51 protein-coding genes (1 of these 51 running past the window's edge) are annotated in these 52121 nt (G+C 67.1%); 37 read left to right on the top strand and 14 right to left on the bottom strand.

Annotated elements, in window-relative coordinates; all coding sequences use genetic code 11:
• The 3 genes in view from smc to BEP68_RS06785 are tightly spaced (at most 44 nt apart) and all read left to right on the top strand, a layout consistent with a single transcriptional unit that may run on beyond the window.
• Positions 1 to 3033, top strand: partial view of a chromosome segregation protein SMC gene (gene smc, locus BEP68_RS06775; protein ID WP_187249570.1) — the 3' portion only. Its footprint begins 507 nt before the window's first position; only the last 3033 of its 3540 coding nucleotides appear in the window; its start codon lies beyond the left edge, outside the window; the stop codon is at positions 3031 to 3033.
• A 24-nt stretch (positions 3034 to 3057) separates the two neighbouring features.
• Positions 3058 to 3930, top strand: a complete 873-nt coding sequence (ftsY, locus tag BEP68_RS06780) for a signal recognition particle-docking protein FtsY (protein ID WP_053095919.1) — start codon at positions 3058 to 3060, stop codon at positions 3928 to 3930.
• A gap of 44 nt (positions 3931 to 3974) precedes the next feature.
• Positions 3975 to 4475 carry a DUF2004 domain-containing protein gene (locus BEP68_RS06785; protein ID WP_053095921.1) on the top strand — a complete coding sequence of 167 codons (501 nt, stop codon included), beginning with the start codon at positions 3975 to 3977 and terminating at the stop codon, positions 4473 to 4475.
• 16 nt (positions 4476 to 4491) lie between these two features.
• Here BEP68_RS06785 and lipA read toward each other — a convergent pair whose 3' ends face one another.
• Positions 4492 to 5481 carry a lipoyl synthase gene (gene lipA / locus BEP68_RS06790; protein WP_053095923.1) on the bottom strand — a complete coding sequence of 330 codons (990 nt, stop codon included), beginning with the start codon at positions 5479 to 5481 and terminating at the stop codon, positions 4492 to 4494.
• A complete protein-coding gene (lipB, locus tag BEP68_RS06795; protein ID WP_187249571.1) occupies positions 5478 to 6131 on the bottom strand; it encodes a lipoyl(octanoyl) transferase LipB in 654 nt (217 codons plus the stop codon). Before lipB ends, lipA begins: the two co-directional genes overlap by 4 nt.
• Before the next feature lie 93 nt (positions 6132 to 6224).
• On the opposite strand from lipB, the gene BEP68_RS06800 reads away from it, so the two are divergent.
• Positions 6225 to 6845: a TetR/AcrR family transcriptional regulator gene (locus tag BEP68_RS06800; protein WP_053095926.1), complete on the top strand. Its 621-nt coding sequence runs from the start codon at positions 6225 to 6227 to the stop codon at positions 6843 to 6845.
• Positions 6846 to 6858: 13 nt separating this feature from the next.
• Positions 6859 to 8412, top strand: coding sequence for a signal recognition particle protein (gene ffh, locus BEP68_RS06805; protein ID WP_187249572.1), 1554 nt, complete (start codon positions 6859 to 6861; stop codon positions 8410 to 8412).
• Between the two features lie 9 nt (positions 8413 to 8421).
• Here ffh and BEP68_RS06810 read toward each other — a convergent pair whose 3' ends face one another.
• Positions 8422 to 9330: an EamA family transporter gene (locus BEP68_RS06810; RefSeq protein WP_187249573.1), complete on the bottom strand. Its 909-nt coding sequence runs from the start codon at positions 9328 to 9330 to the stop codon at positions 8422 to 8424.
• Between the two features lie 78 nt (positions 9331 to 9408).
• Here BEP68_RS06810 and BEP68_RS06815 point away from each other — a divergent pair, with 78 nt between their 5' ends.
• Positions 9409 to 10344, top strand: coding sequence for a LysR family transcriptional regulator (locus BEP68_RS06815; protein WP_187249574.1), 936 nt, complete (start codon positions 9409 to 9411; stop codon positions 10342 to 10344).
• Positions 10345 to 10346: 2 nt separating this feature from the next.
• On the opposite strand, the gene glpK is transcribed toward BEP68_RS06815, so the two are convergent.
• The 3 genes from glpK to BEP68_RS06830 form a co-directional block, all read right to left on the bottom strand.
• On the bottom strand, positions 10347 to 11861 hold the full coding sequence (gene glpK, locus BEP68_RS06820; RefSeq protein WP_053095934.1) for a glycerol kinase GlpK: 1515 nt from the start codon (positions 11859 to 11861) through the stop codon (positions 10347 to 10349).
• A 29-nt stretch (positions 11862 to 11890) separates the two neighbouring features.
• Positions 11891 to 12643: an MIP/aquaporin family protein gene (locus BEP68_RS06825; RefSeq protein ID WP_053095936.1), complete on the bottom strand. Its 753-nt coding sequence runs from the start codon at positions 12641 to 12643 to the stop codon at positions 11891 to 11893.
• Positions 12644 to 12735: 92 nt separating this feature from the next.
• On the bottom strand, positions 12736 to 14445 hold the full coding sequence (locus BEP68_RS06830; RefSeq protein ID WP_053095938.1) for a glycerol-3-phosphate dehydrogenase/oxidase: 1710 nt from the start codon (positions 14443 to 14445) through the stop codon (positions 12736 to 12738).
• A gap of 100 nt (positions 14446 to 14545) precedes the next feature.
• On the opposite strand from BEP68_RS06830, the gene BEP68_RS06835 reads away from it, so the two are divergent.
• Positions 14546 to 15517 carry a sugar-binding transcriptional regulator gene (locus tag BEP68_RS06835; RefSeq protein ID WP_053099094.1) on the top strand — a complete coding sequence of 324 codons (972 nt, stop codon included), beginning with the start codon at positions 14546 to 14548 and terminating at the stop codon, positions 15515 to 15517.
• 2 nt (positions 15518 to 15519) lie between these two features.
• On the opposite strand, the gene BEP68_RS06840 is transcribed toward BEP68_RS06835, so the two are convergent.
• Positions 15520 to 16671, bottom strand: coding sequence for a glutamate--cysteine ligase (locus BEP68_RS06840; RefSeq protein ID WP_187249575.1), 1152 nt, complete (start codon positions 16669 to 16671; stop codon positions 15520 to 15522).
• A 209-nt stretch (positions 16672 to 16880) separates the two neighbouring features.
• On the opposite strand from BEP68_RS06840, the gene rpsP reads away from it, so the two are divergent.
• Genes rpsP through trmD form a run of 4 tightly spaced genes read left to right on the top strand, consistent with a single transcriptional unit; the run spans position 16881 to position 18886 of the window.
• Entirely contained in the window at positions 16881 to 17315 is a 435-nt protein-coding gene (rpsP, locus tag BEP68_RS06845; protein WP_053095939.1) for a 30S ribosomal protein S16, read from the top strand.
• Between the two features lie 6 nt (positions 17316 to 17321).
• Complete coding sequence (locus BEP68_RS06850; protein WP_053095941.1) at positions 17322 to 17552, top strand: RNA-binding protein; 231 nt, start codon at positions 17322 to 17324, stop codon at positions 17550 to 17552.
• Positions 17545 to 18156, top strand: coding sequence for a ribosome maturation factor RimM (gene rimM / locus BEP68_RS06855; protein ID WP_053095943.1), 612 nt, complete (start codon positions 17545 to 17547; stop codon positions 18154 to 18156). The genes BEP68_RS06850 and rimM overlap by 8 nt, the downstream gene beginning before the upstream one ends.
• A 19-nt stretch (positions 18157 to 18175) precedes the next feature.
• Complete coding sequence (gene trmD / locus BEP68_RS06860) at positions 18176 to 18886, top strand: tRNA (guanosine(37)-N1)-methyltransferase TrmD (RefSeq protein ID WP_053095944.1); 711 nt, start codon at positions 18176 to 18178, stop codon at positions 18884 to 18886.
• On the opposite strand, the gene BEP68_RS06865 is transcribed toward trmD, so the two are convergent.
• Positions 18883 to 19455 (bottom strand): histidine phosphatase family protein, encoded by a 573-nt coding sequence (locus BEP68_RS06865; protein WP_056279048.1) that lies wholly within the window; start codon positions 19453 to 19455, stop codon positions 18883 to 18885. The genes trmD and BEP68_RS06865 overlap by 4 nt on opposite strands.
• Positions 19456 to 19542: 87 nt before the next feature.
• On the opposite strand from BEP68_RS06865, the gene BEP68_RS06870 reads away from it, so the two are divergent.
• On the top strand, positions 19543 to 20280 hold the full coding sequence (locus BEP68_RS06870; protein WP_072591207.1) for a class I SAM-dependent methyltransferase: 738 nt from the start codon (positions 19543 to 19545) through the stop codon (positions 20278 to 20280).
• Positions 20277 to 20753, top strand: coding sequence for a pyrimidine dimer DNA glycosylase/endonuclease V (locus tag BEP68_RS06875; RefSeq protein WP_053095948.1), 477 nt, complete (start codon positions 20277 to 20279; stop codon positions 20751 to 20753). The genes BEP68_RS06870 and BEP68_RS06875 overlap by 4 nt, the downstream gene beginning before the upstream one ends.
• Here the strand turns inward: BEP68_RS06875 and map are convergent.
• Positions 20733 to 21515, bottom strand: coding sequence for a type I methionyl aminopeptidase (gene map, locus BEP68_RS06880; RefSeq protein WP_053095949.1), 783 nt, complete (start codon positions 21513 to 21515; stop codon positions 20733 to 20735). The genes BEP68_RS06875 and map overlap by 21 nt on opposite strands.
• A 121-nt stretch (positions 21516 to 21636) precedes the next feature.
• Between map and BEP68_RS06885 the strand changes: the two genes are divergently transcribed.
• From BEP68_RS06885 to BEP68_RS06925, 9 genes are all read left to right on the top strand, one after another.
• Positions 21637 to 22125 carry an MFS transporter permease gene (locus BEP68_RS06885; protein WP_072591208.1) on the top strand — a complete coding sequence of 163 codons (489 nt, stop codon included), beginning with the start codon at positions 21637 to 21639 and terminating at the stop codon, positions 22123 to 22125.
• Between the two features lie 179 nt (positions 22126 to 22304).
• Positions 22305 to 22652 (top strand): 50S ribosomal protein L19, encoded by a 348-nt coding sequence (gene rplS, locus BEP68_RS06890; protein ID WP_053099097.1) that lies wholly within the window; start codon positions 22305 to 22307, stop codon positions 22650 to 22652.
• A 118-nt stretch (positions 22653 to 22770) separates the two neighbouring features.
• Positions 22771 to 23505 carry a signal peptidase I gene (gene lepB / locus BEP68_RS06895; protein ID WP_053095952.1) on the top strand — a complete coding sequence of 245 codons (735 nt, stop codon included), beginning with the start codon at positions 22771 to 22773 and terminating at the stop codon, positions 23503 to 23505.
• Complete coding sequence (locus tag BEP68_RS06900; RefSeq protein ID WP_053095954.1) at positions 23502 to 24161, top strand: ribonuclease HII; 660 nt, start codon at positions 23502 to 23504, stop codon at positions 24159 to 24161. Before lepB ends, BEP68_RS06900 begins: the two co-directional genes overlap by 4 nt.
• A 47-nt stretch (positions 24162 to 24208) precedes the next feature.
• On the top strand, positions 24209 to 24535 hold the full coding sequence (locus BEP68_RS06905) for a DUF2469 family protein (RefSeq protein ID WP_042541663.1): 327 nt from the start codon (positions 24209 to 24211) through the stop codon (positions 24533 to 24535).
• A 101-nt stretch (positions 24536 to 24636) separates the two neighbouring features.
• A complete protein-coding gene (locus tag BEP68_RS06910) occupies positions 24637 to 24999 on the top strand; it encodes a YraN family protein (RefSeq protein WP_056278671.1) in 363 nt (120 codons plus the stop codon).
• Positions 24996 to 26525, top strand: a complete 1530-nt coding sequence (locus BEP68_RS06915) for a YifB family Mg chelatase-like AAA ATPase (RefSeq protein ID WP_187249576.1) — start codon at positions 24996 to 24998, stop codon at positions 26523 to 26525. Before BEP68_RS06910 ends, BEP68_RS06915 begins: the two co-directional genes overlap by 4 nt.
• Entirely contained in the window at positions 26522 to 27703 is a 1182-nt protein-coding gene (gene dprA / locus BEP68_RS06920; protein WP_187249577.1) for a DNA-processing protein DprA, read from the top strand. The genes BEP68_RS06915 and dprA overlap by 4 nt, the downstream gene beginning before the upstream one ends.
• A gap of 35 nt (positions 27704 to 27738) precedes the next feature.
• Positions 27739 to 28641 (top strand): tyrosine-type recombinase/integrase, encoded by a 903-nt coding sequence (locus BEP68_RS06925; RefSeq protein ID WP_187249578.1) that lies wholly within the window; start codon positions 27739 to 27741, stop codon positions 28639 to 28641.
• Between the two features lie 16 nt (positions 28642 to 28657).
• Here the strand turns inward: BEP68_RS06925 and BEP68_RS06930 are convergent, their stop codons facing one another.
• A complete protein-coding gene (locus BEP68_RS06930; RefSeq protein WP_187249579.1) occupies positions 28658 to 29185 on the bottom strand; it encodes a murein hydrolase activator EnvC family protein in 528 nt (175 codons plus the stop codon).
• A gap of 305 nt (positions 29186 to 29490) precedes the next feature.
• Here BEP68_RS06930 and rpsB point away from each other — a divergent pair, with 305 nt between their 5' ends.
• From rpsB to BEP68_RS06970, 9 genes are all read left to right on the top strand, one after another.
• Positions 29491 to 30435: a 30S ribosomal protein S2 gene (rpsB, locus tag BEP68_RS06935; protein WP_053095994.1), complete on the top strand. Its 945-nt coding sequence runs from the start codon at positions 29491 to 29493 to the stop codon at positions 30433 to 30435.
• Between the two features lie 44 nt (positions 30436 to 30479).
• Positions 30480 to 31307: a translation elongation factor Ts gene (tsf, locus tag BEP68_RS06940; RefSeq protein ID WP_053095995.1), complete on the top strand. Its 828-nt coding sequence runs from the start codon at positions 30480 to 30482 to the stop codon at positions 31305 to 31307.
• Positions 31308 to 31397: 90 nt separating this feature from the next.
• A complete protein-coding gene (pyrH, locus tag BEP68_RS06945) occupies positions 31398 to 32114 on the top strand; it encodes a UMP kinase (RefSeq protein WP_056278675.1) in 717 nt (238 codons plus the stop codon).
• A 66-nt stretch (positions 32115 to 32180) separates the two neighbouring features.
• Complete coding sequence (frr, locus tag BEP68_RS06950; protein WP_053095997.1) at positions 32181 to 32735, top strand: ribosome recycling factor; 555 nt, start codon at positions 32181 to 32183, stop codon at positions 32733 to 32735.
• Between the two features lie 5 nt (positions 32736 to 32740).
• A complete protein-coding gene (locus BEP68_RS06955) occupies positions 32741 to 33880 on the top strand; it encodes a phosphatidate cytidylyltransferase (RefSeq protein ID WP_056278676.1) in 1140 nt (379 codons plus the stop codon).
• 14 nt (positions 33881 to 33894) lie between these two features.
• Complete coding sequence (locus BEP68_RS06960) at positions 33895 to 34464, top strand: DivIVA domain-containing protein (RefSeq protein ID WP_187249580.1); 570 nt, start codon at positions 33895 to 33897, stop codon at positions 34462 to 34464.
• Between the two features lie 48 nt (positions 34465 to 34512).
• On the top strand, positions 34513 to 35196 hold the full coding sequence (locus tag BEP68_RS06965) for a transglycosylase SLT domain-containing protein (protein WP_315985284.1): 684 nt from the start codon (positions 34513 to 34515) through the stop codon (positions 35194 to 35196).
• A 9-nt stretch (positions 35197 to 35205) separates the two neighbouring features.
• A complete protein-coding gene (locus BEP68_RS18170) occupies positions 35206 to 35493 on the top strand; it encodes a hypothetical protein (RefSeq protein ID WP_082297804.1) in 288 nt (95 codons plus the stop codon).
• Between the two features lie 2 nt (positions 35494 to 35495).
• Positions 35496 to 36209, top strand: a complete 714-nt coding sequence (locus BEP68_RS06970) for an alpha/beta hydrolase (protein ID WP_187249612.1) — start codon at positions 35496 to 35498, stop codon at positions 36207 to 36209.
• Here BEP68_RS06970 and BEP68_RS06975 read toward each other — a convergent pair.
• On the bottom strand, positions 36206 to 37267 hold the full coding sequence (locus BEP68_RS06975) for an AI-2E family transporter (RefSeq protein ID WP_053096001.1): 1062 nt from the start codon (positions 37265 to 37267) through the stop codon (positions 36206 to 36208). The two genes, BEP68_RS06970 and BEP68_RS06975, sit on opposite strands and share 4 nt — an antisense overlap.
• A gap of 179 nt (positions 37268 to 37446) precedes the next feature.
• On the opposite strand from BEP68_RS06975, the gene BEP68_RS06980 reads away from it, so the two are divergent.
• Together BEP68_RS06980 and BEP68_RS06985 are read left to right on the top strand one after the other, a co-directional pair.
• Positions 37447 to 39465: a glycosyl transferase gene (locus BEP68_RS06980; protein WP_187249581.1), complete on the top strand. Its 2019-nt coding sequence runs from the start codon at positions 37447 to 37449 to the stop codon at positions 39463 to 39465.
• A complete protein-coding gene (locus BEP68_RS06985) occupies positions 39462 to 40391 on the top strand; it encodes a tetratricopeptide repeat protein (RefSeq protein ID WP_187249582.1) in 930 nt (309 codons plus the stop codon). Before BEP68_RS06980 ends, BEP68_RS06985 begins: the two co-directional genes overlap by 4 nt.
• A 68-nt stretch (positions 40392 to 40459) precedes the next feature.
• On the opposite strand, the gene glgB is transcribed toward BEP68_RS06985, so the two are convergent.
• The 3 genes from glgB to glgX form a co-directional block, all read right to left on the bottom strand.
• Complete coding sequence (gene glgB, locus BEP68_RS06990) at positions 40460 to 42664, bottom strand: 1,4-alpha-glucan branching protein GlgB (protein ID WP_187249583.1); 2205 nt, start codon at positions 42662 to 42664, stop codon at positions 40460 to 40462.
• Entirely contained in the window at positions 42661 to 44724 is a 2064-nt protein-coding gene (locus BEP68_RS06995) for an alpha-1,4-glucan--maltose-1-phosphate maltosyltransferase (protein WP_187249584.1), read from the bottom strand. Before BEP68_RS06995 ends, glgB begins: the two co-directional genes overlap by 4 nt.
• A 76-nt stretch (positions 44725 to 44800) precedes the next feature.
• Positions 44801 to 46873 (bottom strand): glycogen debranching protein GlgX, encoded by a 2073-nt coding sequence (gene glgX, locus BEP68_RS07000; RefSeq protein WP_187249585.1) that lies wholly within the window; start codon positions 46871 to 46873, stop codon positions 44801 to 44803.
• Positions 46874 to 46968: 95 nt separating this feature from the next.
• Here glgX and BEP68_RS07005 point away from each other — a divergent pair, with 95 nt between their 5' ends.
• The 4 genes from BEP68_RS07005 to BEP68_RS07020 are packed head-to-tail and all read left to right on the top strand — an operon-like array spanning position 46969 to position 52082.
• Positions 46969 to 48144, top strand: coding sequence for a cysteine desulfurase family protein (locus BEP68_RS07005; RefSeq protein ID WP_187249586.1), 1176 nt, complete (start codon positions 46969 to 46971; stop codon positions 48142 to 48144).
• A gap of 9 nt (positions 48145 to 48153) precedes the next feature.
• Positions 48154 to 49251: a tRNA 2-thiouridine(34) synthase MnmA gene (gene mnmA / locus BEP68_RS07010; RefSeq protein ID WP_187249587.1), complete on the top strand. Its 1098-nt coding sequence runs from the start codon at positions 48154 to 48156 to the stop codon at positions 49249 to 49251.
• Between the two features lie 42 nt (positions 49252 to 49293).
• The gene (gene ligA / locus BEP68_RS07015) at positions 49294 to 51609 is read left to right on the top strand and encodes an NAD-dependent DNA ligase LigA (protein WP_187249588.1); all 2316 of its coding nucleotides are present in this window, start codon (positions 49294 to 49296) and stop codon (positions 51607 to 51609) included.
• Positions 51606 to 52082, top strand: a complete 477-nt coding sequence (locus tag BEP68_RS07020) for a hypothetical protein (RefSeq protein WP_056278684.1) — start codon at positions 51606 to 51608, stop codon at positions 52080 to 52082. The genes ligA and BEP68_RS07020 overlap by 4 nt, the downstream gene beginning before the upstream one ends.
• Positions 52083 to 52121: the final 39 nt, after the last annotated feature.

Genomic DNA, 52121 nt, shown 5'->3' on the forward strand with positions numbered 1-52121 from the left:
CATCGGCGGCGCAAGGAGAAGACCCTTCGCAAGCTCGATGCGATGGAGACCAACCTCACGCGATTGAGCGACCTCGCGGGTGAGATCCGCCGTCAACTGAAGCCGCTGGGACGCCAGGCCGAGATCGCGCGAGAGGCGCAGACGATCGCCGCGGTCGTCCGCGATGCCAAGGCCCGGATCTTCGCCGACGACGTCGTGGCGCTGCGCACCGCCCTGTCCGATCACACGCGCACGGAGAACGAGAGACATACCGAACGACTGGTGCTGTCCGATCAGGCGGAGGCGGTGCGGGCGAACATCGCACGGCTCGAGCAGGATCAGAACTCGGCCGCGGTGGATCAGGCGAGAAGCGTCGCCTTCGGTCTCGAGCAGGTGCAGGAGCGGATGCGCGGGCTTTACACTCTGGCCAATCAGCGGCTCGCGCTGCTCGGCTCGGACGACGATGACGCGGCCGTGACCGCCGTCACGGTCACGCAGAGCACGATCGACGAGGCGAAGGATGAGATCACCGTGATCTCCGCTGGCCTCGGTGACGCCCAGGAAGCGGCGACCGTGGCGAGCCGCGAGGTGATGCTCGCGCGCGCCGAACTCGACACTCTCGACGTCGACATCGCCGAACAGAGCGCGCTGGTGTCGGCGTACGACATGCGCATCAGTTCGCTGCGTGGCACAGCCGATGCGGCCGCGTCCGCTCTCGCTGCCGTGCGGGGCGCGGTTCTTCGACAGGAGAACGCTCTCGAGGCGGCGAACGCGCGCCGTCGTGAGGCAGCGGAAGCCCTCGAGGCGATCGCCGATGCAGAGGCGCCTGAGGGCACGGCAGCCGAGCATTCCGCAACGTACGAGAGCGCGCAGCGGGCTGCGACGGCGGCCGAAGCCGAGCGGGAGACACTCCGTGAGCGGCTGCACGCGGCGGAACGCGAGGTCGACGCGCTCACCGCGAAGTCGGCGGCGCTCGGGAGCGCGCTCGCGATCTCCGGAGGAGCCGCGGAGATCGTGAAGACCGGCGGTCCGGGGATACGCGGACTCGTGGGCGACTCGGTGCAGGTCAGGAGCGGATTCGAAGCTGCCGTCGCGGCGGTGCTGGGTCCCCTCGCCGAAGGCGTCCTCGTCGACTGCGCGGACGATGCGTTCGACCTCGCCGGCGACGCGTCGGAGCAGCGACGGGGAGTGGTCGATTTCGTGATCGCCGACTCCGCGCGTCCGTCGATCGAGCTGCCCGCCATCGATGGGGTGACCCGCGCGGTCGACACGGTCACGGCGCCGGACGGCGTCCTCGGCATCCTGTCGCACGTGGTCATCGCAGACAGCCTCGACGCAGCGCGTGCCGCGCGACTGTCACTCGATCTCGCCGGCGACACCACCACCACGATCGTGACCACCGCCGGCGACGTCGTCACCGCTCAGACTCTGCGCACGGGTTCCGGCGGCGAACGCTCGCGCCTCGAGCTCGCCGCCGAACGAGACGCGGCGAACGACCGCCTGGCCGAAGTGCAGGTCATCGTCGACTCGCTGCGGGAGGCGCGTGAGGACGCGAACGAGTCCGTCGAGACATCCCGTCGTCTGGCGAAGGACGCGCTCCGGGCGCTCCGCGAGCACGATGCCGCGCTGGCGACGCACGCCGAGCAGGTCAACCGCATCACGGTCACCCACGAGTCGGCGGTCGCCGAGTGCGAGCGACTCGAGAACGGGCTCGCGCAGGCGCAGAGCGCGGTGCAGGAGGCCGAGGCCGCGTCGGAGGCAGCCAAGGCCGAGTGGGACGCCGCTGTCGCGGCGCCGCGGCCCGTGCTCGACGCCTCAGCGCGTGACGGACTGCTCGAAGCACTCGAGATCGCACGCGAGGGCGAGGTCAGGGCTCGCCTGGAGATCGAGACGCTGCGTGAGCGCGTGCGCGCTGCCCAGTCCCGGGTCGTCGGTCTCGAGCGGCAGCGCGAGCAGGAGCGGGACGCGGCTGCCGAGGCAGCGCGCCGGGCCGTCATCCGCCGTGCGCAGCGCGAGGCGGCATCCGGCGTCGCGCTAGAGCTCCCGCGCATCCTCGATTCGATCGATCGGTCCGTCACCGAGGCACGCGTCGCGCTGGCCGAGGCGGAGTCGGCGCGATCGGCGCAGAACCAGGAGTTGACGGCTCTGCGCGCGCAGGAGACCTCGCTCCGGGAGAGGTTGGCCGGCCTCACCGAGAGCGTCCACGGTCTCGAGCTGCAGATCCATGAGAAGAAGCTGCACCTCAACAGCCTCCTGGAGCGGGTGGCGTCGGAGCTCGCGCTCGACGAAGATATTCTCGTTGCGGAATATGGTCCCGACCAGCTCGTTCCGCGGGACCCCGCTGCGGAGCCCGCCGATGACGAGCAGCTCGACACGGCGATCCCGTTCGATCGACGGATTCAGCAGCGTCGACTGGCTGATGCGGAGCGCAAGCTCGCTCAACTCGGACGCGTGAACCCGCTCGCGCTGGAGGAGTTCGCGGCACTCGAGCAGCGCCATGCATTCCTCACCGAACAGCTCGCCGACCTGACCCAGACCCGTCAGGATCTGCTCACGATCATCGCCGATCTCGACGAGCGGATGCAGACGATCTTCGCGAGCGCGTTCGAAGACACGAGGATCGCGTTCGGAGAGGTCTTCCCTCTGCTGTTCCCCGGCGGATCCGGAAGCATCTCGCTCACAGATCCCGAGAACATGCTCACCACGGGCATCGAGGTGTCGGTGCGTCCGGTCGGCAAGAAGATCGAGCGGCTCTCCCTGCTCTCGGGAGGTGAACGCTCCCTCGCCGCGGTCGCGCTGCTCGTCGCCATCTTCAAGGCGCGCCCGAGCCCCTTCTACATCCTCGACGAGGTCGAGGCGGCGCTCGACGACGCCAATCTCGGCCGCCTGCTCACCGTGTTCGAGCAGCTTCGCGAGAGCTCGCAGCTGCTCGTCATCACCCACCAGAAGCGAACCATGGAGATCGCGGACGCTCTCTACGGTGTGTCGATGCGTCAGGACGGCGTCTCTGCGGTCGTCGGGCAGCGCGTGGGCGACCGTGCGGCCGCCGTCTGACGCCGCTACCCGTAGGCTGGAGTCATGGCGGAGAAGTCGTGGTCCCTCACTCGCGCGCTGCGCGGGATGTTCGTCAAGCCCACTATCGACGAGACGACGTGGGAGGACCTCGAGACCGCTCTCATCACGGCTGACTTCGGTCCCGACATCAGCGAGAGGGTCGTCGAGGAGCTTCGAGAGAAGGTCGAGCGCTACCGCACGACCGATCCGCAGGATCTCCAGCGGATGCTGCGCGAGACGCTCGAGGAGCACTTCGCGAAGTTCGACACCACCCTGAAGCTCACCGAGCGACCGGCGGTCGTGCTCGTCGTGGGCGTCAACGGCGTCGGCAAGACCACGACGATCGGCAAGTTCACCAAGTTCCTCCGCGGGTTCCAGCGCAGCGTGGTGGTCGGCGCAGCCGACACGTTCCGTGCGGCGGCCGTCGATCAGCTCGCCACCTGGGCGCAGCGCGGGGGAGCGGCGATCGTCCGTCCCCAGCAGGAGGGCCAGGATCCGGCATCCGTCGCCTACCAGACGATCGAGTTCGCCCAGCGTGAGGGCATCGAGATCGCGATCATCGACACGGCCGGTCGTCTGCACACCAAGGGCGGGCTGATGGATGAGCTGGGAAAGATCCGTCGCGTGATCGAGAAGCAGGCGCCGATCAGCGAGGTCCTTCTCGTGCTCGACGCCACGACCGGGCAGAACGGAGTGATGCAGGCCGAGGCCTTCCTCCAGCATGCCGGCGTCACCGGTCTCGTCCTGACCAAGCTCGACGGATCGGCGAAGGGCGGTTTCGTCCTCGCCGTGCAGGAGCGCACCGGCATCCCCGTCAAGCTCCTCGGGCAGGGCGAGGGCATCGATGATCTGACCGGATTCACCCCCCATGTCTTCGTCAAGTCGCTCGTCGGCTGACGACGGGACTACCGCCGCGAGCACGAGGCTGGTTTCATAGCGTTATGGCGATCGAACACGACTACTTCGGACTCCTGTCCTCAGGGCCCGACGGCTCGATCTTCTGGTCCGAGACGGTGGAGCTCGGTGACCAGAGCGTCACCGTCGACCTCACGGCTCCCGACCAGGACGATGTCTCTGCCGACGCGCTCGACATCGCCGCTTCGCTCATCGCGGGGATCGAGAACGTCGACGCGGTCTCGCGGCGGGGCATGCTCGCGGAGGTCGACGATCGCACGAGCGAGGTCACCGAGTACATCCTTCAGCAGCAGGAGGCGTATGGTGACGAGCTCGAAGACGTCCTCGTCGACGTGAGCGGTGACGCCGCCGTCGACATCATCCGATCGCTCCGGCTCATGAGCATGACCATTCTCGCCGACGAGCACGGTGGATCCGAGCCCTTCGCCGTGTTGGAGTACGCGCTCGACGCCACCACCACCGACGACGTCCTGCTCGTGAACCTCGGCTCCGACGGCAGCGTGCAATCCGTGATGAGCGCGGACTGACCGTTCCCGCCTCAGTTCAGACGGCTTGGGCGAAGCCGAGGTCTGCACTCTCGGCGATGTGCGCCAGGTGCGGCGGGATCTCGCGTCCTTTCGACACCATCGACTGCGCCCACAGCCGGCCGGCGCGGTAGGACGAGCGCACGAGGGGGCCTGCGAGCACGCCGAGGAAGCCGATCCGCTCGGCCTCCTCCTTGAACTCCACGAACTCGGTCGGCTTGACCCACCGTGCGACAGGCAGGTGACGAGGAGACGGCCGCAGATACTGCGTGATAGTGATGATGTCGCAGCCGGCGTCGTGCAGGTCGTTCAGCGCCTGAACGACCTCCTCCGGTTCCTCGCCCATTCCGAGGATGAGGTTGGACTTGGTGATCAGTCCTGCGTTGCGTGCCTGGGTGATCACATCGAGCGAGCGCTCGTACCGGAATGCAGGGCGGATGCGCTTGAAGATGCGCGGCACGGTCTCGACATTGTGGGCGAAGACCTCGGGGCGTGCGTCGAAGATCTGGCCGAGGAAGGCCGGATCGGCGTTGTGCTCGTTGGCGAGCAGCTCTACTCCGGTGTTCGGGTTGAGCTCGTGGATCTTCCGGACGGTCTCGGCATTCAGCCAGGCTCCGGTGTCCGGGAGGTCGTCGCGGGCGACGCTGGTGACCGTCGCATAGCGGAGGTTCATCCGCACGACGCTCTCGGCGACCCGGCGCGGCTCATCCGTGTCGTAGGCGTCGGGCTTGCCGGTGTCGATCTGGCAGAAGTCGCACCGACGGGTGCACTGCGACCCGCCGATGAGGAAGGTCGCCTCTCGATCCTCCCAGCATTCGAAGATGTTCGGACACCCCGCCTCCTGGCACACGGTGTGGAGGTCCTCGCTCTTCACCAGCGAGTGGAGCGCGGTGTACTCGGGCCCCATCTTCGCCTTCGTCTTGATCCATTCCGGCTTGCGCTCGATGGGCGTCTCGGCGTTGCGGATCTCGAGGCGGAGGAGCTTGCGTCCCTCGGGTGCGGCGGTCATCTGGAGGCTCCTACACGGTCGGCGGTCGAGTAATCGGCGAGGAAGGCGGCGGACACGGAGGCGCTGATGTCGGCGGGGGAGACGTCAGCACCGACGACCTCGCTCACCGTCGTCACGCCCGCGTCGGTGATCCCGCACGGGATGATGCCGCCGAAGCCCGCGAGAGTGTTGTCGCAGTTGATCGCGAAGCCGTGCATCGTGACGCCCTGCTGCACACGCACCCCGATCGCCGCGACCTTGTCCTCCGAGAGCGGGCGGCGGACCCATACGCCGCTGCGTCCCTCGACCTGGTACCCGTCGATGCCGAGCGGACGGAGCACGTCGATCAGGATGCGCTCGAGGCGGCGGACGTGAGCGACGACGTCCATCGGCTCGGGCAGTCGGACGATCGGGTACCCCACGAGCTGGCCGGGGCCATGCCAGGTGATCTTCCCGCCGCGGTCGACGTCGATCACCGGAGTGCCGTCGTGGGGGCGCTCCTGCGGCTCGGTCCGCTTGCCGGCGGTGTACACGGCCTCATGCTCGAGGAGGATGAGCGTGTCCGGACGGGTGCCGGACACGACGTCGGCATGGATGCTGCGCTGCAGATCCCAGCCCACGGTGTAGGGGACGTACGTCGGGGCGAGACCCGCCGTCAGTATCTCGAGCATGCAGACCACTCTCGTCAATAGATGGATTGCGTCTAAGAATACTCCTCCGCACTGACGGCGGCGCGCCGCAGCGACGCGCGGTAGCGTGTTGACATGAGCAGCACGAGCCGAGCAGGGCGGCCGAAGGCGTCTTCGCGGGAGACTCTCGCCGAGGCTGCCTGCGAGCTGTTCCTGGAGCAGGGGTACGACGCCACCTCGGTCGCCGACATCACCCAGCGAGCCGGAGTGAGCCGCTCGAGCTTCTTCAACTACTTCTCGTCGAAGAGCGACGTGCTCTGGTCCGGTCTCGACGACCGCATCGGTCGTGCGGTCGAAGATCTGGTCGCGGTGCACGAAGATCGCGACGGCGCGCACGTCAGACGCATCCTCTCGGCCCTCGTCGACGACTTCGCACCCGACAGCCTCGCACTCGCGATCAACAACTCGTCCGCGATGGGGCTCGACGACGAACTCGAGCAGGACGCCGCACGGCGACAGGCGCGCCTGGCTGCGACCCTCGCCGATCTCGCCCGGCGCTCCGGCGTCCCCGCGCTCACCGCCGACATCGCGGCAGCGACGTGGGCCGCCGCGGTTCTCGCTGCGGTGCGAGCCTGGGCCGAGAGCGGCGCAGGTCGCGGTTCCGTCAGCGATCGATTCGCCGACGCTGTGCGCGCGATCGCGCGGTTGCCGTGGACCGCGGCAGCGAGCGCGGAGAACGGGTCAGGATTCGCGTAAACTCGGTGTCACCATGGCTACCTTTGGCACGCTCTCCGATCGGCTCACCGAGACCTTCCGCAACCTTCGCACGAAGGGAAAGCTCACTGCGGCCGACGTCGACGGCACAGTGCGCGAGATCCGGCGCGCGCTGCTCGACGCCGACGTCGCGCTCACGGTCGTCAAGGACTTCACCGCGAAGGTGCGCGAACGTGCCCTCGGCGACGAGGTCAACAAGGCACTGAACCCGGCCCAGCAGGTCGTGCAGATCGTCAACGAGGAGCTCGTGCAGATCCTCGGAGGCGAGCAGCGTCGTCTCCAGTTCGCCAAGACCGCGCCGACGGTCATCATGCTCGCAGGACTCCAGGGTTCGGGTAAGACGACGTTCGCGGGCAAGCTCGCGAAGCAGCTCGAGGGGGAGGGACACACTCCTCTGCTCGTCGCGGCGGACCTCCAGCGCCCGAACGCCGTGAACCAGCTCCAGGTGGTCGCCGAGCAGGCCGGTGCCACCGTCTACGCACCCGAGCCGGGCAACGGCGTGGGCGACCCGGTCAAGGTCTCGCGTGACGGTGTCGAGCATGCGCGACGTCACCAGCACGACGTGGTCATCATCGACACCGCCGGACGCCTGGGCGTGGATGCCGAGCTCATGAAGCAGGCATCCGACATCCGCAAGGCCACCGACCCCGACGAGGTTCTCTTCGTCATCGACGCCATGATCGGCCAGGATGCGGTGAACACCGCTCGTGCGTTCCAGGAGGGTGTCGACTTCACCGGCGTCGTGCTGTCGAAGCTCGACGGAGATGCCCGCGGTGGTGCGGCGCTGTCCGTCGCCTCCGTGACCGGACGCCCGATCATCTTCGCATCGACCGGTGAGCGCCTCGAAGACCTCGAGCCGTTCCACCCCGATCGCATGGCCAGCCGGATCCTGGATCTCGGCGACATCCTCACCCTCATCGAGCAGGCCCAGCAGGCCTTCGATGAGGAAGAGGCCGTCAAGATGGCCGAGAAGCTCGCGACCGAGCAGTTCACACTCGAAGACTTCCTCGACCAGCTTCAGCAGATGAAGAAGATGGGATCGATGAAGAAGATGCTGGGAATGCTTCCCGGCATGGGGCAGATGAAGCAGCAGCTCGAGGACTTCGACGAGCGCGAGATCGATCGCACCGAGGCGATCATCCACTCCATGACTCCCAGTGAGCGCCGCAATCCGAAGGTCCTCAACGGCTCGCGTCGCCTGCGTATCGCCCGCGGTTCGGGAATGACGGTCACGGATGTCAACCAGCTCGTCCAGCGCTTCGATCAGGCCGCGAAGATGATGAAGACCGTCGCGCGCGGCGGCACCCCGAACATCCCGGGCATGGGGTCGATGCCCGGCATGGGCAAGCCCGGCGCGTCGTCGAAGCGCGGCAAGAAGGGCAAGTCCTCCGGCGGTTCGCGTTCCGGCAACCCCGCCAAGCGCGCCGCCGAGAACGCCGGCCTCGCTCCGACGTCGACTCCGACGGGTTCGGGTTTCGGTCTCGGGGGCGCGAAGGCGCCGAGCGAAGCCGACCTCGCGGAGATCCAGAAGCTCTTCGGCAAGAGCTGAGGCGTCCCTTCAGAGTCGGCGCGCGGGCAGCACCGGTTCCGCAGCACGTGACGACCGGCGGGGTCGCCGGAGCGCGGTCAGCTGTCCTCCGACGAGGGCGACCAGGACGAGAACGACACCGACGACCTGAGCCGTCGTGAACCTCTCGCCGGCGACGAGTGCGCCCAGCAGAGTCGCCACGACGGGGGAGAGCAGAGCGAGCAGCCCGGGTGCGATCACCGGCAGCTGCTGGATGCCTCGAAACCACAGTATGTAGGCGAGCAGGCCTCCCACCGATCCGAGCCAGACGTACCCGAGCGCTGCTCCGCCGTCGACGGTCGGGGGAGTGCCTTCGAACAGCAGGGCGAGGGGCAGCAGGACCAGCCCGCCCGCAGTCAGCTGCCACCCCGCGTAGGCGACGGCCCCCACGCCTGCCGGGCGCCCCCAGCGCTTGGTGAGGATCATGCCCACCGAGGTCGCAGTCACCCCGCCGAGCGCCGCCAGGATGCCGAGGGCATCGAGCTGGGCTGCTGGTCCGAGCACGACGAGAGCGACGCCTCCGGCACCCACGGCGGCAGCGATTGCCGTGACAGGGCGGATGCGGTCTCCGAGCAGCAGAGCACTTAGTCCGAGGATGGTCAGCGGTTGGACACCCGCGACGGCGGCGGCGACTCCGCCGGGCAGCCTTTCCGCGGCGATGAACAGGAGCGGGAAGAATGCGCCGATGTTGAGGGTTCCGAGTGCGAGAGATCTCAGCCACCAGGCTCCGCGTGGCAGAGCGCGACCGATCGACATGGCGACGAGGCCCGCAGGAAGCGCGCGGAGGAGTCCTGCGAAGAGGGGATGACCGGTCGGGAGCAACTCCGTCGTCACGAGGTAGGTGGTGCCCCACGACAGAGGGGCCAGCGCGGTGAGCAGCAGCAGGGCGAGGCGGTTCATTCCTTCAGCCTGAATGCCCATCAGCCATGAGTCCAACGCAGGGTTCTCACCTGACACATGAACTGCGATCATGAATGCATGGATCTGCAGCAGTTGAGATACGTCGTCGAAGTCGCGTCGTCCGCCAGTTTCACGCGCGCCGCCGAGCGCTGCTTCGTGACGCAGTCGGCGCTGAGCCACCAGATAGCTGCTCTCGAGCGGGAACTCGGGCAGCGGCTGTTCGTCCGATCGAGCCGCAGCGTACGCACCACCGAGGCGGGTGAGGCATTCCTCGTCCATGCGAATCGGGCGGTCAGAGCAGCGCACGATGCGCGTGACGCTGCGGCTGCCACGGCCGGCCACGTCGTGGGCACCCTTCATCTCGGTGTCATCCCCACGGGCAGCGCCGTCCCTGTCCCGCAAGCGATCGCACGGTTCCGCGCCGCTCATCCGGATGCCGCGGTCGAGCTCACGGTCGGCAACAGCGACACGCTGGTGGAGGCCGTTCGGCGCGGCGACCTCGATGTCGCTCTGCTGGGACTGCGAGAGGGCGTCGAGCCTCGGAGCGTGGCATTTCGTGCACTCGCCCGCGAACGCCTTGTTGTCGCGGCATCCCCTGCTCACCGCATCTCCGGGCATGTCGGCGTCAGCCTCGCCGACCTCGCGGATGAGGTCTTCGCGGACTTTCCCGCGGGCACATCTGGCCGCGCCCAGGCGGACGCTGCCTTCGCGGCAGCCGGCATCACACGTGACGTGCCCTTCCAAGCGGACTCGTCTGAGCTGATATTGGGTCTCGTCTCCCAGGGGCTCGCGATCTCACTGCTGGCACCGGGGGTGATCGCTACGTCGTCCTTCGACGTCGCGGCGGTCGATCTCGTCGATGGTCCCGTACGGGTTCAGTACGTCGCCTGGGACGATCGCGCCCCGCGCAACGTCACGTCCGCCTTCCTCCGCGTCGTCGAGTCGATGACGTCGCGCCGGAATGATGAAGCGGGCCCGGAGGAATCCTCCGGGCCCGCCGACTCAGGTATCTGAGGTCACTTCACGTCTTCGTCGACCCAGTCCATCGACTTGCTGACGGCCTTGCGCCACAGACGCAGCTGGCGATCGCGCTCTCCGTCTTCCATGGAGGGCTCCCAACGGCGGTCCTCCTGCCAGTTGGCGGAGAGATCGTCGAGTCCGTTCCAGAATCCGACGGCGAGACCGGCCGCGTAAGCGGCGCCGAGCGCCGTCGTCTCCGCCACGACGGGGCGAACGACCGGCACACCGAGCACATCGGCCTGGAACTGCATGAGCGCGTCGTTCGCGACCATCCCGCCGTCGACCTTGAGTTCCGTGAGGTCGACTCCGGCATCCGCGTTGACGGCGTCGAGCACGTCGCGGGTCTGGAATGCGACCGCCTCGAGCGCTGCGCGAGCGATGTGATTCTTGTTCGCGTAGCGGGTGAGGCCCACGATGGCGCCGCGGGCGTCCGGACGCCAGTAGGGCGCGAACAGACCGGAGAACGCCGGGACGATGTACACGCCGCCGTTGTCGTCGACCTGCTTCGCGAGTTCTTCGACCTCGGGAGCGGAGCCGATGATGCCGAGCTGGTCGCGCAGCCACTGGATCAGGGATCCGGTGACGGCGATCGAGCCCTCGAGCGCGTAGTGCGTCGGTCCGTCGCCGAGCTTGTAGCCGACAGTGGTGAGCAGGCCGTTCTTCGAGTGGACGATCTCCTCACCCGTGTTGAAGATCAGGAAGCACCCGGTGCCGTAGGTGTTCTTGCTCTCGCCCGTGTTGAATGCGGCCTGGCCGAAGGTCGCGGCCTGCTGGTCGCCGAGGATGCCGGCGATCGGCGTCTCGCGCAGCAGTGACGAGTCCTCGGCTGCGCCGTAGACCTCGGAGGAGGAGCGGATCTCGGGCATCATCGAGCGGGGAACGCCGAACGCCTCGAGGATGTCGTCGCGCCACTCGAGCGTCTCGAGATCCATGAACATCGTGCGCGAGGCGTTGGTGACGTCCGTCACGTGAACGCCGCCGTCGACACCGCCGGTGAGGTTCCAGAGCACCCAGCTGTCCGTCGTGCCGAAGACGAGGTCGCCGGCATCCGCCTTCTCGCGAGCGCCCTCGACGTTCTCGAGGATCCAGGCGATCTTAGTGCCGGAGAAGTAGGTGGCGAGGGGGAGGCCCACGATGGGCTTGAACCGCTCGACCCCGCCGTCGGCCGCGAGGCGGTCGACGATCTCCTGCGTACGGGTGTCCTGCCAGACGATGGCGTTGTAGACGGCCTTGCCGGTGGTCTTGTCCCAGACCACAGCGGTCTCGCGCTGGTTCGTGATTCCGACCGCGGCGATGTCGTGGCGCGTCAGGTCGGCGCGACTCAGTGCGAGTCCGATGACCTCCTGCACGTTGCGCCAGATCTCAGCGGGGTCGTGCTCGACCCAGCCTGCCTTGGGCAGGATCTGCTCGTGCTCCTTCTGACCGGTCGCGACGATGCTGCCCTTCTTGTCGAAGATGATCGCGCGGCTGGAGGTGGTGCCCTGATCGATGGCGATGATGTAGTCGGCCATTGTGTTCTCCTTTGAAGTCAGGTTCGGGTTCAGGCGAGGTTGAGCAGTACCGGCGCAGCGACGGCGGCGAGGACACCACCGATGAGCGGACCGACGACCGGGACCCACGAGTAGGACCAGTCGCTGGAACCCTTGCCCTTGATCGGGAGGATGGCGTGGGCGATGCGGGGGCCGAGGTCACGTGCCGGGTTGATCGCGTATCCGGTCGGTCCACCGAGCGATGCACCGATGGCGACCACGACGAGTGCGACGGGAAGGGCGCTGAGCGGGCCGAGGCCTCCGGGGACGCCGATCTCGATGTCGCCGTAGTCAGCGAACGCGAAGACCGCGAACACGAGGACGAACGTGCCGATGACCTCGGTGACGAGGTTCCAGCCGTACGAGCGGATCGCGGGACCGGTCGAGAAGACGCCGAGCTTGTTGGCGGGGTCGGGCTCCTCGTCGAAGTGCTGCTTGTAGGCCAGCCAGGTGAGGATCGCACCGACGATCGCGCCGAGCAGCTCAGCACCGGTCGCGACCGCGAACTGAGAGAAGTCGATCTTGCCTGCGACGAGAAGGCCGATGCCGACAGCAGGGTTCAGGATGGCGCCGGAGTAGGCGGAGGCGAGGACACCCACGAAGACCGCGAGACCCCATCCCCAGTTGACCATCAGGAAACCGCCGCCGAAGCCCTTGTTCTTGGCTAGCGCGACGTTGGCGACCACACCACATCCGAGGAGGATCAGCAGCGCTGTGCCGACGAACTCCGAGAGGAAGTAGAGACCGAGATTCACTTCAGTCATGTCTTCATTGACCTTTCTTGAGTGCCAGGGCCCCTTAGCCCTGGCACTTGTTGGGAATTACACCGCGTGGAGGGCGGTGTTCGGATGTCTCGTCAGCCGCGTGCGCGTGACGAGATCTGGAGTCCATGGCGTTCGTTCAGCAGCGCCCGCGTCTGCTCGAGTTCGGCATCGTGCCGTGCGCGATCCCAGTCGAGCAGAGGAGACAGCGCGTCTGCAAGCTCTTCGAGCACATCCGCGTCGGCGTTGCCGGTGAAAGCGATGCTGGTGCGGCGCAGAACGACGTCCTGCAGTCGCGCGACCATCTCGTTCTCGACCATCCATGCCAGCTCACGCGTCGAGAGGTCGCCGCCGACCAGAGGCGCGTCGTCTCCCTGCTCGATGAACTCCCAGACCTGCGCGGCGCGGGTTCCGTATCGGGCGAGAAGACGCTCGGCGCGATCGCCGGCTCCGGGCAGGTTCTCCTGGATCCAGATGCGACGTGCCTTCTCGGTGCGCGGGAAGTCACGGCCTCCGCCGATGGCGCGTCCGGCGGTGGACACGGTGCGGGTGCGACCGATCAGACCGAGCACCACATCGGAGAGCGATTCGCCGAGGGCTCGGAAGGTGGTCCACTTGCCTCCGACGAGGCTCACGAGAGGGGCGGCACCCTTCTCGTCGACTTCGATGCGATAGTCGCGAGAGACGAATCCCGGTGCGGTGTCCTCGTGCCGGGGGAGCGGACGGATCCCCGAGAAGTTGAAGACGATCTGCTCGCGGGTCACGTCGATCGTCGGGAAGACGTGGTGGATGAGGTCGAAGAAGTAGTCGATCTCCTCCTCGGTGCACACCGGGACCTCGCGGGGGTCTGCATCGATGTCGGTCGTTCCCACGAGAACGCGACCCTTGAGCGGGTAGATCAGGACGATGCGACCGTCGGAGTGCTCGAAGAAGATCTCGCGTCCGCGCGTCGCCTCGAGGAGCTCGGGGTGGTCGAGGACGATGTGGGATCCCTTGGTGCCGCCCATGAAACGCGTGTCGTTGCCCAGCGCGTCGTTGGTGAGATCGGTCCACGGACCGGATGCGTTCACGACGACATCGGCGGTGACGGTGAACTCGGTCCCGCTCTCACGATCGCGGAGGACGACCTTCTCGCCGTCGCGCGCGATCGCCTCGACGTAGTTCAGTGCGACGGCGCCGGGGTGTGCGGCGCGTCCGTCCTGCAGGACGTCGAGCGCGAGGCGCTCCGGGTCGTGCATCGACGCGTCGTAGTAGGTGGCCGTGTACTTGATGTTCGGGTCGAGCGAGGGGAGCTCGGCGAGCGAGCGCTTGCGACCCAGGAACCGGTGACGGGGCACCATGCCGCCGTCGCGGGAGAACGTGTCGTAGATCGTCAGTCCGACCTTGATCAGGAACGCTCCACGCTCCTGGGGCTTGCCGCTCTTGTGCGTGAGGAAGCGCAGGGGAGCGGACAGGATGCCGGAGAAGGTCGAGTAGATGGGGATCGTCGTCTCGAGCGGCTTGACGTAGTGCGGGGCGATCTTCAGCAGACCGTTGCGCTCTTCGACCGATTCGCGCACGAGTCGGAACTCGCCGTTCTCGAGATAGCGGATGCCGCCGTGGATCATGTGGCTCGACGCCGCCGACGCGCCGGAGGCGAAGTCGCCTCGCTCGACGAGCAGTACGTCGACGCCCTGCAGCGCCAGATCACGGAACGCGGAGATCCCGTTGATCCCGGCTCCGATGACAAGGACGCTCGTGCGTCCGGACTCACGGACGGCGCGGACTGCCGCGCGTTCCGGTGATGAGTGTGTCGACTCGATCATCTTCGACCCTTCTCTGTGCGTGCTCCCAGCTTCGACCTGATCGCCCACCACGCGCAAGCCCGTTGCACATATGTGCAAAGATCGACTCGAGGAGGTCGTCATGCGCCAGTCTGACGCGGGATCGCGCGATTCCAAGCTGATCGCCGCGCTCACCGCGGCACAGCTCTACTACATGCAGGACAAGACCATGGAGGTGATCGCGCAGGAGCTGAAGACCTCGCGATCATCGGTGTCTCGCCTGCTCAGCTTCGCCCGCGAGAGCGGACTCGTGGACATACGCATCAATTCGCCTCTCGAGCGACTCGGCATGCTGGAGCAGCGCATCCGGGACAGGCATCGCCTCGTGGCCCACGTCGTGCCCATCCCCGAGATCGTCAGCGAGGTCGAGAGGCTCGAGCGGGTGGCCCTGACCGCAGGGCGACTGCTGTCGCAGTTCGTCGACTCGAACATGATCGTGGGTGTCGCGTGGGGATCCACGATCAGCGCGGTCAGTCGTGGTCTCACGCAGAAGGAGACGCACAACACGACGTTCGTGCAGTTGAACGGTGCCGGGAACACGCAGACCAGCGGGGTCGAGTACTCGAGCGACATCCTCCAGCGCTTCGGCAGCGCGTTCGGTGCGCAGGTGCAGCAGTTCCCCGTGCCCGCGTTCTTCGACGATCCCTCGACGCGCGAGGCGATGTGGCGAGAGCGGAGCACTCTGCGGGTGCTCGACCTGCAGTCGAAGATGGACATCGCCGTGTTCAGTCTCGGCTCTCCGGCCGCGGAGGTCCCCAGTCGCGTGTACGTCGGCGGCTATCTCGGTCGCGACGACTACCGGAGCCTCCGGGAGGACCATGCGATCGGCGACGTGGCCACGGTCTTCTTCCGCGCGGACGGGTCCTGGAGGGACATCCGTGTCAACGCACGGGCGACGGGTCCGGGTCTCGACCGGCTGCGGCGGGTGCCCCGACGCGTGTGCGTGGTGTCCGGTGTTCCGAAGCTCGCCAGCCTCCGCGCCGCCATCGCCGCCGACCTCATCACGGACGTGGTGCTCGATGAAGGACTCGCGCGCAGGCTCGTCGAGGACTGACCCTACGGCTCGTCGGTCGAGGATTCCGGGCCGGAGCGGAACTCTCGTATCAGATGCTGGACGACTGCACCGAGGTCGCCGCCCGTCGCGTTCGCGATCGTCAGCTGACGCTCGTAGCTCGCGCCGTCCGTGAGGATCGTCTCGATGCTGCCGAACTCACGCACGCAGCCGAGTTCGACCGCGACCGGGGCGAGCTCCTCGAGCACCTCCGCAAGATGCTCCCGCACGGGACGCTGGGTTCCGGCGGCGTCGACGATCACCCGCGCGTCCAAGCCGTAGCGCGCGGCACGCCACTTGTTCTCCCGGTGGTACCAGGCAGGCATCTGCGCGAGGGGGAGTCCCTCGTCCATCTGACGCGAGAGATGCTCGACCAGGACCTGCACGAGCGCGGCCACCGCCGCGAGCTCCGGCAGCGTGGAGAGCCCGTCGCATGCCCGCACCTCGATCGTCCCCCACCGCGGTGCGGGCCGGATGTCCCAGCGCACTTCGGTGGCGTCCGACATCACACCGGTGCGCACCATGTCGTCGAGGTAGGCCTCGTACTCCGACCAGTCCCGCAGCGGCCACGGGAGCCCCGCAGTGGGCAGCTGCTGGAACACCAGAGCACGGTTCGAAGCGTACCCGGTGCGCTCACCGGCCCAGAACGGACTCGAGGCGGAGAGAGCCTGCAGATGCGGGAGATAAGCGGCGAGGGCGTTGATGATCGGGATGACCTTGCGCTGATCCTCCACGCCGATGTGGACGTGGATCCCCCAGATCATCATGTTCCGACCCCACCACTGGGTGCGCTCGATCAGGGTGTGGTAGCGCGTCTTGTCGGTCACTTCCTGGTGGTACCACTGCGCGAACGGGTGACTGCCGGCTGAGAGCAGCTCGATGCCGGCCGGATCCGTCGCCGCACGAACAGCGGTGATCGCGTTGGCGATGTCGTCCACGGCATGGGCCACGGAATCGCCGATGCCGCTGGTGACCTCGATCGTGTTGGTGAGGAGCTCGCCCGTCACGGTGTGCCGTTCTTCTGCACTCTCATCCTCGAGTGCCGACAGCAGCTCGGGGGCGCGGCCGACGAGATCACCGCTCACCGGATCGGCGAGCATGATCTCCCACTCGAGACCGACGGTGGACCGGGCCGATGGCGCGAAATCGAGCTTCACGAGCACAGTCTGACACGCGCTGTCGGCGACACGGCAACCGTCGTGTCGCCGCGTTTCGCTCCTGGGCCGCGGATCTGGCAGAATAGAAGGTCGGACGACGTGCTCGACCCTCTATCCAGCACTCGTCCTCCCTATTTGAGCTTCCGCCGGGTGTGCACCCCACTCTCCAGGCGATCGGTTCGTTACCTTCCACACAATTCAGGAGAATCGTGGCTGTCAAGATTCGTCTCAAGCGCCTGGGCAAGATCCGTGCGCCGTACTACCGCATCGTCGTCGCCGACTCGAAGACCAAGCGCGATGGTCGCGTGATCGAGGAGATCGGCAAGTACCACCCCACCGAGGAGCCCTCGTTCATCGAGATCGACTCCGACCGTGCGCAGTACTGGCTCTCCGTCGGCGCTCAGCCGACCGAGCAGGTCGCTGCTCTGCTCAAGATCACGGGCGACTGGGGCAAGTTCAAGGGCGACAAGGACGCGAAGTCCACGCTGAAGGTCAAGGAGCCCAAGGTTCCGTTCGAGATCGACGCGTCCAAGAAGTCCGTCGTCAAGCCCAAGGCCGAGAAGAAGGTGGAGGCCCCCGCTGAGGAGGCTCCCGCCAAGGCCGACGCGGAGGCCGCAGAGGCTCCCGCCGCCGACGCAGAGTAATTCGTCGTGCTCGCCGCCGCGCTCGAACACATCGTCAAGGGGATCGTCGATCACCCTGAAGATGTCCGCATCAACGCTTCCACGACGCCGAGAGGCGACCTGCTCGAGGTGCGTGTGCACCCCGACGACCGTGGTCGAGTGATCGGGCGCGGCGGCCGCACCGCAAAAGCACTGCGCACGCTCATCGCCGCTCTCGCGGATGGGCGGCGTGTCCGGGTCGACGTCGCGGATGACTGACGTGGTGTCCAAGGACCGCAACCAGGGCAAGAACCAGCTCCGGGTGGGGCGCCTCGTCAAGGCCCACGGCCTCAAGGGCGCTCTCAAGCTCGAGCTGTACACCGACAACCCGGAACGCCGATTCACTCCGGGAGCCGAGTTCACGTTGCAGGTGCCCGAGGCATCTCCGTGGCACGGCAAGACCGTCGTCGTTCGCGAATACCGCGTGATGAACGGAAACCCCGTCGTCTTCCTCAAGGATGTCGACGATCGCGAGGGCGCAGAGACTCTCGTCCGAGCCATCCTCTGGATCGATCAGGACAACGACGAGGTCGAGGACAACGCGTGGTTCGACCATCAGCTCGTGGGTCTCGACGTCGTCCGTGACGGCGTCGTCGTGGGCAAGGTGGCTCGCGTCGAGCATTTCCCTGCGCAGGATCTGCTCATCGTCAGGTCCGGCGAGCAGGACATCATGGTGCCGTTCGTCCAGGCGATCGTTCCCACGGTCGACATCAGCGCCGGGCGCGTCATCGTCACGCCGCCTGCGGGCCTCTTCGAAGAGCTCCCTGACGCGTCCGATGCGACGGAGGCGGGGGAGTCCTCCGACTCCGACGCCACTGACTGATCCCTCGTTCGGCCCGCCAGTGCGCATCGACGTCCTCTCGATCTTCCCGTCGTACTTCGACGGTCTGACGCTCTCCCTGCTCGGGAAGGCGCAGAGTACCGGCATCCTCGACCTGCGTGTCCGAGACCTCCGCGAGTGGACGTCTGATCGTCACCGCACCGTGGACGACACCCCCTACGGGGGCGGGGCGGGGATGGTGATGAAGCCGGAGCCCTGGGGGCTCGCGCTCGACGAGCTGGCATCATCTGCTCCGTCCGAAGAGGGCAGTCGGCCCACGATCATCTTCCCCTCGCCCGCAGGCGAGGTCTTCACGCAGGCCACCGCACGCGATCTCAGCACTCGCGACCACCTCATCTTCGGATGCGGTCGATACGAGGGGATCGACGAGCGGGTGTTCGAATACGCCTCATCGCTCGGCGAGGTGCGGCTCATCAGTCTCGGCGATTACGTCCTCAACGGCGGGGAAGTGGCGACGATGGCGATGATCGAGGCCATCGGTCGCCTGATCCCCGGTGTCGTGGGAAATCCGGCGAGCCTCGTCGAGGAGTCTCACGAGGACGGACTCCTCGAGTACCCGTCTTACACGAAGCCGTCGGTGTGGCGAGAGCGACCGGTGCCGGACGTGCTGCTGAGCGGCAATCACGGCGTGATCGCTTCCTGGCGGCGGGATCAGCAGATCGAACGGACGCGACGTCGGCGCCCGGATCTGCTGCCGGACGACGACCGCTAGACGATCCGTTCGATCCCCGAGTCGATCTCGAACACCACGCCCTGAGGGTGCCGCAGCGAGAGCGCGGATGCGGGGGCCAGGCCCCGGAGCTCCGCACGCAACAGCCGACCGATCATCTCGTGACTCACCAGCAGCGGGATCCCGGACGAAGCCCACCCGCACACCGACAGTGCCCGGCGGGCACGTCCCTTCGCCTGGGCGTAGCTCTCACCTCCGGGAAATGCCCAACCATATCGGTTCTCAGCCCGATCCTCGCGGGCGGTGGGGAATCGTTCATCGATCTCGGACCAGGTCAGGCCGGCCATCTCACCGTGATGGAGCTCGGCGAGCTCCGGTACCTCCACGAGATCTGCGCCGATCCGATCGGCGACGATGACCGCGGTCCGGAGCGCGCGGCCGAGCGGGCTGGAGCACACGGTGGTGATGCCTCGGTCGACGAGGCGCGCGGCGACGCTCTGCGCCTGAAGGATGCCGTCCTCGGTCAGAGGCGAGTCGAGTTGTCCGTGCAGCCGATGATCGAGGTTCCAGCGGGTCTGCCCGTGCCGCACCAGGAACAGGTGTTCTGGCACATGCCGATCCTCCGGAATCATGGACTCAGGATGGCATAGCCGCGTCGCCTCCGTACTGGCGGAATCGGCGGCTGATAGCGTCGCACCATGGTCGATGAGGTGCTGGCGAAGTCGTTCGAGACGATCGGGGCGGATTACGACCGCTACCGTCCCGGATTCCCCGTGGAGGCGGTCGAGCTCATCGCACCACAGCGCATCGGGACTGCGCTGGACCTCGGCGCGGGCACCGGGAAATTCACGGAACTGCTGTCGGCCCGAGCGGAACGTGTGATCGCTGTCGAGCCCTCCGAGCAGATGCTGTCGGTTCTGCGAGCCAAGCTTCCGGATGTGGAAGGCCTCATCGGCAGTGCCGAGCGGATTCCGTTGCCGGACGGCACGGCGGATGTCGTCGCCGTCGCGCAGGCGTTCCATTGGTTCGATCGTGAGTCTGCCTGTGCGGAGATCTCGCGCATCCTCACGCCGGGCGGAACTCTCGGGCTGGTCTGGAACCACTCGGATCCGTCGAGTTCGTGGGATCGAGCAGCGCACCGTATCGCGCACCCCGCGGTCGCTGACACGGACGGAACGACCAGCACCGCCGCGGCGGAGCTCCCCGGATTCACGTTCGTGACGAGCGAATCGATCCACTGGACGGAGCAGATCAGCCGCGAGGCGTACCTCCGTCGCTGGTCGACGGTGAGCACCTTCCTCGTGGCCGACGACGATGCGCGTTCGGTGATGACGACCGCCATCGAAGCGGTGCTCGACGGGGACCCGGACACACGCGGGCGCGAACAGCTCGAGTTGCCGATCATCACCGACGTGTTCGTCTATCGGCGCGCATGAGGATCTGGTCACTGCACCCGCAGTACCTCGATCGCCAGGGTCTGGTGGCCTGCTGGCGGGAGGCACTGCTCGCTCAAGCGGTGCTCGCCGGGCGAACCCGTGGCTACACCGGTCACCCCCAACTGGAGCGGTTCCGTGCCTATCCCGATCCGCTCGATGCCATCGGCGCGTACCTTCGGGGCGTCGCCGTCGAGGCGGACGTGCGCAGCTATACCTTCGACCGATCGCGAATCGATCGACCGGATGCGAGAGGTGAGTCGATCCTGTCCGTGACCACCGGCCAGCTCGCGCTGGAATGGTCGCATCTCAGCGCGAAGCTCGCGGAGCGCAATCCCGACGTGCTCGGACTCTGGTCCGCGGTCTCGGTGCCCGAACCGCATCCGGCGTTCCACGTCCTCGAGGGTCCGGTCGCCGCGTGGGAACGCGCGCTGCCGCCGGCTGAGCCCCGCGGGTCAGCGAACGCCGAGGAATGACCTGTCGGTGAGGACGATCGGGCCATCGGCCGTCACGGCCACGGTGTGCTCCGAATGCGCGCCCCTGGAACCGTCCACACTCCGCAGGGTCCATCCGTCGGGATCGGTCACGAGTTCGTCCGTGGTCTCGAGCAGCCACGGTTCCAACGCGAACACGAGGCCCTCGCGCAACGGGAATCCACGTCCGGCGCGACCGTCGTTGGGGACGTGGGGGTCGCCGTGCATGATGCGTCCGACACCGTGACCGCCGAAGTCGGTGTTGATCGAATACCCCTCGCCGTGTGAGATCGCGGCGATGGCGGCTGAGATGTCACCGATCCGGTTGCCGACCACGGCGGCGTCGATGGCCGCAGCGAGAGCGCGCTCTGTCGTCTCGATGATGCGGAGGTCCTCGTCGCGGGGAGTGCCGACGACGAAGGACACCGCGGAGTCGGCCACCCATCCGTCGACGGAGACGGCGAAATCGAGCGACACCAGGTCGCCGTCTCGCAGCGTGTAGTCGTGGGGGAGGCCGTGCAGTACAGCGTCGTTGATCGAGGTGCAGATCACCTTGCCGAAGGGACTGGCGCCGAAGGACGGGTGGTAGTCGATGTAGCAGGACTCCGCTCCGGCCTTGCGGATCATGTCGTGCGCTCGGCGATCGATCGACAGCAGGTTCGTGCCGACCTTCGTCTCGTCGCGCAGGGTCGCCAGGGTCTCGGCCACGAAGCGACCGGCGGCGCGCATCTCGTCGATCTCGGCAGGGGTGCGCAGTTCGATCATCGGGTGTCCTCTCGTCCTCTCCATTCTCCCCGATCTCCGGGTGACGGGCGTCCGCCTCGAGGCCGCGTGCTCAGAGCGAACACCTGGATCATCGGCCGCACGCCGTCGTACGATTTGTGACATGTGGTTGCGTCAGGCGTTCTTCCGGTGGCTCATTCCGGCAGCGTTCCTCCTGCCGCTCTGGTTGCTCGTGGGGTGGGGCGTCTTCCAAGGCGGTTGGGCCATCCTCTGGGTCCTCTTCATCGCGGTCCCCTCCGTGTTCGTCGGCCAGCTTCTTCTCACGCTCCTGACTCGGTCTCGCCCGTCGGTGCGGGTCGAGAGGGCCGTCTCGTGGTGGGATGTCGGCGGTTTCACGCTCTGGCACGGGCTGACCATCGCTGTCGGATGCTTCATCGACGGCGCGTTCGGCTGGCTTCTCGCCGCCGCCGTCGTCGTCGGCATCGGTCTGGTCTGGCTGCAGCTCTGGCAGCTGTGGAACGAGGCGAAGGGAAGCGGAGCACGGATCCGCGAGACCATCTCGTGGTCCACCGTTCCCGGCGTCGACGAGCCCGCGCCGGAGACCCGCGTGCGAGAGGTCTTCGTCATCCGGGAGAAGGACTCGCCGGAGTGACGGAAACGCACGCGACGTTTTGGCCGTGTGCGGCATCCATGGCAGAATGAGTGTTTGTGCCGTGACCGGTTCTGCCTCAGGGGAGCCCACGGACGCTTCGGCGCCGTTCAGCACACACTTCTTCTTATTCCTACTTACAGCATGCAACCGACCTGAGGCGAGTGCAGAGAGAGACGATCATGCAGATCCTCGACGCCGTCGACGCAGCATCCCTGCGTTCAGACGTTCCCGTCTTCCACCCCGGTGACACGGTCAACGTGCACGTGAACATCACCGAGGGCACCCGCTCGCGTATCCAGGTCTTCAAGGGCGTCGTCATCGGCCGCCAGGGCGACGGCGTGCGTGAGACCTTCACCGTTCGCAAGATCAGCTTCCAGGTGGGCGTCGAGCGTACGTTCCCGGTGCACTCCCCGGTGATCGACCACATCGAGGTCGTCACCCGCGGTGACGTGCGTCGCGCGAAGCTCTACTACCTCCGTCAGCTGCGGGGCAAGAAGGCCAAGATCAAGGAGAAGCGCGACAACTGACGCGCAGGCTCTCCACAGCACCCCGGGACACGATGTCCCGGGGTGCTGTGTTCTCCCCGGGGTGTGCGACCCTTGATACTGCCGTCTCCGTGCGGTGCGAGACTGTGAAGGAAACCCCATGACGACTGACTCCGCCGCCGCGTCCGCTCGACCGACGAAGCGGCGTCGTGGGTTCCTCGTGTTCCTGCGCGACGTCCTCGTGATCGTCGTCATCGCGGCGCTCGTCTCCTTCGTCGTCAAGACCTTCATCGTCCGCTCCTTCTACATCCCGTCCGCGTCGATGGAACGAACTCTCCTGGTCAACGATCGGATCCTCGTGGACGAGCTGACGCCGCGGTGGACCGCCTACGAACGCGGCGACGTCGTGGTCTTCAAGGACCCGGGCGGGTGGCTCGACGGCCAGCCGCAGACTCCTGCGCAGCCGCCTCTCGTCGAGGCTTTCGACTGGATGCTCAACGTCGTCGGGATCTCGGCCACGGATTCGCAGGATCACCTCGTCAAGCGTGTGATCGGTCTCCCGGGTGACCACGTCGTCTGCTGCAACGCGCTCGGACAGATCACGGTCAACGGAGCGCCCATCGACGAGCTCAGCTACCTCAACCTGCCAGACGGCGACACTGCAGCGTCGAACGATCCGTTCGACGTGGTCGTGCCGGATGGGTCGCTGTGGCTCCTCGGAGACAACCGTGATCGCTCGCGCGACTCGCGGGCGCATCAGGATCTTCCGAGTGGCGGCTTCGTCCCGATCGAGAACGTCGTGGGCAAGGCGTTCTTCACCACGTGGCCCTTCGACCGTCTGGGCACGATCGACGGCCACCATGACAGCTTCAACGGCGTCCCGGATCCGGAATGACCGTCGTCGCTCCGAAGCTCACTCTGGAGCGCAGGCTGCTGAGCGAGTGCGATCTGATCATCTCCCTCGATGAGGTCGGACGCGGTGCGCTTGCCGGGCCGGTGGCGGTCGGAGCTGCCGTGATGGATGCGGCAGGGGCGCGCCGCCGCGTTCCCGAAGGGCTTCGGGATTCGAAGCTGGTCACCGAGCGGCGTCGGCCCGATGTCGCTGCGCGAGCCGCGGCATGGGTGCAGGCTTCTGGAGTCGGTTGGGCCAGCGCGGCCGAGGTCGACGAGGTGGGCATCATGCGAGCGCTCGGTCTTGCAGCGTCGCGCGCCGTGCAGAGCGTCGTCGATTCGGGAGTTCGCCTCGACGGGGCTCTGGTGCTCCTCGACGGCAACCACGACTATGTCTCGCGGGTGCATCCGGTGCCTCTACGGGTGCGACCGGTCGTCAAGGGCGACCGCGACTGCGCATCGGTCTCGGCGGCATCGGTGATCGCGAAAGTGGCGAGGGACACCTACATGGCGGAGCTCCACGAGGGTCATCCCGCGTACCAGTGGGACCGGAACAAGGGATACGCGAGCCTCGAGCATCGCGATGCGATCCGCAGCCTCGGGCTCTCTCCACACCACCGATCATCCTGGGCGATCGCGGATGTCCCGACTCTGTTCTGAGCCTGCGTGCGTCATCGACGCGTCGCCGACTCTAGGATGGAGTGATCATGGATGAGGAAGCCTTCGACGACTACGACCGCGAGCTCGAGCTGGCGCTGTTCCGCGAATACCGCGATGTCGTCGCGCAGTTCCAGTACGTTGTCGAGACGGAACGCCGGTTCTACCTCGCCAACGAGGTGAACGTCGTGCGTCGTGACACCGAGCACGACTTCTACTTCGAGATCTCGATGAGTGACGTCTGGGTGTGGGACATCTATCGTGCCGACCGCTTCGTGAAGGCTGTGCGCGTGCTGACGTTCAAGGACGTCAACGTCGAAGAGCTTCAGCGCCGCGAGTTCGAGCTGCCCCAGGAGCTGTCGCTCGACGGGGAGTGACCACTTCTGCACAGTCCGGCTTTCTGATGGGCTGTCCCCGCACTCCGCAACGTCCCCACTCCTGAAGCGCGGTCGTCGATCTCGATCGACAGGCTGTCTTCATGGCAGCGAAAGACGAGCTCGGTAGATCCGGCGAAGAACATGCGGTTCGGTATCTGACCGGCATCGGATATGTGGTCCTCGACCGCAACTGGCGATGTGCGCAGGGCGAGATCGACATCGTCGCCTGTCGCGGTCACCACCTCGCCATCGTCGAGGTCAAGACACGACGGACGATCTCCCACGGACACCCGTTCGAGGCCGTGGATTCCCGCAAGATCCGACGACTGTGGCGATTGGCTCATGCGTGGGCGGCCGACCATCCCGAACAGGCGGTCGGCCTCGTGATCCGGATCGAGGCGATCGGGATCATCGGAGCCGACCCGCAGCACAGCACTCTCGAACATCTCGTGGACGTGTCGTGAAGACGGCCCGCACGTGGGCGGTCGCGCTCACCGGGGTCGACGGGCACATGGTCGAGGTCGAAGCCGACATCTCGAACCAGACCCCCGACTTCAAGATCATCGGCCTGCCGGACAAAGCGCTCGGCGAGGCGGTTCAGCGGGTTCACAACGCCTGCAAGAACACGCAACTCGATCTTCCGCGCCGCCGGCTCACGGTCAACCTCTCGCCCGCCAGCCTCCCCAAGCAGGGAGCCGGTTTCGACCTGAGCATCGCGGTCGCCGCTCTCGCGGCAGGGGGAGCGCTGTCGACGCGGTCCATCGCGGGAACGGTGCATCTCGGCGAACTCGGACTCGACGGCCGGCTCCGTCCCGTGCCCGGGGTGCTCCCGTCCGTCTTCGCCGCTGCGCGTGCGGGGTTCGACACCGTGATCGTGCCGTGGGGCAACGAGGCGGAGGCGAGGCTGGTGCCCGGAATCGAGGTTCGCGCAGCAGCGAGTCTTTCGCAGGTCGCCGTCTGGCACGGCGCAGAGATCGACGTGCTCGATGCCGATCCGGTCGCCTCGGCGACACTCGCGCCGGAGCATCGCGAGAGGCTGGACCTCGCGGACGTCGTCGGCCAGGACGAGGCCGTCGAGGCGCTGATCGTCGCGGCAGCAGGAGGCCACCACATGCTGCTCAGCGGCCCGCCAGGCGCAGGTAAGACCATGCTCGCGCGTCGGCTCCCCGGCATACTTCCGAGTCTCTCCGACGACGAGGCTCTCGAAGTGGCCTCGATCCGCTCACTCACCGGCGAGGCGGTGCGGGTTCTCGACGCCACGCCGCCGATGGAGTCGCCTCACCACAGCGCCTCGGTTGCGGCGCTCGTCGGAGGCGGCACGAGGTCTGTTCGTCCTGGCGCCATCTCTCGCGCGCACAGAGGTGTGCTCTTCCTCGACGAAGCAGCGGAATTCTCGAGAGTCGCGCTCGACGCACTGCGGCAGCCGCTCGAGTCCGGCGTCATCGAGGTGAGTCGATCGGGCGTCACCGCACAGTTCCCCGCACGCTTCCAACTGGTCATGGCGCTCAATCCGTGCCCGTGCGGCAATTACGGGGTGCGCGGTGCGGAATGCACATGTCCGTCGTTGGCGATCCGGAGATACTCGACCCGACTCTCCGGTCCGCTTCGCGACCGGGTCGATATCGAGCTGCATGTCTCGCGCGTGTCTGCTGCTCGGGCCATGATCGGCGACCGTACGGAGGTGACGAGCGAGCGAGCTCGAGCGAGAGTCATGCAGGCGCGTGAGCGGGCGGTCTCGCGGTGGCGGGGGACACCGTGGGGCCGCAACAGCGAAGTTCCGGGCGCCCGATTGAGGCAACTCGATCTGCGGATCGCCGCAGAGGCAAGGGCGCCACTGGACAGGGCTCTCGAGCGGGGAGCTCTCACTCTTCGCGGCTATGACAGGGTTCTGCGGCTGGCTTGGACCATGGCGGACCTCGCCGAGGTCGACAGTCCAGGTCGGGAAGAAATAGGACGGGCACTGTTCTTGAAGAGGGGATACCTATCGTGATCGAGTCTCTCAGAGGCGATGCGGCGGTGCGGCGATCGCTGCGACAGGTGCGACTAGTCGATGACCTGGACGAGGCGCTGGCACGAGTGTCGTGGTCAGTCCTCACCGAGCCGGGGGACGGAGTCGCCGGAGCGCTCATCGCGGAGCGGGGCGCAGTGGCATCACTGGGGCTGGCGATCGGCGGAGGGGCCGTGGCGAGTTCGGAGGTCAGTGAACGGACTCTCGCCGAGGGACGAGCCAGGTGGATGGTCCGCGCGGATGCGCGCAGCGTTCTCGATGCGATCCGTGCAGCAGCCGAGGTCGGCGCTCGGCTGCTTCTGCCGGGGGACGACCTCTGGCCGAGATCTCTCGACGACCTCGGGGTGCATGCGCCGACAGTGCTCTGGGTTCGCGGAGACCCGGCGCTGCTCACGGCTCCGAGCCGAGTCGCGATCGTGGGCGCGAGGGCGGCCAGCGGTTATGGAGAGATGCTCGCCGGTGACTTCGCCGGCGAGCTCGCAGCCTCCGGCACGGTCGTCGTATCCGGCGGAGCGTACGGCATCGACGGGGCAGCTCATCGGGCCGCCCTCGGCGTGAGCGGCAAGACCGTGGCCTTCCTCGCCGGGGGAGTCGATCGCGCGTATCCCCAAGGCCATCAGCAGCTGCTGCGGAGAATCGTGGAGACCGGAGCCGTGGTGAGCGAAGTGCCCTGCGGCACCGCGCCGACGAAGTGGCGATTCCTCTCGCGCAACAGACTCATCGCCGCTATCAGCGACGCGACGGTCGTGGTGGAGGCAGGGTGGCGGAGCGGTTCACTGAACACCGCAGGACACGCGGCTGCGCTCGGACGGCCGCTCGGTGCGGTGCCTGGGCCTGTGACCTCCGCATCGTCGGCCGGCTGTCATCGGCTTCTTCGTGAATACGACGCGAGATGCGTCACGACCACCGCCGAGATACGCGAGTTGTGGGGTGACGCCGCACCCGGGACGACCGTTGGCGGAGCCACGGACCCGGATCGGTCTCGGGTGCTCGACGCCCTGAGCAGTCGCTCCGCACGACCCGTTCTCGAGCTGTCCCGAAGATCGGGGCTCGCTCCCGAGAGGATCGGCGCCCTCCTCGGGCTCCTGGAGCTGGATGGGATTGTCACGCGCGTCGAGAGCGGATGGCAGAAACGGCCGGACGGAGAGCGGCGCGGCTGACACCGCGCGGATTCGCGCTCCTGCACACTTGATCCATGCAGTTCCAGGCAGCAGCACACGCCTTCACCGAGCATCTCTCCCGAGTGCGTCGGCTGTCTTCAGCGACTGTGCGGGCCTACCGATCTGATCTCCGGGATCTCGCGGAGACCGTCGGCGATCGCGAGCTCGAAGACGTCACACTCGAGACACTGCGCGACTGGCTGTGGCGCGCGACTCAACGGGGGGACGCGCGGTCAACACTCGCGCGGCGCGCCGCGGCGGCGCGGTCCTTCTTCGGCTGGGCGCAGGAGCAGCAGCTCGTCGCACACGATCCGAGCCTCCGGCTGGTAGCCCCGAAGCGGGGGCGGACGCTGCCCGTCATCGCCTCTCAGGACGCGATGACGACTCTTCTCGAGGCGCAACGGCACGCCGCCGCCGCCGGTGATCCGATCGCGCTCCGCGACCATGCGATTCTCGAGCTGCTGTACGGGGCAGGGATCCGAGTCTCCGAGCTGTGCGGACTCGATGTCGACGATCTGGACCTCGACCGGGGCACGGCGCGCGTGTTGGGAAAAGGCGCGAAAGAGAGGGTGGTGCCCTACGGTGCTCCTGCACGTGATGCCACCGGTGCCTACCTGTCTCGAGGGCGCCCCTCACTCGCCGCACGAGCTGCCCGACCGGCCCCGGCTCTGCTGCTCGGCAGTCGAGGCGCGCGGATCGGACCGCGCGCGGTCTATTCGCTCGTCGCCGAGGTGCTCGCACCGTTCATCGGGGCGGACACGGTCGGCCCGCATGCGCTGAGACACACTGCCGCGACCCACCTCCTGGACGGCGGCGCGGACTTGCGAGCGGTGCAGGAGATCCTCGGCCATGCGAGTCTCGGCACGACCCAGATCTACACCCACGTGTCCGCCGAACGGCTGACCGCGACGTATCGCCTCGCACACCCGCGCGCCTGAACACCCGGTCACCGATTCATGGGGTCGTGCAGCAGGGGAGCAGCACCGCCCTGGGTACGGCGCCGAAGAGGAGCATCGGGTTGATGTACGCGCCATCCATTCGCACACCGAGGTGCAGAGTGCCGGGCGCCGCGTGGCCACCGGCAGCCACGGTGCCGATCACCTGCCCCGATGAGATCGCGTCTCCCGGCGAGAGCTCGGAGGACAACGGCTCGAACGTCGACACGTAGCCACCGGGGTGCTCGATCGTGATCAGAGGCCTGTCGACGACGGTTCCGCGGAATGCGATCGTCCCGTCGGCGGGAGCGCGGATCACAGCCCCCGGCGTCGTCGCGAGGTCCATCCCTCGATGGCCGGCACCGTACTCGTGCGCGGGAGCGCGATACGGCGACGCGATCGCGCGGCGCTCATCGGTCGGCCAGAGCCAGACGGGATACTTCGCACCTTCCGCGGATGACGCGTGCGCACGCGTCGGGATCGGAGCGACGAGAATCAGGGCGACCAGCAGAAGGAACGCGACGGTCGCGCGTGCGCGGGAGTTCATGAGGCAATGGTCCGTCGCTCCCGCCGGCGGAGGGAAGCGTCATCGCAACCCCCGCGATCCATGTGGGGAAGACATGGCTTCGGTGCATCGTGCAGGAGGAGTGAGGCCGCCGCATCCTGTATGCTGTTGGAGCACCTCGATCTCGGGGTGACTACGCGTGCCCAGAGCGACTTCGGTCGTGGCATCCACTCCCACTGGTCCTGATTCCACTCAGGCGGGTGTGCGCCGGGCACCAGGGAGTTCGGTCGTCCGATCGACTCGACAACCTCAAGGGCGCAGAATCGCGCCGGAACAAGGAGACGACCATGGCTGTGGTCACCATCCGCCAGCTGCTCGACAGCGGCGTGCACTTCGGACACCAGACCCGTCGGTGGAACCCGAAGGTCAAGCGCTTCATCCTCACGGAGCGCAGCGGCATCCACATCATCGACCTCCAGCAGTCGCTCGGCTACATCGACAAGGCCTACGACTTCGTCAAGGAGACCGTTGCGCACGGCGGCACGATCCTCTTCGTCGGCACGAAGAAGCAGGCGCAGGAGATCCTCGCGGAGCAGGCCACGCGCGTCGGCCAGCCCTACGTCAACCAGCGCTGGCTCGGTGGACTCCTCACCAACTTCCAGACCATCGCGAAGCGTCTCGCTCGCATGAAGGAGCTCGAGGAGCTCGACTACGAGAACCCGGCTGCCTCGGGCTTCACCAAGAAGGAACTCCTTCTCAAGAAGCGCGAGCTCGACAAGCTGCACAAGTCGCTCGGTGGTATCCGCAACCTCACCAAGACGCCGTCCGCTCTCTGGGTCGTCGACGCCAAGCGCGAGCACCTCGCCATCGACGAGGCCAAGAAGCTCGGCATCCCGGTGATCGGCATTCTCGACACCAACGCCGACCCGGACGACTTCCAGTACCCGATCCCCGGCAACGATGACGCCATCCGCTCCGTCTCGCTGCTCACCCGCATCATCGCGGACGCAGCGGCAGAGGGCCTGCAGCAGAAGCACAACCCCGAGACGGGTGACGCTGAGCCGCTCGCCGACTGGGAGAAGGAGCTCCTCGAGGCTCCCGTGCAGGAGTCGGCTGACGCCGCAGAGGTCGATGACGCCGCAGCTGACGAGGCTGCCACCGTCGAGACCCCCGCTGCCGACGAGACCGCTGCTGACGAGGCCGGCGCCGAGGCGCACGACGAGGCCATCGCTGCCGCTTCCGGTGAGGAGACCGCTGAGGTCGCCGCCGCCGAGGCAGCAGACGCCAAGTAATTCCGCGACCACCACACACATCACGAAGCAAGGAGCCACCACACATGGCCAACTTCACCATCGCCGACCTCAAGGCGCTGCGTGAGCAGCTCGGAACGGGAATGGTCGACACCAAGAAGGCGCTCGAGGAGGCCGACGGAGACGTCGAGAAGGCCACCGAGATCCTGCGTCTCAAGGGTGCCAAGGGCAACGCGAAGCGTGCCGACCGTTCGACCAGCGAGGGCCTCATCGTCGCTCGCGAGCAGGACGGCGCAGTGACGCTGATCGAGCTCGCCTGCGAGACGGACTTCGTCGCGAAGAACGAGCGCTTCATCGCACTGGCCGACAAGGTCGCCGACGCTGTCGCGGCCGTCAAGGCCGACTCGGTCGAGGCCGGACTCGCCGCCCAGGCAGGCGACAAGAGCGTCGAGCAGGTCATCTCGGAAGAGGCTGCGATCATCGGCGAGAAGGTCGAACTTCGTCGCGTTCGCACGATCACGGGCGACAACGTCGAGGTCTACCTGCACCGCACGAGCAAGGACCTTCCGCCGCAGATCGGCGTCGTCGTCGCCTACACGGGTGACAACGCCGAGACCGCTCGCAGCATCGCGCAGCACATCTCGTTCGCGAACCCGTCGTACCTGTCCCGCGAGGACGTCCCGGCTGACGCCGTGGAGAAGGAGCGCGAGATCGTCACCGAGATCTCCCGCAACGAGGGCAAGCCGGAAGCGGCTCTGCCCAAGATCGTCGAGGGCCGTGTCTCCGCGTTCATCAAGCAGGTCGCACTGCTCGAGCAGGACTACGCGAAGGACAACAAGCTCTCCGTCGCCCAGGTGGCGAAGGACGCCGGTATCACCGTGACGGACTTCGCGCGCTTCAAGGTCGGCGCGTAACACCGTCGAAGGGGTTCGGATCACATGATCCGAACCCCTTCTTCATGCCCAGAAGGCACTATCTTGAATCGGGACGAGAGGAACACCCCCATGACCGAAGGCAACGGACGCCGTCGCGTTCTCCTGAAGCTCTCCGGTGAGGCGTTCGGCGCCGGACAGCTCGGCGTCAACCCCGACGTCGTCAGCCAGATCGCCCGTGACATCGCCGCGGCCGTCGACCGCGTAGAGATCGCGATCGTCGTCGGCGGCGGCAACTTCTTCCGCGGAGCGGAACTCAGCCAGCGCGGAATGGACCGGGGGCGAGCCGACTACATGGGCATGCTCGGCACGGTGATGAACGCCCTCGCGCTGCAGGACTTCCTCGAGCAGGCCGGAGCGCCGACCCGCGTGCAGTCCGCGATCTCGATGACGCAGGTCGCCGAGCCGTACATCCCGCTGCGGGCCGAGCGGCACATGGAGAAGGGCCGCGTCGTCATCTTCGGCGCCGGAGCGGGCCTCCCGTACTTCTCCACCGACACGGTCGCCGCGCAGCGCGCGCTGGAGATCGGGGCGCAGGAGGTGCTCGTGGCCAAGAACGGCGTCGACGCCATCTACACCGCGGACCCGAACAAGCACGCCGACGCCGAGCGCATCGAGCGCGTGACCTACCGCGATGCCCTTCAGCGCGGCCTCAAGGTGGTCGACTCGACCGCGTTCAGCCTCTGCATGGACAACAACATGGACATGAGGGTGTTCGGCATGGAGCCCGCGGGCAATGTCACGCGTGCGCTCCTCGGAGAGCCGATCGGCACTCTCGTCACGGCCTGAGTCCCTGACGGTGCTCACGCGCCGCGCCCGATAGAATTTCAGAACACCCCGACGATAGGAGTCACCGTGATCGCGGATGTCCTCGCTGAAACCACCTCCCGTATGGCACGAGCGGTCGAGGCCGCCAAGGAGGACTTCTCCACGGTGCGCACGGGTCGCGCCAACCCGCAGCTCTTCCAGAAGGTGCTCGTCGACTACTACGGAACGCCGACGCCGCTCGCCCAGCTCGCCTCTCTGGCGAACCAGGAGGCGCGCACCCTCATCATCACTCCCTACGACAAGAGTGCTCTGAAGGGGATCGAGCAGGCGATCCGGGACATGCCGAACCTCGGCGCGAACCCCACGAACGACGGCAACCTCGTCCGCGTGACGATGCCCGAGCTCACGGCTGAGCGCCGCAAGGAGTACGTCAAGCTGGTCAAGACCAAGGCCGAGGACGCCAAGGTGCACGTGCGCGGCATCCGTCGCAAGGCCAAGGACGAACTCGACGGTCTCAAGAGCGAGCTCGGAGAAGACGAGATCTCTCGCGGAGAGAAGGAACTCGACGCCCTCACGCGCCAGCACGTCGACCTCATCGACGACGCACTCAAGCGCAAAGAGGCTGAGCTCCTCGAGGTGTAGGCGGCATGTCCGACGAACGCACCGATGACGGCACCGACAAGCCGCAGACGCGCCGGGAGGCACGCGACTCGTCGACCTCGACCGGCGCCATCCCGCTGGTCGACGGCGCCTTCCCGGCGTTCGACGCGACGAGCATCCCGCCACGTCCACCTCTCCCCGCCGAGGAGCGCGCTATGACGGAGTCTCCGTTGGACACAGCTGATCACAACGCGATCAGAGAGCAGTGGCGTGCCGCACGCGACGAGTTCGGGACCCACGTCACGAATGCTCGCGGGCAGCTCGACCAGGCGAACGAGCGCATCAAGGAGCGCACAGGGCGTGACCTGATCCTCGCGACGCTGATCGGGCTGGCGTTCGGCGCCGCCCTGCTCGCCTCGCTGCTGTTCATCAAGGTCCTCTTCGTGCCGTTCGCGTTGGCAGCGGCGCTGCTCGGGGTGTACGAGCTTTCCCTGGCACTGCGCGCGTCCGGGCGGCGGATCGACGTGATCGCTCAGTTCGTGGCGGCGACGCTGCTCGTGCTGTCCGCGTTCTTCCTCGACCTGTGGTTCGTCTGGGTGATGCTGTTCTTCGCCGTCGCATTCGTGATCGTGTGGCGGTTGGTCGCCCAGATGGTCGCCAAGGACGGCAGAACCTACGGCGATGTGCTGACGGATGCCGTCATCGGAGGCTTCGTTCAGATCTACGTGCCGTTCCTCGCGGCGGTCGCCCTGATCCTGCTCAAGCAGGAGGGTGGCCAGTGGTGGGTGCTGAGCTTCATCGCCATCGCCGTCGTGGCGGACACCGGCGCGTATGCCGCCGGGCTGGCCTTCGGCCGGCATCCGATGGCCCCGCGAATCAGTCCCAAGAAGACGTGGGAAGGGTTCGGTGGAGCCGTGGTGGGTTCCATCACGGCGGGTGTCCTCCTCGCGATCTTCCTGTTGCATCTGCCGTGGTGGATCGGCGTGATCTTCGGCGTCGCCATCCTGCTGTCCGCGACCCTCGGCGACCTCGGGGAGTCCATGCTCAAGCGTGATCTCGGAATCAAGGACATGAGCTCCTGGCTGCCCGGTCACGGCGGGCTCCTCGATCGACTCGACAGCATCCTTCCGTCGACGGTGCCCGCGCTATGCCTGTATTTCCTCTTCTCCTCCTGGGTGGTGCTGTGATGGTCTCCGACGACATGCGAACATCGGACGGTTCGGTTCAGCCTCCGGCCGCGTTCTCTGTGACGACCGGTCGCGTGCGCGGCTATCACCGCGCAGCGGTCGACACGTTCCTGGCAGCCGCTCGGGCGGCATTCGAAGGCGACGCGGACGATCTCGGCGCAGCCGACGTACGCGTGGCGTCCTTCCCGCTCGTGAAGAACGGCTATGTCGTGGCAGAGGTCGATGCCGCGCTCGGGAGAGTCGAGGACGCGCTGGCGGCTCGCGCGCGTGACCGGGCCGTCCGGTCGCAGGGCGCGGGGGCATGGGTCGAGCAGGCACGAGACGATGCCCAGATCATCCTCGACCACCTCGCGCGTCCGAAGCGTCAGCGTTTCGCGCGCACGGGCGTCCTCACCTTCGGGTATCGCATCGACGAGGTCGACCATGTGGGCACCCGCATCGCCCGCTATCTGCGAGACGGCGAACCGCTGACGGCCGAGCAGCTGCGTTCGGCGGCGTTCCGCATGCAGCGCGGCGGGTACCGGGAAGAGCAGGTGGATGCCCTTCTCGACGCTACCGTCGATGTGATCCTGGCGGTTCGCTGAGCGTTCTGATGGCCGACTCACGCCTCACCGGGTAGACTGCCACTCATCGTGAACTCCCGAAACGACATCACACCTCATCGCAAAGACGTCACGCCGGTGCCTGCATCGGCGGCGCTTTCGGCGCGCAGCGGTAGCCGCCGACGGGGCGTCGTCGGTTTCGTCAGCGCCCTCGCGGTCGTGGGTTTCGCGGCCGCGATGGTCGCCCCGACCGGCGTCGCGCTGGCTCAGCAGCCTGAGACGGAAGGCCCCGAGTCGGCGTACTCAGCGGCGCTCACGCAGACGCAGAATCTCACGGTGACCGCAGAGGGTGCCGCTATCGCACCGGTTCAGCGTGGATCGTTCTCGGTCTACGTGACGCCCAAGCCGACTCCCACCCCGACACCGACGACCGCGTCGTCCGGGTCATCCGGGTCATCGAAACCCGGTCCCAGTGCTCCTCTGTACTACACCGGCGGGGGAGCCCCTGCGGAGTGGATGGCAGCAGCGGGCATCGCGGAGTCCGACTGGGGCTTCGTCGACTACATCGTCTCCCGCGAGAGCGGCTGGAACCCGAACGCGACGAACAAGTCCTCTGGAGCGTGTGGGCTCGTCCAGGCTCTGCCATGCAGCAAGGTTCCCGGCAATGGCTACGACCCGGTGGACAACCTGCGCTGGGCAACGGGATACGCCACGGGTCGATACGGAAGCTGGGCGGGCGCCCACGCCTTCTGGACGAACAACCACTGGTGGTGAGTCGGCCTCATGGCCCGCTCTCGCAGACGCCGTCCGACGCGCCCTGACACCGACGATTCGCTCGATCGACTCCTCTCGTCCTGGAAGCGCACGGAAGTCCGTCGTGGGTCCGAGTGGACCGTCCAGCCGGTGTCGGCAGCTCAGGCGCTGAAGGAGTACATCTGTCCTGGGTGCGGTCGATCGGTTGTTCCCGGGACCGCTCACCTCGTGATCTGGCGCGCAGACGGGGTGCTCGGTGACGCCGCAGACCTCGCGGCACGCAGGCATTGGCACACACACTGTTGGAGGATTGCGTGAGCATGGAGATCCGTGGACCGATCGAGCTGCCTGCGCGGCGCGAAGACATCGCACTGGAGACCGCAGACGAGCTGACACTGGTCGGAGAGCTGGCGGTTCCCGCTTCGTCGGCGCCCGTGGCCACGCTCGTCACGCTGCATCCTCTCCCGACGGCCGGCGGATTCATGGACTCGCACATCATCCGCAAGGCTGCCGCCCGTCTGCCTGCGCTGGCGGACCTCGCTGTGCTGCGCTTCAACACGAGAGGGACCACCTCTCCGCGTGGCACCAGCGATGGCGCGTTCGATGGGGGAGAGGCGGAGCAGTTCGACGTCGCGGCGGCGATGGGCTTCGTGCGCGAGCGCGGTCTTCCGCGCCCATGGCTGCTCGGCTGGTCGTTCGGCACCGAACTCGCGCTGAAGTACGGTCGGGAACACGATGTCGAGGGGATCATCCTCCTGTCCCCGCCACTTCACCGCGCCACAGACGCTGAGGTGGCGGCGTGGGCCGACTCCGATGCCGACGTCGTGGTGCTGGTACCCGAGTTCGACGACTACCTCCGCCCGGCCGAAGCACGCGAGCGCTTCTCCGCGATTCCGCATGCGAAGCTGATCGCCGTCGAGGGTGGCAAGCACCTCTGGGTGGGGGAGAGCCAGACTAGGAGAGTCCTCACCGAGATCGTCGCTGCCGTGAACCCGGCAGCTCTTCCGCTGCCGACGGAGTGGCCCGCCGACTAGAGCTCGTTCATGCGAGGGATCAGCACCTGCCGGTAGAGGATCAGGATGCTGGCCGCCACCGGAATCGCGATCAGCGCGCCGAGCAGCCCCAGGAGGCTTCCGCCCGCCAACGCCGCGACGACGACAACCGCTCCGGGTACGGACACGGCCCGGCTCATGATGCGCGGCGAGATCACGTACGCCTCGATCTGCATGTAGATGAGGTAGTAGATGGCGGCGGCGATCGCTGTCGCCGGTGATCCCAGGCCGGGGATCAGGCACACGAGCACGATGATGGTCGACCCGGTGAGGGTGCCGACGAGTGGAATCAGTGAGAAGAAGAAGGCGACGACGGCGAGCACGGCCGGGAACGGCGCATCGATGATCGTGAGGAAGATCATGCTCAGGATGCCGTTGATGACCCCCTGGGAGACCTGGCCCATGACGTAGTAGCCGACCGAATCGGTGATCTGCTCGGCCAGGTCGATGAAGCGCTCCCGCTTGGATGCAGGAGCGAGCTGGTAGACGGCGCGCTTGAGAGACGGTGTCGAGGCCGTCAGATAGATCGTCAGGATGAGGATGATGAACGCGCCGAACAGTCCACTCAGCAGTGCCCCGCCGGCGGCGAGCACGCCCTGCCCGATGGACCCCCCGATCTGGGCGAGGTTCGTCTCCAGCCAGTCGGTCACATAGGCGAAGACGTCATCCACCTTGAGATTGGGGAACGTGTCGACCATCCACTGGCGCAGGTCGAGGAGAAATGTCCCGCGTTGGACGATGGCCGTGATCTCGGCGATGAGCTGCGAGATCTGGTCGACCAGCACGGGGATGACGATCAGGATGATCCCGGCGAAGATCCCGAGCACCGCGAGGATCGTGATGAGCACGGCGAGCCAGCGGGGGAGACGCCTGCGCTCGAGGAAGGAGACGAGCGGGTCCAGGCCGAGACTGAGGAAGAGAGCCGTACCGACGTAGAGCAGCACGGTCGACAGGCTCTCCACGCTTCCGATCAGCAGGATTCCCAGTCCCACGCCGAGCGTCGCCACGAGGGCGGTGCGGAACGGGTTGTGGATCTTCATCGTTGCTCCTCGGAATGGGGGACTCTGCAAGCGTATCCACCGCACCACGACCGGCCGGGACGACGTGCCGCACGTGGTGCCGCATGCCCCTCGTGGGCAACACACAGGTGATTTCGCTAGTCTGAAATGTCGAGTGTTGCGACTCGGGCGTGCGTCCGGGCCGTGTGAGGAGACTATTCGTGCGTTTCGTATGGGCCGTCGTGGCCTTCGTGCTGGCTGCGGGACTGATCGCTGCGGGCATCGCGCAGCGAACCATCTTCATGGGTCCGTCGACTCAGGAGGTCTCAGTCGCTGCAGAGGAACCCGCCCCGTTTGTGCTGATGGACGGCGACGTCCTTCGTGAGCACCCGGGATCTCAGACCTTGCTGGTGCGCGGAGAGGGCGAGATCTTCGCCGCCTATGGCCGCACCGCCGACATGGAAGCGTGGCTTGCCGACTCGTCGTACAACCGCGTGACGGTCGGCGACGATGGTGACCTGGAAGTCGAGCTGGTCCCCGCCGGATCAGCACCGGAAGGTGATGGGGCCTCCGAAACCCCCGCCCCTGCCGAGACGCCGGCCGCGGCCGAGACTCCGGCGCCGGCGGAGACGCCCGCCGAGGGCGATGCAGCCGCAGAGCCGGGCCGCAACCCCGCCGGCTCCGACCTCTGGCTGGACTCCTTCACCGAGACCGACACACTCATCGCAGACAACATGCAGCTGCCCGAGGGCGTGAGTCTGATCATCGCGTACGACGGCACCGCCGACGCACCGGACGACATCGTGGTGTCCTGGCCGCTGGACACGTCCACCCCTCTCGCCGGACCGCTCATGGCGGCGGGCGCGGCGATGCTTCTCGTCGGACTCGTGCTCTACGTCCTCGCGATCCGGCACCAGCGTCGCGGGCGAGGACCGCGGCGCAAGGGCCCCGGCCCCCTTCCGGCCACCGAGCCGATCGACGTGGCTCAGCTGCCGCCATCGGAACGCGCGGCGATCGACGACACCTCGACCACCGCTGCCGGGGATGAGCCCGGTCGGACCGGCGCAGACTCCGACGCGGCAGCCGCCGGTGACCCGGGGGCAGTCGACGCCGCCGGTCCGAAGAACCCAGACCCCGATCGGAAGACGGAGATGCGTGCGCGACCCGTGAACCGTCGACGGCGCCTGCTCGCGGTCCCCGCCCTCGCCGTGACCGCGTTGCTCGCGAGCGGCTGCTCGCCTGACTCATGGCCGCAGCTCGGAGAGGGAACGCCCTCGCCGTCTCCCAGCGCGACGGTGATCGCCCCGGACAATCAGAAGCCCCCGGCAGTGACGGAGGCCCAGGCGAAGCGGATCCTGCAGGAAGTGTCGACGACCCTGTCCGACGCGGACGCGTCGATGGACATCGCTCTGGCCGGCACTCGTCTGGACGGCCCGGCGCTCACGGCTCGCACCACCGAGTACGCGCTTCGGACAGCTCTTCCGGAGACCGCACCGCCCGCCGCACTCCCGACCGATGACGTCGAGGTCGTGCTTCCCGAAGCCACCGACCGGTGGCCGCGCACGGTGCTCCTGCTCTCGAAGAGCGCTGACGACGACACCGTTCCCCCCGTCATCCTGACCATGACGCAGCAGGATCCGTGGTCGAACTACAAGGTCACGAACATGGCCGAGATGTCTGCGGATGCCGTCTTCCCCGACGTGGCTGCGTCGTGGCTCGGCACCTCGCTCGTTCCCGACGATTCCGCATTCCTCAGCATCCCGCCCGGAGAGCTAGCGGAGACCTTCGCCGACGTCGTCGACGCGGGCGAGGCCAGCCCTTCGTACGGCATGTTCGACGAGATCTCGCAGAACCTCGCCCAGTCGATTCGCGACAGCCGGCAGGCGGTCGTCCAGACCCTGGCGGACAACGGAGCGGCGGAGACGTCTCAGACCGCCTTCGACATCCTCCCGGCCGATTCCGAGCCGGTCTCGATGACCACGCTGGACAGCGGTGCGATCGTGGCCGTCTCGCTCATCGACACCGAATCGGTCACCCCGACGTCACCGGACGCCGTCATCCGACTGGAAGACGCGAATCCGCAGGCGAAGGCGCTGACGGGTGTCACGGAGTCCGCGAAGGGCTTCACGACCAAGTACGAATTCCAGCTGTTCTTCTCCGTTCCCGCGCAGGGCTCGACGGAGCAGATCCGACTCATGGCGGTCCGACAGGACCTACTCTCCGTCGAGGTGATCAAATGACCGATATCTCTCCCGCCGCGCTTCGTGGAGCCGTCGACCTCTCCTCTCTGCGAAACCGGCCCGCGGCTGCTGTCGCGGGAGCGCAGAGCCCTGCTCCGGGGGCCGTGGACATCGTCGTCGATGCGACCGACGAGTCGTTCGGTCAGATCCTCGAGCTCTCCCGGACAGTGCCGGTGGTCGTTGACCTCTGGGCCGAATGGTGCGGGCCGTGCAAGCAGCTGAGCCCCATCATCGAGAAGGTGACGCGTGAACTCGGCGGCAGGGTGCTTCTCGCGAAGGTCGATGTCGACGCCAACCCGCAGCTGGCCCAGGGATTCCGCGCGCAGTCGATCCCGATGGTCGTGGCACTCATCGCCGGTCAGCCGGTTCCGATGTTCACCGGTGCAGTGCCCGAGCAACAGGTCAGAGAGGTCTTCGCGCAGCTGCTTCAGCTCGCTGCTCAGAACGGAGTGACGGGCACCTTGAACGTCGGAGAGGCGCCCGAGGGCGAGCAGACGCCGGAGGAGCCGCCGATGCCGCCGCTGCACGCGGAGGCTTTCGCCGCGATCGAGAACGGCGACTACGCCGCGGCGGTCGTGGCATACGAGAAGGCTCTCGCGGAGAATCCGCGCGATGAGGATGCGATTGCAGGCCTGGGCCAGGTCCGTCTGCTCGACCGCGTCCAGAAACTCGATCTCCAGGATGCTCGGGCCGCGGCCGCAGCCGGACCCCTGGACATCCAGGCCCAGTTCGATGTCGCCGACCTCGACCTCGCGGGAGGCCATGTCGAAGATGCGTTCGGAAGGCTCCTCGACCTGTTCGCCCAGCTGCCCTCGGATGAGCGAACGCCCGTGCGGGAACGCCTTCTCGAGCTGTTCGGCCTGATCGGCGTCGCAGATCCACGCGTCATCACCGCGCGCAACAGACTGTCTTCCCTGCTGTTCTGAGCTGAGAGTGCAGCGAGACAGCCCAGGCTCTGTCGGGCCGGGGCCGTCTCGCTGATCGGCAGAGGTCGTCAGCCGCGGCTGATCGTGGGTACGTGCGGGTCGCTCTCGTGGCGCAGCCAGATGGTCGAAAGTGCGGGAACCGTGATCGTCGCCACGGCCGGTCCGTCGTCCTCCGAGTGCGCGACGACCATGCCGAGATTGCCGGATCCGCGACCGCCGTATTCTGCGGCGTCCGTGTTGAGGATCTCCTGCCACACGCCGGGGATCGGCAGCGCGAGGCTGTAGCCGCTGCGCTCGACGCCGGCGAAGTTGCTGATCACCACGAGCCGGCCGCCATGTGCGTCGCGGCGTTCGAAGGCGATGACATTGGGGTCCCAGCTCGGGGCACCGAGGCGTGAGAACGAGGATCCGTCATTGTCCCGCTCCCAGAGCGGGGCCTGAGCGCGATAGGTGCGGTTGAGCTGTCCGACGAAACCCTGCAGCTGCGCGTGCGACGGCTGGTCGAGGAGCCACCAGTCGAGCTGGCGGGATTCCGACCATTCGGCGAGCTGCCCGAACTCCTGCCCCATGAAGAGGAGCTTCTTTCCGGGGTGACCCCACATGTATCCGAGGTATGCGCGGACATTGGCGAGCTTGTGCCAGTGGTCGCCGGGCATCTTCGAGACGAGGCTGCCTTTTCCATGCACGACCTCATCGTGGCTGATCGGCAGCAGATAATTCTCCCCGAACGCGTAGACGAACGAGAACGTCATCTCACCTTCGTGGTGCGCGCGATACATCGGGTCTCGTTCGATGTACTGGAGGGAGTCGTTCATCCAGCCCATGTTCCACTTGAACCCGAAGCCGAGACCCGCGTGGTCGGTGGGTGCGGTCACACCGGGGAAGCTCGTCGATTCCTCAGCGATCATCAGCACGCCGGGGTGCAGGCGGTAGGCGGTCGCGTTGACCTCCTGGAGGAAGCGGATCGCTTCGAGGTTCTCCCGGCCCCCGTGGATGTTCGGCTCCCATTCGCCTTCGTTACGCGAGTAGTCGAGGTACAGCATCGACGCCACGGCATCCACTCGCAGGCCGTCGACATGGAACTCGCTCAGCCAGAACAGTGCGTTCGCGACCAGGAATCCGCGCACCTCAGGGCGACCGTAGTCGAAGATGAGCGTTCCCCAGTCCTGATGCTCACCGCGACGAGGGTCGGGGTGCTCGTACAGCGGCTGTCCGTCGAACCTCGCGAGGGCGAACGCGTCTTTGGGGAAGTGCCCGGGCACCCAGTCCATGATCACGCCGATTCCGGCCTGATGCAGCTGATCGATGAGGTACCGCAGGTCATCCGGGCTGCCGAAGCGACTGGTCGCCGCGTAATACCCGCTCACCTGATAGCCCCAGGAGCCGCCGAACGGATGCTCCGCGAGCGGCATGAACTCGATGTGCGTGAAACCGGCCTCGGTGACGTGTGCGATCAGCGGTTCTGCGGCATCGCGGTAGCTCAGGCCTCCGCGCCAGGAGCCGAGGTGCACCTCGTAGACCGACAGCGGCTGAGCGACCGCGTGAGTCGCTGCCCGGCGGGTCATCCACGCGCCGTCTGACCATGCGTAGTCCGACCGCGTGACCACCGACGCGGTCTCGGGCGGCACCTGCGCGGCCTGCGCCATCGGGTCGGCCTTGAAGATCCAGGAGCCGCCGCGGGTGCGGATCTGATACTTGTATGTCGTTCCGACGGCGAGATCGGGGATGAACAGCTCCCAGACGCCACTCACGCCCATCGAGCGCATCGCGTGCGCTTCGCCGTTCCACCCGTTGTGATCTCCGACGACTCGCACGGCTGTGGCGTTCGGGGCCCAGACGGCGAATGCGACGCCGTCTTCGCCGTCTGCGAGCGTCGCGTGCGCACCCAGCACCTGCCACAGCCGCTCGTGCCGCCCTTCGGCGATCAGATGGAGATCGACGTCGCCCAGAGTCGGGAGGTGCCGGTACGGGTCGCCGGTGATCGTCTCGTCGTCGTCGCCGTACGCGGTGGCGACGCGATACGCCACCGGGGCACCGTCGTGCTGGGCCTCCCAGATGCCGTGTGCGACGTGATCGAGCTCCAATCGGCTCCCGTCCTCGAAGACGGCTGCGACCGAGGACGCGAGAGGTCGGCGAGCGCGGATCACCGTGACGGTCCGGTCACTCGCATCCGTGAACGGGTGGGAGCCGAGCACCGCGTGCGGGTCGTGATGGGCGCCGGCTGCGACAGCCGCCCAGTCCGGTGATGTAGTGGCATCTTCGACGTAGCTCATGCTCGTCTCCTCACCTTCAGAATGTGCACCGGCTCGGCGAAGGCGTCGAGGCGCACGTAGTTGTGATCGGCCCACGTCCACACGGCACCGGTCAGCAGGTCCTCCACCTCGAACGTCTCGCCAGGTGGTACGCCCCAGATCGTTGTGTCGAGGTGCACGGTGGTCTCACGCACGGAGTGCGGATCGACGTTCGCGACGACGAGGATCGTATCGGAGTGGCCCGTGCCGGTGAACGCCGCATCGAGGTGCTTGCTGTAGACGAGCACCGAGTCGTCGTCGCTCCAGTGCACGGAGAGATTGCGGAGCTGTCGAAGAGCCGGGTGCTCACGGCGGATCTCGTTCAGTCGGCGCAGGAGAGGCGCAAGCGAGTCACCCGATGCCTCCGCGCCCTCCCAGTCCCGGAACTTGAACTCGTACTTCTCGTTGTCGATGTTCTCCTCGGAACCGGGCCTCGCCACGTTCTCGAAGAGCTCGTACCCGGCGTACACGCCGTACACAGGGGCGGCGGTGGCGGCGATGCAGGCGCGGATCCGATAGGCGGCGCGGCCGCCGAACTGCAGGTACTCCGTGAGGATGTCGTGCGTGTTCACGAAGAGATTCGGCCGCATGTAGTCGCTCGTCTCGTGCGAGACGCTGGTGAGGAACTCCTCCAGCTCCGCCTTGGTGTTGCGCCAGGTGAAATAGCTGTAGCTCTGTTGGAACCCCACGGCCGCGAGCGCACGCATCACGGCGGGTCGAGTGAACGCCTCGGCCAGGAAGACCACGTCCGGGTCCTGGGCGTTCACGGTCGCGATGAGCCATTCCCAGAACTGCAGCGGCTTCGTGTGCGGGTTGTCGACGCGGAAGATCTTCACGCCTTCGCGAACCCAGTGCTGCACGATGCGGAGCATCTCCTGGTAGATGCCGGCGGGATCGTTGTCGAAGTTCAGCGGGTAGATGTCCTGGTACTTCTTGGGCGGGTTCTCTGCGTAGGCGATGGTGCCATCCGGGAGAGTGGTGAACCACTCGGGGTGCTCATCGACCCACGGGTGGTCCGGAGAGGCCTGCAGTGCGAGATCGAGAGCGACCTCCAGCCCTTCGTTCTTCGCCGCCCTGACGAATGCGCGGAAGTCGGCCGGCTTGCCGAGTTCCGGGTGGATCGCATCGTGGCCGCCGTCAACGGAGCCGATGGCATACGGTGAGCCCGGATCGCCTGGCTCCGTCGTCAGAGTGTTGTTGCGTCCCTTGCGGTTGGTCGTTCCGATCGGATGGATCGGCACCAGGTAGATGACGTCGAAGCCCATGGCGGCGACAGCGGGAAGACGTTTGGCGGCTGTCCTGAACGTACCGCTCTTGACAGTGCCGTCCTTCAGGCGTTTCGCGCCCTCCGAGCGGGGAAAGAACTCGTACCAGGCCCCGACGCCTGCGGCGGTCCGCTCCACGAGCAGAGTGTGCGTGGCAGATGCTGAACGCAGCGTCATGAGAGGCCGCTCATGGAAGAGACCGCCCAGCTCGGCGTCGGTCGAGACCGCGGTGGTGGTCACTGCATCGCCCCCCGCCAGTGCGGTGGCGAGTTCGCTGATGCGTCTGCGCTGAGCCGCAGGGCGATCCTTCTCTTTCGCTGCGCGCGCGAGAAGTTCGGCGCCGAGGGCTGCCATGACCGGCACATCGACGCCCGCGGCGACCTTCACCTCGGCGGCGTGCGCCCAGGTCGCGAAGTCGTCGGAGAACGCCTCGAAGCGAAACGCCCACGGGCCCTGCATGTCCACAGCGACCTCCGCTGCCCAGCGATCGCTCCCATCGAGCAAGGGCGTCATTCGGTGCAGGGACTCCTCGCCGTTCGGGGCCGTCAACCGGAGCTGCACCCCGATCAGGTCGTGCCCTTCACGGAAGGCGACGACGCTGAACGGCACCACCTCGCCGACGAACGCCTTGGGCGCGAAGCCTCCGGGGACGGACGGTGCGCCGCCCACCAGAGGAATTCGCGTCGCGACGAGTCCGTCGCCGTCCGAGACGGCGCCCAGCGGGCGCGACGGGATCTGCGCGGGGCTTCGGAGAGCCTTCGGACTGATGCTGCTCATACGTGCGGCCACCCCCCGAATGTACCGCTCGCGGCGTGAAGCGGGTAGCTCGCGGAGGGCCCCGGCGCGCCGCCGTTCATTCCACGCGGAAGAGTCGCATGGAGGTGCCGGGGATGGGAAGGACGTCGCCGGGGGCGAACACCTCGCCGCCGTCTTGCGGGCGGTCGTCGGCGCTCGACCACAGCGAGACGAAACGCGTCGCCTCCTCGAGTTCGTCGGGCAGACGCACGTCGATGGGCGACTCCGTCCCGTGCACGATGAGGAGGATCCGATTGGCCGATTCGCGATCGGGGGTCGAGGCCGCCACATACTGCAGAGTGCGGTTACCAGGGTCCGTCCACTGCTGGCTCTCCATCGTCTCGCCGTTCTGGTCGAACCAGTCCATGACAGAGGCGTTGGGGATGTGCTCACCGAGTCGGGCGTACCGGCTCGGACGCAGGGCGGGATTCTCGGAACGGAGCTGGATGAGTCGAGCGACGTGTGCGCGCAGGTCCTCCTGCCACGGTTCCGCGTCCCAGCCGAGCCACGTCATCGACGAATCCTGGGCGTAGGCATTGTTGTTTCCGCGTTGCGTCCGACCGACCTCATCGCCGGCCGTGAGCATGGGGATCCCGGCGGACAGCAGCAGGGTGCCGAGCAGGTTGCGCATCGCCTTTCGCCGGGCAGCGAGGATCGCAGGGTCGTCGGTCGGCCCCTCGATACCGTGATTGAAAGCCCGATTCATGTCGGCACCATCGCGATTCTGTTCGCCGTTCGCCTCATTGTGCTTGACGTCGTACGACACGAGGTCGTGCATGGTGAAGCCGTCGTGCGCGGTGACGAAGTTGATGCTGGCCAGCGGTCCCCGAACATCGGCGAAAGTGTTCGACGAGCCGGCGAGACGCGTCGCGAAGCCCCCGATGCCGACCGGAGCGGACGCACGACGCGCATAGTCGATGTCGCTCAGCCAGAAGTTCCTGACCCGGTCGCGGTAGCGGTCGTTCCACTCCATCCAGCCGTTCGGGAAGTTGCCGGTCTGCCAGCCGCCCATACCGACGTCCCACGGCTCGGCGATGAGCTTGGTGTCGCGGAGGATCGGATCGTTCGCGATGGCGGTGAGAAGCGGGTGCTCGGGCGTATAGGTGTGCGAGCCGTCGCGCGCGATCGCGGCCGCGAGATCGAAGCGGAAGCCGTCGATCTGCATCTCCTGCGCCCAGTAGCGCAGCGAGTCGAGCACGAGGCGCGCTCCGGCATCGGTCGAGGTGTCGAGCGTGTTGCCGCAGCCTGTCGTGTCGATGTACGCGCCTGATGCGTCCTGTCGGTAGTAGCTGGCGTTGTCGATGCCGCGCAGACTGGACCGAGGTCCACCGAGGCCCTCTTCCGACGTGTGGTTGTACACGACGTCCAGGATGACTTCGAGTCCGGCTTCGTGCAGCAGTCGCACCATGCCTTTGAACTCGGCGAGAACGGCCTCGGGGCCGCCCTTGCGTGCGTCCTCCGTGGCGTAGGCGTTGTGCGGTGTGAAGAAGTTGAGGGTGTTGTAGCCCCAGTAGTTCGTGAGGCCGCGCTCGAGCAGGCGAGGCTCCGGAACGAACGCCTGGACGGGCAGGAGCTCGATCGAGGTGATCCCGAGCGAGTGGAAGTACTCGATCATCGCGGGATGCGCGAGTCCGGCGTATGTGCCGTGCAGAGCCGGGGGCACATCGGGCTGACGCTTGGTCAGCCCCTTCAGGTGCCCTTCGTAGATCACGGTGCGGTCGAGCGGTATCCGTGGCTTGACGGACTCTCCCCAGTCGAACCCGTCGACGATCACCACGGAGCGCCACTCCTCGTAGCCGTCGCCCTGCGCGAGACCGCGAGCGTAGGGGTCGAGGAGCAGAGTCTCGGGGTTGAACGTGTTCCCCGGCCCGTGTGGCCCTCCGACGCGGATCGCATACCGGGTGCCGGGCTGGAGCAGTTCTGTCGTCACCTCCCAGATGCCGCCGGGAAGGCGTGCGAGATCGACCTGGTCGATGACCCAGTCGAGGTCGGTGGCATCGAAGACGACGAGTTCGATGGAGGACGCGTTCTGTGACCAGACGCGGAGGGTTCCGACGCCGTCGTGAAGGCGCACACCGAGGTTGTCGAGTGCAGTACCGCCGGGCACGGTGATGTCTCGGATCGCGGGCATGAGTACACCATAGAGGTCTGCGCTCGGGTCTCAGGACAGCATGCACTCAGTTCCATGTGCACGCCACTGCGCGGAAAATGGGGGAGAGTGGAGGGATGCAGCACTATCTCGACCACGCCGCGACGACGCCGCTGCGTCCCGAGGCGCGGGAGGCGTGGCTCGAAGCGAGCGAGATGGTCGGGAATGCGTCATCGACGCACGGTGCCGGCCAGGACGCGCGGCGCCTGCTCGAGGAGGCACGCGAGCGCTCGGCCGCAGTGCTCGACTGCGACCCCATCGAGGTCGTGTTCACCTCCGGGGGCACGGAGTCGATCAATCTCGCGCTTCAGGGGTTGTGGCAGGCGCGGCCGGCGGAGTCGGGTGCCATCGTGATGCCGGATGCCGAGCACCACGCCACGATGGACACCGTCGAGGCCCTGGTGGCGGCAGGGGCGGTGCTGCGCGCTGTTCCGGTATATCGCTCGGCGGCCATCGACGTGGACGAGTTCACTGCCCAGCTTCCGGGCGCGGCGCTGGCGACCGCGCTCGTCGCCAACAACGAGGCCGGGACGATCAACGACGCCGCGATGCTGGCGTCGTCGACCGCGCAGGCGCTCGTTCCCCTCCATCTCGATGCGGTCGCGGCCCTCGGCCACCTGCCTCTGTCGTTCCGCGCGCTGAGAGGCGATGCGCCCGACTCGGTCGGTCTGGTCGCGATGAGCGTGGCCGGACACAAGATCGGCGCGCCGGTCGGCGTCGGAGCCTTGGTGGTCGCTCGCACCGCGCGGCTCTCCGCACTCCTTCGCGGCGGCGCGCAGCAGCGCGGACTTCGCGCCGGAACGCAGGACGTGGCCGGTGCCGCGGCCTTCGCCACCGCGCTCGAGCTCGCCGAGTCGGAGCGAGAGACGGAGACCGCACGGCTGGCGACGATGCGCGATCGGCTGATCGACGGCATCCTGGCGCGGGTGCCGCAGGCCGAGCTTCTGGGAGACGGCTTGCGACGGCTCCCCGGCAACGCCCACATACTGTTTCCCGGAGCGGTGGGGGAGAGCCTGCTCTTCCTTCTCGACATGGCAGGCATCGCCGCGTCGACCGGGTCGGCCTGCCAGGCGGGTGTGGCGGAGCCATCGCATGTCGTGATGGCGATGGGGCGCAGTGAGCAGGACGCGCGCAGCGCCCTCCGATTCACGCTGGGACGCACATCGACGGACGCCGACGTCGATGCCGTCCTCGCATCCATCGGCGAGGCCTACCTGCGGGCTTCCGGCTCCGGCTCAGCCGCACGCTCGTAGACTGGTCCCATGAGGATTCTTGCGGCCATGAGTGGCGGAGTGGACTCCGCAGTCGCGGCCGCACGGGCCGTGGACGCGGGGCACGACGTCGTCGGCGTGCATCTCGCGCTGTCCCGGGCGGGCGGCACGCTGCGCACCGGAAGCCGGGGATGCTGCACGATCGAGGATGCGCTCGATGCGCGTCGTGCGGCCGATCTCCTGGGCATCCCGTTCTACGTCTGGGACTTCTCCGAGCGCTTCCGCGACGACGTGATCGCCGATTTCGTCTCGGAGTACCAGGCAGGGCGCACCCCCAATCCCTGTATGCGCTGCAATGAGAAGATCAAGTTCGCCGCCCTTCTCGAGCGCGCCATCGAGCTCGGTTTCGACGCGGTGTGCACCGGGCACTACGCGACGCTGATCCCCACGGACGCCGGTCTCGAGCTGCACAGAGCCGCGGACAACGCCAAGGATCAGTCCTATGTGCTCGGCGTACTCACCGCCGAGCAGCTCGCGCACACCTACTTCCCGCTCGGAACGACTCCGTCCAAAGCGGTCGTGCGTGCCGAGGCGGAGGAGCGTGGGCTGAGTGTCGCGCAGAAGCCCGACAGCCACGACATCTGCTTCATTCCCGACGGTGACACGCGAGGCTGGCTGGCCGAGAAGGTCGGTACCGCCACCGGTGAGATCGTCGACCGCACGGGCTCCGTCGTCGGCTCGCACGAGGGCGCGCACGCTTTCACGGTCGGTCAGCGCCGTGGTCTGAAGCTCGGCGTCCCGGCGGCCGACGGCAAGCCCCGCTTCGTGCTCGAGGTGCGGCCGGTGTCCAACACGGTGGTCGTGGGGCCGAAGGAGGCTCTCGCGACGCGTGAGATCTCGGGCGATCGATTCAGCTGGGCGGGCGCAGCGCCCGTCGACTCCGAGTTCGACTGCGAGGTGCAGATCCGCGCCCACGCCGAGCCGGAAGCAGCCCGGGCATTCGTCTCGCCCGAGGGCGTGCGCGTCGTTCCCGAGCAGCCGCTCAACGGCGTCGCGCCGGGCCAGACCGCCGTGCTGTACGTCGGAACGCGTGTGCTCGGCCAGTTCACGATCGACCGCACCGTGTCCGCAGTGCCGGTCGACGCATAGCGCCTGCCTCTCGATGTCGGCGCCCGCTCGTAGACTGGCGGGGTGCCGGAGAACATCTCGCTGGAAGACGCCCGTATCGAAGCGGACGAGCTGACCACTCGAATCCTCGAAGCGAAGGACGCGTACTACGGGCGCGACACTTCACTCGTCGACGACCTCACCTACGACGGGTGGATGCACAGGCTCGAAGAGCTGGAGCGGATGCATCCCGAGCTGCAGGGTCAGGACTCGCCCACTCAGATGGTGGGGGCGGCCGAGGCCACCGGGCTCGCCACCATCGAGCACGCGGAGCGGATGCTGAGTCTCGACAACGTGTTCTCGATCGACGAGCTCAGGGATTGGGCCGCCAAGACGCGCGCCTCTGCGGGGCGAGCTGTCGACTGGCTCACCGAACTCAAGATCGACGGCCTCGCGATCAATCTCCGCTACGAGAACGGGCGGCTGACGTCGGCGGCGACGCGGGGAGATGGGCGCGTCGGTGAGATCGTCACCGAGAACGCGCTGCGCCTTCCCGAGATCCCCCTCGAGCTCAGCGGCGAAGGTCACCCTCCCATCGTCGAGGTGCGCGGCGAGGTGTTCATTCCCGTGGCCGCCTTCGAGCGCCTGAATGCCGCACAGGCGGAGTTCCGCGACCGGGCCTACGCCGATGCTCTCGCCCGCTGGGAGGCTCGGAGCGGAGCGAAGAAGCCGTTCGACGAAGAGAAGGCGCGAACTGCTGCGGCTCGGCGGTTCCCCTCGTTCGCGAATCCGCGCAACGCGGCGAGTGGTGGCCTGCGTCAGCAGATCGACAAGAAGGAGGGGCTCGAACTCGAGGCTGGGATGCTGCGCATCGAGTCGCTCGCGCTGTACGTGCACGGCATCGGGGCCTGGGAGAATCCGCCGGTCGCCGCACAGAGTCAGGTCTACGACAAGCTGTCGGACTGGGGGCTGCCGACCAGCCCGCACACCAGGGTGTGCACGAGCATCGACGACGTGGTTGCGTTCGTCGAGTACTTCGGCGAGCACCGGCACGATATCGAGCACGAGCTGGACGGGATCGTCGTCAAGGTCGACGAGCTGTCCCTCCACGACGAGCTCGGCGCCACCAGTCGGGCGCCTCGCTGGGCGATCGCGTACAAGTACCCGCCCGAAGAGGTGCAGACGAAGCTGCTCGACATCGTCGTGTCTGTGGGTCGCACCGGCAGGGCGACGCCGTTCGCGGTGATGGCTCCCGCCCAGGTCGCGGGGAGCGTCGTCAGGCAGGCGACGCTGCACAACAAGGACGTGGTGAAAGCCAAGGGAGTGCTGATCGGCGACACCGTCGTCCTGCGCAAGGCGGGCGACGTGATCCCCGAGGTCCTCGGTCCGGTCGTCGAGAAACGCGACGGTACCGAGCGGGAGTTCGTGATGCCGATCGAATGCCCCGAGTGCGGCACGCCCCTGCGTCCGATGAAGGAGGGCGACATCGATCTGCGCTGCCCCAACGCGCGCTCGTGTCCGGCCCAGGTTCGCGGTCGTGTCGAGCACATCGGTTCGCGGGGCGCCCTCGACATCGAGGCGCTCGGAGAAGTCACGGCGGCCGCGCTCACCCAGCCGACCTCGCCGGCGACACCGCCTCTCGAGACCGAAGCCGGACTGTTCGCGCTGACGCTCGATGAGATCGTGCCGATCGAGCTCGTCGTGCGCGACGCCGAGACGGGGCTGCCCAAGGAGGACGAAGACGGCCTCGTGAAGACGAGGGCGCCATTCCGACGCAACCCGACCGCGACAGAGAAGAAGTCGGGGCTGGAGGGCCCCCAGCCCTCCTCTCAAGCTGTGACTCTGCTCGCGGAACTCGAGAAGGCGAAGACCAAGGACCTTTGGCGGCTGCTCGTCTCACTGAACATCCGTCACGTCGGGCCGGTCGCGGCGAGGGCGCTGGCGCAGTGGTTCGGTTCGCTTGACGCGATCCGCGCGGCCTCTCGCGACGAGCTCGCCGCTGTGGAAGGAGTCGGCGGCATCATCGCCGACTCCTTGCTCGCGTGGTTCGATGTCGACTGGCACCAGGACATCGTTCGTCGCTGGGCCGAGGCAGGCGTCCAGTGGGCCACGCCCGGTCATCCCGGTCCGGGCGCGGCAGTCGTCCAGGGCGGTGTGTTGGACGGGATCACGGTCGTCGCGACCGGTTCACTCGACGGGTACACCCGAGATGGAGCGCAGGAGGCCATCCTCAAGGCGGGCGGTAAGGCCGCGTCGAGCGTCTCCAAGAAGACGGACTTCGTCGCGGCCGGTCCCGGAGCGGGGTCGAAGCTGGGGAAGGCGGAGGAGCTCGGCATCCGCATCCTCGATGCCGCTCAGTTCCACATCCTCGTCACGGAGGGGCCGGACGCTCTGGGATGAGGCGATATGGACCGCTGATCGCCGTCTCCGGCGCGATGGCTGTGGGAGACCCGGGCCGCAATCACCTGCGTCTGACGCCTGATGCGCTCCTGATCCGCCACGGCACAGAGAACCGGGGGATCATTCCCTGGTCCCAGGTGCAGCGAGTGATCCTCGACGTGCCCACCACGCGGTTCCGTCTGCCCGGCCTCTTGAGCACGCTCGTCCTCGGCGCCCTGACGTTCCTCGCCGTGTCCGATCTCGGATTCGACCCTGAGGATGGCGCGGTCGAGCTCCTGGCAGACGGGGAAACGTCGATCGCACCGCTGAGCCGTCACCACGTCGGCGGCTACTGGACACCGACGGTGGACGGGGCACACCGGCTGCTGCAGCATCTCATCGACAACCCGGAGCAGAGAGCGTTGCTCGCGCGCCCTGAACAGCTCATCGACGTGGCCGCGCGTCTCGCTCGCCACAGGCCTTCAGGAGCCTGACGCGCAGGCTGGCCCTTCAGGATGGCTGCCCATCGGCGC

Origin of the sequence: Microbacterium sp. 4-7 (assembly GCF_014332665.1) — a bacterium.
In the GTDB taxonomy this organism is placed as follows: domain Bacteria; phylum Actinomycetota; class Actinomycetes; order Actinomycetales; family Microbacteriaceae; genus Microbacterium.

Excerpts from the sequence above, each read along its gene's own strand:
- ftsY (WP_053095919.1), top strand. The coding sequence starts at position 3,058 with ATGGCGGAGAAGTCGTGGTCCCTCACTCGCGCGCTGCGCGGGATGTTC.
- BEP68_RS06785 (WP_053095921.1), top strand. The coding sequence starts at position 3,975 with ATGGCGATCGAACACGACTACTTCGGACTCCTGTCCTCAGGGCCCGAC.
- lipA (WP_053095923.1), bottom strand. The coding sequence starts at position 5,481 with ATGACCGCCGCACCCGAGGGACGCAAGCTCCTCCGCCTCGAGATCCGC.
- lipB (WP_187249571.1), bottom strand. The coding sequence starts at position 6,131 with ATGCTCGAGATACTGACGGCGGGTCTCGCCCCGACGTACGTCCCCTAC.
- BEP68_RS06800 (WP_053095926.1), top strand. The coding sequence starts at position 6,225 with ATGAGCAGCACGAGCCGAGCAGGGCGGCCGAAGGCGTCTTCGCGGGAG.
- ffh (WP_187249572.1), top strand. The coding sequence starts at position 6,859 with ATGGCTACCTTTGGCACGCTCTCCGATCGGCTCACCGAGACCTTCCGC.
- BEP68_RS06810 (WP_187249573.1), bottom strand. The coding sequence starts at position 9,330 with ATGAACCGCCTCGCCCTGCTGCTGCTCACCGCGCTGGCCCCTCTGTCG.
- BEP68_RS06815 (WP_187249574.1), top strand. The coding sequence starts at position 9,409 with ATGGATCTGCAGCAGTTGAGATACGTCGTCGAAGTCGCGTCGTCCGCC.
- glpK (WP_053095934.1), bottom strand. The coding sequence starts at position 11,861 with ATGGCCGACTACATCATCGCCATCGATCAGGGCACCACCTCCAGCCGC.
- BEP68_RS06825 (WP_053095936.1), bottom strand. The coding sequence starts at position 12,643 with ATGACTGAAGTGAATCTCGGTCTCTACTTCCTCTCGGAGTTCGTCGGC.
- BEP68_RS06830 (WP_053095938.1), bottom strand. The coding sequence starts at position 14,445 with ATGATCGAGTCGACACACTCATCACCGGAACGCGCGGCAGTCCGCGCC.
- BEP68_RS06835 (WP_053099094.1), top strand. The coding sequence starts at position 14,546 with ATGCGCCAGTCTGACGCGGGATCGCGCGATTCCAAGCTGATCGCCGCG.
- rimM (WP_053095943.1), top strand. The coding sequence starts at position 17,545 with ATGACTGACGTGGTGTCCAAGGACCGCAACCAGGGCAAGAACCAGCTC.
- BEP68_RS06870 (WP_072591207.1), top strand. The coding sequence starts at position 19,543 with ATGGTCGATGAGGTGCTGGCGAAGTCGTTCGAGACGATCGGGGCGGAT.
- BEP68_RS06875 (WP_053095948.1), top strand. The coding sequence starts at position 20,277 with ATGAGGATCTGGTCACTGCACCCGCAGTACCTCGATCGCCAGGGTCTG.
- map (WP_053095949.1), bottom strand. The coding sequence starts at position 21,515 with ATGATCGAACTGCGCACCCCTGCCGAGATCGACGAGATGCGCGCCGCC.
- BEP68_RS06885 (WP_072591208.1), top strand. The coding sequence starts at position 21,637 with ATGTGGTTGCGTCAGGCGTTCTTCCGGTGGCTCATTCCGGCAGCGTTC.
- rplS (WP_053099097.1), top strand. The coding sequence starts at position 22,305 with ATGCAGATCCTCGACGCCGTCGACGCAGCATCCCTGCGTTCAGACGTT.
- lepB (WP_053095952.1), top strand. The coding sequence starts at position 22,771 with ATGACGACTGACTCCGCCGCCGCGTCCGCTCGACCGACGAAGCGGCGT.
- BEP68_RS06900 (WP_053095954.1), top strand. The coding sequence starts at position 23,502 with ATGACCGTCGTCGCTCCGAAGCTCACTCTGGAGCGCAGGCTGCTGAGC.
- BEP68_RS06905 (WP_042541663.1), top strand. The coding sequence starts at position 24,209 with ATGGATGAGGAAGCCTTCGACGACTACGACCGCGAGCTCGAGCTGGCG.
- BEP68_RS06910 (WP_056278671.1), top strand. The coding sequence starts at position 24,637 with ATGGCAGCGAAAGACGAGCTCGGTAGATCCGGCGAAGAACATGCGGTT.
- BEP68_RS06925 (WP_187249578.1), top strand. The coding sequence starts at position 27,739 with ATGCAGTTCCAGGCAGCAGCACACGCCTTCACCGAGCATCTCTCCCGA.
- BEP68_RS06930 (WP_187249579.1), bottom strand. The coding sequence starts at position 29,185 with ATGAACTCCCGCGCACGCGCGACCGTCGCGTTCCTTCTGCTGGTCGCC.
- rpsB (WP_053095994.1), top strand. The coding sequence starts at position 29,491 with ATGGCTGTGGTCACCATCCGCCAGCTGCTCGACAGCGGCGTGCACTTC.
- tsf (WP_053095995.1), top strand. The coding sequence starts at position 30,480 with ATGGCCAACTTCACCATCGCCGACCTCAAGGCGCTGCGTGAGCAGCTC.
- pyrH (WP_056278675.1), top strand. The coding sequence starts at position 31,398 with ATGACCGAAGGCAACGGACGCCGTCGCGTTCTCCTGAAGCTCTCCGGT.
- BEP68_RS06955 (WP_056278676.1), top strand. The coding sequence starts at position 32,741 with ATGTCCGACGAACGCACCGATGACGGCACCGACAAGCCGCAGACGCGC.
- BEP68_RS06960 (WP_187249580.1), top strand. The coding sequence starts at position 33,895 with ATGCGAACATCGGACGGTTCGGTTCAGCCTCCGGCCGCGTTCTCTGTG.
- BEP68_RS18170 (WP_082297804.1), top strand. The coding sequence starts at position 35,206 with ATGGCCCGCTCTCGCAGACGCCGTCCGACGCGCCCTGACACCGACGAT.
- BEP68_RS06970 (WP_187249612.1), top strand. The coding sequence starts at position 35,496 with ATGGAGATCCGTGGACCGATCGAGCTGCCTGCGCGGCGCGAAGACATC.
- BEP68_RS06975 (WP_053096001.1), bottom strand. The coding sequence starts at position 37,267 with ATGAAGATCCACAACCCGTTCCGCACCGCCCTCGTGGCGACGCTCGGC.
- BEP68_RS06985 (WP_187249582.1), top strand. The coding sequence starts at position 39,462 with ATGACCGATATCTCTCCCGCCGCGCTTCGTGGAGCCGTCGACCTCTCC.
- glgB (WP_187249583.1), bottom strand. The coding sequence starts at position 42,664 with ATGAGCTACGTCGAAGATGCCACTACATCACCGGACTGGGCGGCTGTC.
- BEP68_RS06995 (WP_187249584.1), bottom strand. The coding sequence starts at position 44,724 with ATGAGCAGCATCAGTCCGAAGGCTCTCCGAAGCCCCGCGCAGATCCCG.
- glgX (WP_187249585.1), bottom strand. The coding sequence starts at position 46,873 with ATGCCCGCGATCCGAGACATCACCGTGCCCGGCGGTACTGCACTCGAC.
- BEP68_RS07005 (WP_187249586.1), top strand. The coding sequence starts at position 46,969 with ATGCAGCACTATCTCGACCACGCCGCGACGACGCCGCTGCGTCCCGAG.
- mnmA (WP_187249587.1), top strand. The coding sequence starts at position 48,154 with ATGAGGATTCTTGCGGCCATGAGTGGCGGAGTGGACTCCGCAGTCGCG.
- BEP68_RS07020 (WP_056278684.1), top strand. The coding sequence starts at position 51,606 with ATGAGGCGATATGGACCGCTGATCGCCGTCTCCGGCGCGATGGCTGTG.